55 protein-coding genes, 6 tRNA genes and 1 pseudogene (1 of these 62 running past the window's edge) are annotated in these 54,434 nt (G+C 71.7%); 33 read left to right on the top strand and 29 right to left on the bottom strand.

Features of this window, described 5'->3' with window-relative positions; translation table 11 throughout:
• The 5 genes and pseudogenes from ACFXJ5_RS34765 to ACFXJ5_RS34745 form a co-directional block, all read right to left on the bottom strand.
• Positions 1–193, bottom strand: a pseudogene (locus tag ACFXJ5_RS34765) (hypothetical protein) (its annotated part extends 50 nt beyond the left edge of the window); the annotation flags it as partial.
• 43 nt (positions 194–236) lie between these two features.
• Positions 237–1,502: an MFS transporter gene (locus ACFXJ5_RS34760; RefSeq protein WP_384640282.1), complete on the bottom strand. Its 1,266-nt coding sequence runs from the start codon at positions 1,500–1,502 to the stop codon at positions 237–239.
• A 58-nt stretch (positions 1,503–1,560) separates the two neighbouring features.
• Positions 1,561–2,193, bottom strand: a complete 633-nt coding sequence (locus ACFXJ5_RS34755) for a TetR/AcrR family transcriptional regulator (RefSeq protein ID WP_384640279.1) — start codon at positions 2,191–2,193, stop codon at positions 1,561–1,563.
• A gap of 169 nt (positions 2,194–2,362) precedes the next feature.
• Positions 2,363–3,361: a type I glyceraldehyde-3-phosphate dehydrogenase gene (gene gap / locus ACFXJ5_RS34750; RefSeq protein WP_384640275.1), complete on the bottom strand. Its 999-nt coding sequence runs from the start codon at positions 3,359–3,361 to the stop codon at positions 2,363–2,365.
• A 107-nt stretch (positions 3,362–3,468) separates the two neighbouring features.
• Entirely contained in the window at positions 3,469–4,425 is a 957-nt protein-coding gene (locus tag ACFXJ5_RS34745; protein ID WP_384640273.1) for a GlxA family transcriptional regulator, read from the bottom strand.
• 108 nt (positions 4,426–4,533) lie between these two features.
• On the opposite strand from ACFXJ5_RS34745, the gene argC reads away from it, so the two are divergent.
• The 5 genes from argC (at position 4,534) to ACFXJ5_RS34720 (ending at position 9,621) form a co-directional block, all read left to right on the top strand.
• Positions 4,534–5,562 carry an N-acetyl-gamma-glutamyl-phosphate reductase gene (argC, locus tag ACFXJ5_RS34740; protein ID WP_384640270.1) on the top strand — a complete coding sequence of 343 codons (1,029 nt, stop codon included), beginning with the start codon at positions 4,534–4,536 and terminating at the stop codon, positions 5,560–5,562.
• A gap of 232 nt (positions 5,563–5,794) precedes the next feature.
• The gene (gene argJ, locus ACFXJ5_RS34735; protein ID WP_384640268.1) at positions 5,795–6,946 is read left to right on the top strand and encodes a bifunctional glutamate N-acetyltransferase/amino-acid acetyltransferase ArgJ; all 1,152 of its coding nucleotides are present in this window, start codon (positions 5,795–5,797) and stop codon (positions 6,944–6,946) included.
• The gene (gene argB / locus ACFXJ5_RS34730) at positions 6,943–7,860 is read left to right on the top strand and encodes an acetylglutamate kinase (protein WP_384640265.1); all 918 of its coding nucleotides are present in this window, start codon (positions 6,943–6,945) and stop codon (positions 7,858–7,860) included. The genes argJ and argB overlap by 4 nt, the downstream gene beginning before the upstream one ends.
• Positions 7,857–9,077 (top strand): acetylornithine transaminase, encoded by a 1,221-nt coding sequence (locus ACFXJ5_RS34725; RefSeq protein WP_384640263.1) that lies wholly within the window; start codon positions 7,857–7,859, stop codon positions 9,075–9,077. The genes argB and ACFXJ5_RS34725 overlap by 4 nt, the downstream gene beginning before the upstream one ends.
• A gap of 7 nt (positions 9,078–9,084) precedes the next feature.
• Complete coding sequence (locus ACFXJ5_RS34720; protein WP_127358837.1) at positions 9,085–9,621, top strand: arginine repressor; 537 nt, start codon at positions 9,085–9,087, stop codon at positions 9,619–9,621.
• A 9-nt stretch (positions 9,622–9,630) separates the two neighbouring features.
• On the opposite strand, the gene ACFXJ5_RS34715 is transcribed toward ACFXJ5_RS34720, so the two are convergent.
• The 7 genes from ACFXJ5_RS34715 to ACFXJ5_RS34685 form a co-directional block, all read right to left on the bottom strand.
• Positions 9,631–10,467, bottom strand: coding sequence for an oxaloacetate decarboxylase (locus tag ACFXJ5_RS34715; RefSeq protein WP_384640260.1), 837 nt, complete (start codon positions 10,465–10,467; stop codon positions 9,631–9,633).
• 147 nt (positions 10,468–10,614) lie between these two features.
• On the bottom strand, positions 10,615–11,394 hold the full coding sequence (locus ACFXJ5_RS34710) for an SDR family oxidoreductase (protein ID WP_384640257.1): 780 nt from the start codon (positions 11,392–11,394) through the stop codon (positions 10,615–10,617).
• A 66-nt stretch (positions 11,395–11,460) separates the two neighbouring features.
• A complete protein-coding gene (locus tag ACFXJ5_RS34705) occupies positions 11,461–12,189 on the bottom strand; it encodes an FAD:protein FMN transferase (protein ID WP_384640305.1) in 729 nt (242 codons plus the stop codon).
• Between the two features lie 64 nt (positions 12,190–12,253).
• Positions 12,254–12,874 (bottom strand): FMN-binding protein, encoded by a 621-nt coding sequence (locus ACFXJ5_RS34700; RefSeq protein ID WP_384640254.1) that lies wholly within the window; start codon positions 12,872–12,874, stop codon positions 12,254–12,256.
• Positions 12,875–12,896: 22 nt separating this feature from the next.
• The gene (locus ACFXJ5_RS34695; RefSeq protein ID WP_384640251.1) at positions 12,897–14,267 is read right to left on the bottom strand and encodes a ferric reductase-like transmembrane domain-containing protein; all 1,371 of its coding nucleotides are present in this window, start codon (positions 14,265–14,267) and stop codon (positions 12,897–12,899) included.
• A gap of 78 nt (positions 14,268–14,345) precedes the next feature.
• On the bottom strand, positions 14,346–14,879 hold the full coding sequence (locus ACFXJ5_RS34690) for an FMN-binding protein (protein ID WP_384640248.1): 534 nt from the start codon (positions 14,877–14,879) through the stop codon (positions 14,346–14,348).
• Positions 14,876–16,249: a ferric reductase-like transmembrane domain-containing protein gene (locus ACFXJ5_RS34685; RefSeq protein ID WP_384640245.1), complete on the bottom strand. Its 1,374-nt coding sequence runs from the start codon at positions 16,247–16,249 to the stop codon at positions 14,876–14,878. Before ACFXJ5_RS34685 ends, ACFXJ5_RS34690 begins: the two co-directional genes overlap by 4 nt.
• Before the next feature lie 128 nt (positions 16,250–16,377).
• Here ACFXJ5_RS34685 and ACFXJ5_RS34680 point away from each other — a divergent pair, with 128 nt between their 5' ends.
• From ACFXJ5_RS34680 to argH, 4 genes are all read left to right on the top strand, one after another.
• Complete coding sequence (locus ACFXJ5_RS34680; protein ID WP_384640242.1) at positions 16,378–17,130, top strand: response regulator transcription factor; 753 nt, start codon at positions 16,378–16,380, stop codon at positions 17,128–17,130.
• The gene (locus tag ACFXJ5_RS34675) at positions 17,127–18,599 is read left to right on the top strand and encodes an ATP-binding protein (protein WP_384640239.1); all 1,473 of its coding nucleotides are present in this window, start codon (positions 17,127–17,129) and stop codon (positions 18,597–18,599) included. The genes ACFXJ5_RS34680 and ACFXJ5_RS34675 overlap by 4 nt, the downstream gene beginning before the upstream one ends.
• A 103-nt stretch (positions 18,600–18,702) precedes the next feature.
• Complete coding sequence (locus ACFXJ5_RS34670; RefSeq protein WP_384640236.1) at positions 18,703–19,899, top strand: argininosuccinate synthase; 1,197 nt, start codon at positions 18,703–18,705, stop codon at positions 19,897–19,899.
• 72 nt (positions 19,900–19,971) lie between these two features.
• Positions 19,972–21,393 (top strand): argininosuccinate lyase, encoded by a 1,422-nt coding sequence (gene argH, locus ACFXJ5_RS34665; protein ID WP_384640233.1) that lies wholly within the window; start codon positions 19,972–19,974, stop codon positions 21,391–21,393.
• Between the two features lie 13 nt (positions 21,394–21,406).
• On the opposite strand, the gene ACFXJ5_RS34660 is transcribed toward argH, so the two are convergent.
• The gene (locus ACFXJ5_RS34660) at positions 21,407–22,420 is read right to left on the bottom strand and encodes a LacI family DNA-binding transcriptional regulator (RefSeq protein WP_384640230.1); all 1,014 of its coding nucleotides are present in this window, start codon (positions 22,418–22,420) and stop codon (positions 21,407–21,409) included.
• 101 nt (positions 22,421–22,521) lie between these two features.
• Here ACFXJ5_RS34660 and ACFXJ5_RS34655 point away from each other — a divergent pair, with 101 nt between their 5' ends.
• Both ACFXJ5_RS34655 and ACFXJ5_RS34650 read left to right on the top strand, forming a co-directional pair.
• Positions 22,522–23,070, top strand: coding sequence for a TetR/AcrR family transcriptional regulator (locus ACFXJ5_RS34655; protein WP_384640227.1), 549 nt, complete (start codon positions 22,522–22,524; stop codon positions 23,068–23,070).
• The gene (locus ACFXJ5_RS34650; protein ID WP_384640224.1) at positions 23,067–24,488 is read left to right on the top strand and encodes an MFS transporter; all 1,422 of its coding nucleotides are present in this window, start codon (positions 23,067–23,069) and stop codon (positions 24,486–24,488) included. Before ACFXJ5_RS34655 ends, ACFXJ5_RS34650 begins: the two co-directional genes overlap by 4 nt.
• Before the next feature lie 30 nt (positions 24,489–24,518).
• Here ACFXJ5_RS34650 and ACFXJ5_RS34645 read toward each other — a convergent pair whose 3' ends face one another.
• Positions 24,519–25,223, bottom strand: a complete 705-nt coding sequence (locus tag ACFXJ5_RS34645) for a lysophospholipid acyltransferase family protein (protein WP_384640221.1) — start codon at positions 25,221–25,223, stop codon at positions 24,519–24,521.
• A gap of 212 nt (positions 25,224–25,435) precedes the next feature.
• Here ACFXJ5_RS34645 and ACFXJ5_RS34640 point away from each other — a divergent pair, with 212 nt between their 5' ends.
• From ACFXJ5_RS34640 to ACFXJ5_RS34630, 3 genes are all read left to right on the top strand, one after another.
• The gene (locus ACFXJ5_RS34640; RefSeq protein WP_384640218.1) at positions 25,436–26,596 is read left to right on the top strand and encodes a glycerophosphodiester phosphodiesterase; all 1,161 of its coding nucleotides are present in this window, start codon (positions 25,436–25,438) and stop codon (positions 26,594–26,596) included.
• A gap of 74 nt (positions 26,597–26,670) precedes the next feature.
• Entirely contained in the window at positions 26,671–27,180 is a 510-nt protein-coding gene (locus ACFXJ5_RS34635; RefSeq protein ID WP_384640215.1) for a sigma-70 family RNA polymerase sigma factor, read from the top strand.
• Positions 27,181–27,296: 116 nt separating this feature from the next.
• Positions 27,297–27,803: a GNAT family N-acetyltransferase gene (locus ACFXJ5_RS34630; protein ID WP_384640213.1), complete on the top strand. Its 507-nt coding sequence runs from the start codon at positions 27,297–27,299 to the stop codon at positions 27,801–27,803.
• 4 nt (positions 27,804–27,807) lie between these two features.
• Here ACFXJ5_RS34630 and ACFXJ5_RS34625 read toward each other — a convergent pair whose 3' ends face one another.
• Together ACFXJ5_RS34625 and ACFXJ5_RS34620 are read right to left on the bottom strand one after the other, a co-directional pair.
• The gene (locus tag ACFXJ5_RS34625) at positions 27,808–28,266 is read right to left on the bottom strand and encodes a hypothetical protein (RefSeq protein WP_384640210.1); all 459 of its coding nucleotides are present in this window, start codon (positions 28,264–28,266) and stop codon (positions 27,808–27,810) included.
• Complete coding sequence (locus ACFXJ5_RS34620) at positions 28,259–28,627, bottom strand: hypothetical protein (RefSeq protein ID WP_384640208.1); 369 nt, start codon at positions 28,625–28,627, stop codon at positions 28,259–28,261. Before ACFXJ5_RS34620 ends, ACFXJ5_RS34625 begins: the two co-directional genes overlap by 8 nt.
• 451 nt (positions 28,628–29,078) lie before the next feature.
• On the opposite strand from ACFXJ5_RS34620, the gene ACFXJ5_RS34615 reads away from it, so the two are divergent.
• From ACFXJ5_RS34615 to ACFXJ5_RS34605, 3 genes are read left to right on the top strand one after another with little or no spacing between them, the layout of a single operon-like run.
• Positions 29,079–30,116 carry a methionine ABC transporter ATP-binding protein gene (locus ACFXJ5_RS34615; protein WP_384640205.1) on the top strand — a complete coding sequence of 346 codons (1,038 nt, stop codon included), beginning with the start codon at positions 29,079–29,081 and terminating at the stop codon, positions 30,114–30,116.
• Positions 30,113–30,781, top strand: a complete 669-nt coding sequence (locus tag ACFXJ5_RS34610; protein WP_384640202.1) for a methionine ABC transporter permease — start codon at positions 30,113–30,115, stop codon at positions 30,779–30,781. The genes ACFXJ5_RS34615 and ACFXJ5_RS34610 overlap by 4 nt, the downstream gene beginning before the upstream one ends.
• A gap of 46 nt (positions 30,782–30,827) precedes the next feature.
• On the top strand, positions 30,828–31,658 hold the full coding sequence (locus ACFXJ5_RS34605; protein ID WP_384640199.1) for a MetQ/NlpA family ABC transporter substrate-binding protein: 831 nt from the start codon (positions 30,828–30,830) through the stop codon (positions 31,656–31,658).
• On the opposite strand, the gene ACFXJ5_RS34600 is transcribed toward ACFXJ5_RS34605, so the two are convergent.
• A complete protein-coding gene (locus ACFXJ5_RS34600; protein ID WP_384640197.1) occupies positions 31,642–32,022 on the bottom strand; it encodes an MmcQ/YjbR family DNA-binding protein in 381 nt (126 codons plus the stop codon). The genes ACFXJ5_RS34605 and ACFXJ5_RS34600 overlap by 17 nt on opposite strands.
• Before the next feature lie 27 nt (positions 32,023–32,049).
• A complete protein-coding gene (locus ACFXJ5_RS34595; RefSeq protein WP_384640194.1) occupies positions 32,050–32,817 on the bottom strand; it encodes a class I SAM-dependent methyltransferase in 768 nt (255 codons plus the stop codon).
• A gap of 211 nt (positions 32,818–33,028) precedes the next feature.
• Here ACFXJ5_RS34595 and ACFXJ5_RS34590 point away from each other — a divergent pair, with 211 nt between their 5' ends.
• From ACFXJ5_RS34590 to ACFXJ5_RS34570, 5 genes are all read left to right on the top strand, one after another.
• Entirely contained in the window at positions 33,029–33,673 is a 645-nt protein-coding gene (locus ACFXJ5_RS34590; protein WP_384640191.1) for a GNAT family N-acetyltransferase, read from the top strand.
• A gap of 107 nt (positions 33,674–33,780) precedes the next feature.
• Positions 33,781–35,001, top strand: a complete 1,221-nt coding sequence (gene cbiE, locus ACFXJ5_RS34585) for a precorrin-6y C5,15-methyltransferase (decarboxylating) subunit CbiE (protein ID WP_384640188.1) — start codon at positions 33,781–33,783, stop codon at positions 34,999–35,001.
• 391 nt (positions 35,002–35,392) lie between these two features.
• A complete protein-coding gene (cobT, locus tag ACFXJ5_RS34580; RefSeq protein WP_384640185.1) occupies positions 35,393–38,719 on the top strand; it encodes a nicotinate-nucleotide--dimethylbenzimidazole phosphoribosyltransferase in 3,327 nt (1,108 codons plus the stop codon).
• 442 nt (positions 38,720–39,161) lie between these two features.
• On the top strand, positions 39,162–40,391 hold the full coding sequence (cobA, locus tag ACFXJ5_RS34575; RefSeq protein WP_384640182.1) for a uroporphyrinogen-III C-methyltransferase: 1,230 nt from the start codon (positions 39,162–39,164) through the stop codon (positions 40,389–40,391).
• Between the two features lie 53 nt (positions 40,392–40,444).
• Positions 40,445–41,260 carry a TrmH family RNA methyltransferase gene (locus ACFXJ5_RS34570; RefSeq protein WP_384640179.1) on the top strand — a complete coding sequence of 272 codons (816 nt, stop codon included), beginning with the start codon at positions 40,445–40,447 and terminating at the stop codon, positions 41,258–41,260.
• A gap of 78 nt (positions 41,261–41,338) precedes the next feature.
• Here ACFXJ5_RS34570 and ACFXJ5_RS34565 read toward each other — a convergent pair whose 3' ends face one another.
• The 3 genes from ACFXJ5_RS34565 to ACFXJ5_RS34555 form a co-directional block, all read right to left on the bottom strand.
• Positions 41,339–42,457: an acyl-CoA dehydrogenase family protein gene (locus tag ACFXJ5_RS34565; protein ID WP_384640176.1), complete on the bottom strand. Its 1,119-nt coding sequence runs from the start codon at positions 42,455–42,457 to the stop codon at positions 41,339–41,341.
• Positions 42,454–43,635: an acyl-CoA dehydrogenase family protein gene (locus ACFXJ5_RS34560; protein WP_384640174.1), complete on the bottom strand. Its 1,182-nt coding sequence runs from the start codon at positions 43,633–43,635 to the stop codon at positions 42,454–42,456. Before ACFXJ5_RS34560 ends, ACFXJ5_RS34565 begins: the two co-directional genes overlap by 4 nt.
• Before the next feature lie 100 nt (positions 43,636–43,735).
• Entirely contained in the window at positions 43,736–44,998 is a 1,263-nt protein-coding gene (locus tag ACFXJ5_RS34555) for a serine/threonine-protein kinase (RefSeq protein ID WP_384640172.1), read from the bottom strand.
• Between the two features lie 206 nt (positions 44,999–45,204).
• Between ACFXJ5_RS34555 and ACFXJ5_RS34550 the strand changes: the two genes are divergently transcribed.
• The 4 genes from ACFXJ5_RS34550 to ACFXJ5_RS34535 all read left to right on the top strand — a co-directional run bounded on the left by ACFXJ5_RS34550 (position 45,205) and on the right by ACFXJ5_RS34535 (position 47,470).
• Positions 45,205–45,447: a hypothetical protein gene (locus ACFXJ5_RS34550; RefSeq protein ID WP_384640169.1), complete on the top strand. Its 243-nt coding sequence runs from the start codon at positions 45,205–45,207 to the stop codon at positions 45,445–45,447.
• 229 nt (positions 45,448–45,676) lie between these two features.
• Positions 45,677–45,880 (top strand): hypothetical protein, encoded by a 204-nt coding sequence (locus tag ACFXJ5_RS34545; RefSeq protein WP_384640167.1) that lies wholly within the window; start codon positions 45,677–45,679, stop codon positions 45,878–45,880.
• A 331-nt stretch (positions 45,881–46,211) separates the two neighbouring features.
• On the top strand, positions 46,212–47,099 hold the full coding sequence (locus ACFXJ5_RS34540) for a phosphotransferase (RefSeq protein ID WP_384640302.1): 888 nt from the start codon (positions 46,212–46,214) through the stop codon (positions 47,097–47,099).
• Between the two features lie 62 nt (positions 47,100–47,161).
• Positions 47,162–47,470: a zf-TFIIB domain-containing protein gene (locus ACFXJ5_RS34535; RefSeq protein ID WP_384640165.1), complete on the top strand. Its 309-nt coding sequence runs from the start codon at positions 47,162–47,164 to the stop codon at positions 47,468–47,470.
• A 53-nt stretch (positions 47,471–47,523) separates the two neighbouring features.
• Here the strand turns inward: ACFXJ5_RS34535 and ACFXJ5_RS34530 are convergent.
• The 5 genes from ACFXJ5_RS34530 to ACFXJ5_RS34510 all read right to left on the bottom strand — a co-directional run bounded on the left by ACFXJ5_RS34530 (position 47,524) and on the right by ACFXJ5_RS34510 (position 47,965).
• Positions 47,524–47,598 (bottom strand) — tRNA-Val (locus tag ACFXJ5_RS34530).
• Between the two features lie 20 nt (positions 47,599–47,618).
• Positions 47,619–47,690: transfer RNA gene (locus ACFXJ5_RS34525), tRNA-Val, on the bottom strand.
• 22 nt (positions 47,691–47,712) lie between these two features.
• Positions 47,713–47,784: transfer RNA gene (locus ACFXJ5_RS34520), tRNA-Val, on the bottom strand.
• 4 nt (positions 47,785–47,788) lie between these two features.
• Positions 47,789–47,859: transfer RNA gene (locus ACFXJ5_RS34515), tRNA-Cys, on the bottom strand.
• 33 nt (positions 47,860–47,892) lie between these two features.
• Positions 47,893–47,965, bottom strand: a tRNA-Gly gene (locus ACFXJ5_RS34510).
• A 176-nt stretch (positions 47,966–48,141) separates the two neighbouring features.
• Between ACFXJ5_RS34510 and ACFXJ5_RS34505 the strand changes: the two genes are divergently transcribed.
• Genes ACFXJ5_RS34505 through ACFXJ5_RS34495 form a run of 3 tightly spaced genes read left to right on the top strand, consistent with a single transcriptional unit; the run spans position 48,142 to position 50,845 of the window.
• Positions 48,142–49,206 (top strand): chorismate-binding protein, encoded by a 1,065-nt coding sequence (locus ACFXJ5_RS34505; RefSeq protein WP_384640162.1) that lies wholly within the window; start codon positions 48,142–48,144, stop codon positions 49,204–49,206.
• A 56-nt stretch (positions 49,207–49,262) separates the two neighbouring features.
• Complete coding sequence (locus ACFXJ5_RS34500) at positions 49,263–50,027, top strand: aminotransferase class IV (protein ID WP_384640299.1); 765 nt, start codon at positions 49,263–49,265, stop codon at positions 50,025–50,027.
• A complete protein-coding gene (locus ACFXJ5_RS34495) occupies positions 50,024–50,845 on the top strand; it encodes a GNAT family N-acetyltransferase (RefSeq protein ID WP_384640159.1) in 822 nt (273 codons plus the stop codon). Before ACFXJ5_RS34500 ends, ACFXJ5_RS34495 begins: the two co-directional genes overlap by 4 nt.
• 29 nt (positions 50,846–50,874) lie before the next feature.
• On the opposite strand, the gene ACFXJ5_RS34490 is transcribed toward ACFXJ5_RS34495, so the two are convergent.
• Positions 50,875–51,378, bottom strand: coding sequence for a DsbA family protein (locus ACFXJ5_RS34490; RefSeq protein WP_384640157.1), 504 nt, complete (start codon positions 51,376–51,378; stop codon positions 50,875–50,877).
• A 100-nt stretch (positions 51,379–51,478) separates the two neighbouring features.
• Here ACFXJ5_RS34490 and ACFXJ5_RS34485 point away from each other — a divergent pair, with 100 nt between their 5' ends.
• Both ACFXJ5_RS34485 and ACFXJ5_RS34480 read left to right on the top strand, forming a co-directional pair.
• Positions 51,479–51,898, top strand: coding sequence for a hypothetical protein (locus ACFXJ5_RS34485; protein ID WP_384640155.1), 420 nt, complete (start codon positions 51,479–51,481; stop codon positions 51,896–51,898).
• A 221-nt stretch (positions 51,899–52,119) separates the two neighbouring features.
• Complete coding sequence (locus tag ACFXJ5_RS34480) at positions 52,120–52,257, top strand: hypothetical protein (RefSeq protein WP_384640153.1); 138 nt, start codon at positions 52,120–52,122, stop codon at positions 52,255–52,257.
• A gap of 254 nt (positions 52,258–52,511) precedes the next feature.
• On the opposite strand, the gene ACFXJ5_RS34475 is transcribed toward ACFXJ5_RS34480, so the two are convergent.
• Positions 52,512–53,072, bottom strand: a complete 561-nt coding sequence (locus tag ACFXJ5_RS34475) for a CGNR zinc finger domain-containing protein (protein ID WP_384640150.1) — start codon at positions 53,070–53,072, stop codon at positions 52,512–52,514.
• 163 nt (positions 53,073–53,235) lie between these two features.
• The gene (locus ACFXJ5_RS34470; RefSeq protein WP_003959770.1) at positions 53,236–53,649 is read right to left on the bottom strand and encodes an SsgA family sporulation/cell division regulator; all 414 of its coding nucleotides are present in this window, start codon (positions 53,647–53,649) and stop codon (positions 53,236–53,238) included.
• Positions 53,650–53,839: 190 nt separating this feature from the next.
• Here ACFXJ5_RS34470 and ACFXJ5_RS34465 point away from each other — a divergent pair, with 190 nt between their 5' ends.
• Together ACFXJ5_RS34465 and ACFXJ5_RS34460 are read left to right on the top strand one after the other, a co-directional pair.
• Positions 53,840–54,271 (top strand): TIGR02611 family protein, encoded by a 432-nt coding sequence (locus ACFXJ5_RS34465; protein ID WP_384640146.1) that lies wholly within the window; start codon positions 53,840–53,842, stop codon positions 54,269–54,271.
• A 54-nt stretch (positions 54,272–54,325) separates the two neighbouring features.
• Positions 54,326–54,397 (top strand) — tRNA-Val (locus tag ACFXJ5_RS34460).
• The last annotated feature ends 37 nt before the right edge of the window (positions 54,398–54,434 follow it).

Raw genomic sequence — 54,434 nt, 5'->3', positions numbered from 1 at the left:
ACGGCTCGGCCGCCAGGAACGGTTCCAGCAGCCCGAGCAGTCTCCGAGGGCGGTGCAGCGGGACGATGTGGCCGCAGTCCGCGACGATGCGGCCGACGAGGTCGTCGGCGGGCGGCCGGCGCTGCTGTTCGAGCGCTCGGCCCACGGGGTGGGCGCCGATGGCCATGGTGGGTACGGTCAGCCGGCCCGTGGAGGTCGACCGCGCCAACACCCGCGGCCAGGATTGACCGGGTGCCTCAGTCGGCCAGCGGCTGCGCCACCGAGTCCGTCGCCCGCGCCCCTGTCATCCGCTCCGCGATCCAGATCACGAGGCCCACCGCGATGAGCGCGGCCGCCATGACGGTGACGCCGCTCCAGCCCCAGGCCGCCAGAACCGCGCCGGTGGCCGCGGAGGAGGCGGCTCCGCCGAGGAAGACGCTGGTCATGTAGAGGGAGTTGACCCGTGCGCGCGCGTCCGGGCGCAGGGCGTAAATGTCCCGCTGGCTCAGCACCTGGTGGCTTTGGACGGCGAAGTCCAGGAGTACGCCACCCAAGGCGAGCGCGAAGAGATTGGACACGCCGAGCCCGGCCACGAGCATCGACACGAGGCCCAGGACGAGGGCGCAGGCACGGACGGCCGTACCGTGTCCGGCATCGCCCAGACGTCCGGCGACCGGGGCCGACGCGGCGCCGGCCGCTCCTACGAGCGCGAAGACGGCGACGCCCGCCTGGGACAGATGGTGGCGGTCGATCAGTTCGTAGGAGACGGCCGTCCAGTACGCGGTGAAGGCCCCGAACATGCACGCCTGGGTGAGGGCCCGACGCACGAGTACCGGTTCGCTGCGGCCCAGGCGTACGACCGACGCCAGAAGCGCGCCGTAGCGTGCGGTGTGTGCGGGCTGTCGGACCGGCAGCAGCTTGGCCAGCGCGAGGGACGTGAGCAGCATCATGACCGCGGAGATGGCGTAGATGCTGCGCCAGCCCCAGGCCGCCGCGGCGAAGCTGGAGACGGAGCGGGCGAGCATGACGCCGAGGAGCAGCCCGCTGGTCACCTGTCCGACGACCTTGCCGCGGGATTCCGGGGGAGCCAGGTGTGCGGCGAGGGGTATCAGGATCTGGGCGACCACCGAGGTCACCCCGACCATGGCCGACACGGCCAGGAAGATCCAGAGGTTCGGTGCGAAGGCGGCCACCGCCAGCGCGACCGCCGTCAGCAGGAGGGTGCGGGAGGCCAGCCGCCGGTTCTCCAGCAGGTCACCCAGGGGCAAAAGGAGGGCCAGGCCCAGCGCGTACCCGACCTGAGTCACGGTGACGACGGTTGTTGCCGTGCCCTGGCCCACGTTGAAGGCGTGGCTGATGAGGCTGAGGAGGGGCTGGGCGTAGTAGAGGTTGGCCACGCTCGCCCCGCAGGCGAAGGCCAGGGTGATCGTGACCCATCGCAGCGAGCGGGGAGATCCGGCCGGTCCGCTCGTCCGCCCGGCGGCGAGAGCCGTCGAGGGGGCGGGCGTGGTGCGAGCTCTCATCGGATCACTCCGCAGCTAGTTACTGAACAGTGCGTTCAGTATAAGCGCGCTGCCGTGCTCAGGCATTCCCCGCCGTGGCGATCCCCGTCAGTACGTGGTCGATGCAGCGCTCCGCGAAGGCCTCGTCCAGTGGCTCGTGGCTGAACAGCAGTCGGTAGTAGACGGGAGCGAAGACGAGGTCCAGTACCGCAGCCATGTCCAGGTCCGCGCGGAGTTCGCCGCGCGCGATGCCCTCACGGATGACCTCGGCGGCCACCGCCCGACGTGGCCCGAGCCACTGCTCGCGCAGCGCCTGGGCGATCTCGGGGTCCGACTGCGCGTCGGCGGCCAGGGCGCGCATCAGCGGCCCTGCCGGCGAGCGGGTGAACAGGCGTACCGAGGCAACCGCGAGAATCCGCAGCGCCTCGGGCGCCGACGCGTCCTCGGGCAGGGACCAGGAGCTGGCCGCCCGGAGCATGAACCCCTCCAGGGCGACCGCCCCGCGCGAAGGCCACCACTTGTAGACCGTGGCCTTGCCCACCCCGGCGCGGGCGGCGATCGCCTCCATGGTCGCCGCCCGTAGGCCGCCCTCCATCATGAGGTCGCCGGCCGCCGCCAGGATCGCAGCCCGTCGCGCCTCACTGCGAGGGCGCCCCCTGGGTGCGAGGGCGCCGCCGGCCGCCTCTTCGCCACTGTCGTCCGCTGCCTTCACCGACACTCCCTGACCATCGTGACCCCGACCATTTACTGAACAGATCGTTCAGAGTATCGGAACACGCACCGGTGGGACCGGGCGCTCGGGTTGGCCCGGCCGGCCAACTGGAGCGCCAAGCAGGAGGTGCTGGGCAGCGTGGCCTCCGACGTAGGCCCCCGGCTTCCGGTCAGCCGGCGGCGAGGAGCTCGAGCGTGTCGATCACGCGGTTCGAGAAGCCCCACTCGTTGTCGTACCAGGCGACCACCTTGACGTGGCGGCCGTCGACGCGGGTGAGAGCCGAGTCGAAGATCGACGAGGCCGGATTCCCCGTGATGTCGGAGGACACGAGCGGGTCGTCCGAGTACTCGAGTACGCCGGCGAGCGGCCCGTCCGCCGCGGTGCGGTACGCCGCCAGCACGTCCTCGCGCGTCACGTCGCGGGCGACGGTCGTGTTGAGTTCGACGATCGATCCGACCGGAACCGGCACGCGGATCGAGTCGCCCGACAGCCTGCCGTCGAGATTCGGCAGCACAAGGCCGATCGCCTTGGCGGCGCCCGTCGTGGTCGGCACGATGTTGACAGCGGCGGCGCGGGCGCGGCGGGCGTCGCGGTGCGGACCGTCCTGCAGGTTCTGCTCCTGCGTGTAGGCGTGCACCGTCGTCATGAAGCCGTGCTCGATGCCGGCAAGATCGTCGAGCACCGCGGCCAGCGGCGCAAGCGCGTTGGTCGTGCACGAGGCGTTCGAGACAATCGTGTGCGCGGCCGGGTCGTACGCGTCGGTGTTGACCCCGAAGGCGAGCGTGACATCGGCGCCGTCCGCCGGCGCGCTGACGAGTACCCTCTTCGCGCCCGCGTCGATATGGGCGCGGGCGGCCGTGGCCGACGTGAAGCGGCCGGTCGCCTCGAGCACGATGTCGACGCCGAGCTCGGCCCATGGCAGCTGCGCGGGTTCGCGCTCGGCGAGCACGGTGATGCGACGGCCGTCGACGACGAGGGCGTCCCCGTCGACATTCACCGGGCGACCGAGCCGGCCCGCCGTCGTGTCGTAGGCGAGCAGCCGCGCGAGGGTGGCGGGCTCCGTGAGGTCGTTGACGGCGACGACCTCGAGGTCGCTGTCGCGTTCGAGCAGTGCGCGCAGCACATTGCGTCCGATGCGGCCGAAGCCGTTGATGGCGATGCGAGTCATGAGTGGTGTCCCTTCGGGTTCGCCCTCAGGTTCGCGCGCGGCATCAGCCGGAGACAGTGGCGTGATCGCCACGGTCCGAAAGGATCGCGCCACATGGTGGTGGCGGGCTACTCACCCTGGGCGAAGGTGCGCCGATACTCGCTCGGCGTGGTGTCGAGGATGCGCTGGAAGTGCTGCCGCAGATTCGCACCGGTGCCGAGACCGACGTCGGCGGCGATCTGCTCGACACTCCGCTGCGAACGCTCGAGCAGCTCGCGGGCCATGTCGATGCGGGCGCGCATGACCCACTGCATCGGCGTGTACCCCGTGTCCTCGACGAAGCGTCGCGAGAGCGTGCGCGGCGACACCGCCGCATGCCGGGCGAGCACGTCAAGGGTGAGGGGCTCACCGAGCCGGCGCAGCGCCCACTCCCGGGTGGCGGCGAACCGCTCGCCGAGCGGCTCGGGCACGCTGCGCGGCACGTACTGCGCCTGACCGCCGCTGCGGTAGGGGGCCGCCACGAGGCGCCGGGCCGCGTGGTTCGACGCGGACACCCCGAGATCGCCGCGCAGGATATGCAGGCACAGGTCGATGCCCGAGGCGGCGCCGGCCGAGGTCAGCACGCTGCCCTCGTCGACGAACAGAACGTTCTCGTCGACCTGAACGAGCGGCCACTTCGCCGCGAGTGCCCGCGTGTAGTGCCAGTGCGTCGTGGCGCGCCTGCCGTCGAGCAGGCCCGTGGCGGCGAGCGCGAAGGCGCCCGTCGAGATGGCGGCGAGCCGCGCGCCCCGATCGTGGGCGGCGATCAGCGCGTCGACGACGGCCCGCGGAGGGTCGTCGCGGTCCGGGAACCGGTAGCCGGGGACGAAGACGATGTCAGCCCACTCGAGTGCTTCGAGGCCGTGGGCGACGTCGTACGACAGGCCGTCGCCGCCGGTCACGAGACCGGGTGCCGCGCCGCACACCCGCACTTCGTACGGCATGCTCGCGCGGGTCGTGAACACCTGCGCGGGAATACCGACGTCGAGAGGCTTCGCACCCTCGAGCACGAGGACGGCGACGCGATGCGGGGATGGGGCCGGCACGGGGAAGAGGGTACGCGGGGTGCGAGGGTCGCATCGAGCTGGTTCGAACTGCTTTGCATAAAGCTTCCGTGGACCGTATAGTCATGCCATCGGGTTCTGGAGGATGAAATGGCGTTGCGTGCAGCGGTGGCGGGAGCGAGCGGTTACGCGGGCGGAGAGGTCCTGCGGCTGCTGCTGAACCACCCCGAGATCGAGATCGGCGCGGTCACCGGCAACTCCAACGCGGGGCAGCGACTCGGGGGGCTGCAGCCGCACCTGCTGCCGCTGGCCGACCGGGTGCTGGAGCCGACGACCACCGAGGTCCTGGCGGGGCATGACGTGGTGTTCCTCGCGTTGCCGCACGGGCAGTCCGCCGCCGTGGCGGAGCAGCTCGGGGAGGCCGCGCTGATCGTGGACTGCGGGGCCGACTTCCGGCTCAAGGACGCAGGCGACTGGGAGGCCTTCTACGGCTCCCCGCACGCCGGGACCTGGCCGTACGGCCTCCCGGAGCTGCCGGGTGCCCGCGCCGCGCTGGAGGGGTCCAGGCGCATCGCGGTCCCCGGTTGCTACCCGACGGCGGCGTCGCTCGCGCTGTTCCCGGCGTACGCCGCTGGGCTGGCCGAGCCGGAGGCCGTGATCGTCGCCGCGTCCGGCACCTCGGGGGCGGGGAAGGCGGCCAAGCCGCACCTGCTCGGCAGTGAGGTCATGGGCAGCATGACGCCGTACGGCGTCGGCGGCGGGCACCGGCACACACCCGAGATGATCCAGAACCTGTCGGCGGCCGCGGGGGAGCGGGTGTCGGTGTCCTTCACGCCGACGCTGGCGCCCATGTCACGCGGCATCCTCGCCACGTGCAGCGCGAAGGCCAAACCGGGCGTGACGGCGGACGGCGTACGGTCCGCGTACGAGAAGGCGCTGGCCGACGAGCCGTTCGTGCACCTGCTGCCCGAGGGCCGCTGGCCCGCCACGTCCGCCGTGTACGGCTCCAACGCCGCGCTGATCCAGGTCGCGTACGACGAGAGCGCCGGCCGGATCATCGCCATCAGCGCGATCGACAACCTCACCAAGGGCACCGCCGGCGGCGCGGTGCAGAGCATGAACATCGCCCTCGGGTTCCCCGAGGAGCTGGGACTGGGCACCACCGGGGTGGCGCCATGAGCGGGCTCCGGCTCGTGCGGTCGCCTGCGGCGGGCAGGCGGGAGTCGCATGGGGCAGTGGTCGGTGCCGGCCGGAGCGCGCGCACGCGGACAGCGGCTGTGGCTACGCGCCGGGTTTTCGCGGCCCTTTTGATGCGGATGGCGCCATGTGACGGTGCGGCTCGGCCGCGTATGACAACGATGCCCACACCCGCGCAGCGGGTGGAGGGCAAAGACAACGAGGAGGCATCAGCGTGAGCGTCACGGCAGCCAAGGGATTCACGGCGGCAGGAATCGCCGCCGGGATCAAGGAGAACGGCAACCCGGACCTGGCCCTGGTGGTCAACAACGGGCCGCGCCTCGCCGCCGCCGGTGTCTTCACCTCCAACCGCGTCAAGGCCGCGCCCGTCGTCTGGTCCGAGCAGGTGCTCAAGGGTGGCCAGGTCTCCGCCGTCGTCCTCAACTCCGGCGGCGCCAACGCCTGTACGGGTCCGCTCGGCTTCCAGGACACCCACGCCACCGCCGAGAAGGTCGCCGAGGCGACCGGCGGGAGCGCGGCGGAGATCGCCGTGGCCTCGACCGGACTGATCGGCATCCGGCTCCCGATGGACAAGCTGCTGCCGGGCATCGACAAGGCCGCCGCCGAACTCTCCCCGTACGGGGGCGAAAAGGCCGCCATCGCCATCAAGACCACCGACAGCGTCCACAAGACCGCCGTCGCCGAGGGCGAGGGCTGGGCCGTCGGCGGCATGGCCAAGGGCGCGGGCATGCTCGCCCCGGGCCTGGCCACGATGCTGGTCGTCATCACCACCGACGCCGACGTGGACCCCGCCACCCTCGACAAGGCGCTGCGCGCGGCGACCCGTACGACCTTCGACCGGGCCGACTCCGACGGCTGCATGTCCACCAACGACACCGTGCTGCTGCTCGCCTCCGGCGCCTCCGAAGTCGCCCCCGCCTACGACGACTTCGCCGCCGCCGTGGAGAAGGTGTGCGCCGACCTGGCCCGCCAGCTGATCGGCGACGCCGAGGGCGCGTCCAAGGACATCAAGGTCGAGGTCGTCGGCGCGGCCACCGAGGAGGACGCGGTCGAGGTCGGCCGCTCCATCGCCCGGAACAACCTCCTCAAGTGCGCCATCCACGGCGAGGACCCCAACTGGGGCCGCGTGCTCTCCGCGATCGGCACCACGGCCGCCGCCTTCGACCCGGACCGGCTCAACGTCGCCATCAACGGGGTGTGGGTCTGCAAGGACGGCTCGGTCGGCGAGGACCGCGACCTGGTCGACATGCGCTACCGCGAGGTGCACATCATCGCCGACCTCGCCGCGGGCGCGGAGACGGCCACCATCTGGACCAACGACCTGACCGCCGAGTACGTCCACGAGAACAGCGCGTACAGCTCATGAGTACGACGAGGAAGCACACCGCCCTCCCCAAGGCGCAGATCCTCATTGAGGCGCTGCCCTGGCTGACCCGGCACCACGGCAAGACCGTCGTCATCAAGTTCGGCGGCAACGCCATGATCGACGAGGGGCTGAAGGCCGCCTTCGCGCAGGACGTGGTCTTCCTGCGGCACGCCGGCCTCAAGCCGGTCGTCGTGCACGGCGGCGGCCCGCAGATCAGCGCCCAGCTCGACCGGCACGGCCTGGTCAGCGAGTTCAAGGCCGGGCTGCGGGTCACCACCCCCGAGGCGATGGACGTCGTACGGATGGTGCTGGCCGGACAGGTGCAGCGCGAGCTGGTCGGGTTGCTCAACCAGCACGGGCCGCTCGCCGTCGGCATGACCGGCGAGGACGCCCACACCATCACCGCCACCCAGCACTTCCCGCAGATCGACGGCGAGTCCGTGGACATCGGCCGGGTCGGCGAGATCACCGAGATCGACACCGGTGCCATCGAGGCGCTGCTGGACAACGGCCGGATCCCGGTGGTCTCCTCCATCGCCCGCAGCGCCGAGGACAACCACGTCTACAACGTCAACGCCGACACCGCCGCCGCCGCGCTCGCGGCCGCGCTGGGCGCCGAGACGCTGATGGTCCTCACCGATGTCGAGGGCCTCTACGAGGACTGGCCGAACAGCGACGAGGTGATCAGCCGCCTCACCGCGGCAGAGCTGGAGAAGCTGCTCCCGGAGTTGTCCAGCGGCATGGTCCCCAAGATGGAGGGCTGCCTCTTCGCCGTACGCAACGGCGTCAACACCGCCCGCGTCATCGACGGGCGGGTCCAGCACTCGATCCTGCTGGAGATCTTCACGGATGAGGGCATCGGCACGATGGTCGTGCCGGACGCGACAGACGACACCGAAGGGGGACGGGCATGACCAACCAGGAGTTCACCCAGCGCTGGCAGGGCAGCCTGATGAACAACTACGGGACCCCGCGCCTGCCCCTGGTCCGCGGCGAAGGCGCCAAGCTGTGGGACGCCGAGGGCAAGGAGTACCTGGACTTCCTCGGCGGCATCGCGGTCAACGCCCTCGGCACCGGCCACCCGGCGGTCGTGGAGGCGGTCTCCCGGCAGATCGCGACCCTCGGCCATGTCTCCAACTTCTTCATCGCCGAGCCCACCGTGGCGCTGGCCGAGCGGCTGATCCAGCTGTTCGGGCGCAGCGGGCGGGTGCTGTTCTGCAACTCCGGCGCCGAGGCCAACGAGGCCGCGTTCAAGATCGGCCGGCTGACCGGGCGTACGCACATGGTCGCCACCACCGGCGCCTTCCACGGCCGGACCATGGGCTCGCTCGCCCTCACCGGCCAGGCCGGCAAGCAGGACGGCTTCAAGCCGCTGCCCGGCGACGTCACCCATGTGCCCTTCGGGGACGTGGACGCGCTGCGGGCCGCCGTCACGACCGACACCGCCATGGTCATCCTGGAGCCCATCCAGGGCGAGAACGGCGTCGTCGTACCGCCCGCCGGCTATCTCGCCGCCGCCCGGGAGATCACCCGGGCGACCGGCACCCTGCTGGTGCTGGACGAGGTGCAGACCGGTATCGGCCGCACCGGCCACTGGTTCGAGCACCAGGCGCAGGGCGTCGAGCCCGATGTCGTCACGCTCGCCAAGGGCCTGGGCGGCGGTCTGCCGATCGGCGCCACCGTCGCCTTCGGTGACGCGGCGGACCTGCTGACCCCCGGCAAGCACGGCACCACGTTCGGCGGCAATCCGGTCGCGTGCGCCGCCGCGCTGGCCGTACTGGACACGATCGCGGCCGACGGGATCCTGGACAACGTCAAGCGGCAGGGCGAGAAGCTGCGGCACGGAATCGAGAGCATCGGAGGGGAGGGCGGCCATCCATTGGTCGATCATGTGCGCGGTGCGGGCCTCCTGCTGGGTATCGTGCTCACCGAGCCGCTCGCCCCGCAGATCCAGCTGGCGGCTCAGGAAGCCGGACTCCTGGTGAACGCCGCCGTGCCGAACGTGGTGCGGCTCGCGCCTCCGCTGATCCTCGGCGAGGCCGAGACGGACGCGTTCCTCCAGGTCCTCCCCGGCATCCTGGATTCTGTATATGCCGTGCACGGAACCGACGAAACGCGAGCTGGAGAATGACACGACGATGAGCGAGGCGCAGGCGCAGCAGAGTGGCGGCCAGGCCGTACCGCAGACCCGGACGGCCCGCCACCGCCGGATCGTGGACATCCTCAACCGGCAGGCGGTGCGGTCGCAGAGCCAACTCGCCAAGCTGCTCGCCGACGACGGGCTGAGCGTCACCCAGGCGACGCTCTCCCGCGACCTCGACGAACTGGGCGCGGTCAAGATCCGCACCAACAACGGCGAGCTGATCTACGCCGTGCCCAGCGAGGGCGGCTACCGCACCCCGCAGGCGCCCCTCGGCGAGTCCGTCAAGGAGGAACGCATGCGCCGCCTCGCCAACGAACTCCTCATCTCCGCCGAAGCCTCCGCCAACCTCGTCGTGGTACGCACCCCGCCCGGCGCCGCCCAGTTCTTCGCCTCGGCGATCGACCAGGCGGAGGTCTACGACATCCTCGGCACGATCGCCGGCGACGACACCGTCATGCTCATCAGCCGCGACCCGGCCGGGGGACAGGCACTCGCCGACCATCTGCTGCGCCTGGCCGCCGGGGAGCGCTGAGCGGCCCGCTCAGACCTTCAGCGGCTGGCGGCGGTCGAGCAGCGCGATGCAGGACGCCACGTCCGCCCCGCCCGGGACCGGCTCCGGCAGCCGCCCGTCGGCGGCCCGCAGGTCGCGCAGCGCGCGGTCGATGGCGTCCTGCGCCGCGAACAGGCACGGGGTGCTGTAGATCGCCACATCGACACCGAGCTCGGTGAGTTCGGTCAGTGACAGCCGCGGTGACCTGCCGCCGCCGATCTGGTTGAACAGCAGCGGCTTGTCGCCGATGACCGAGCGGATCTCGCGGATCGCATCGGTGTCGCGTACGCCGTCGACCAGGATGACGTCGGCCGCGGTGGCGGCCAGGGCCTTGGCCCGGCTCAGGATCTCCCCGTGCTCGGTGGCGTCCGTCCGTGCCACCACCAGCAGGTCGCGCCGGGTGGTGAGCACCGCGTCCAGCTTGTCCAGGTACTCCTCCAGCGGCAGCACCTTCTTGCCGTCGACATGGCCGCAGCGGCGTGGGCGGGCCTGGTCCTCCAGGATCACCCCGGAGGCGCCGGCGGCTTCCAGCTGCTCGACGACATGGCAGGCCACGTGCGTGTCGACGTAACCGTCGTCGATGTCGACCAGCAGGTGCGTACGGGGGAAGGCCACCCGCAGCCGCTGGGCGAAGGCGACCACATCCGGCCAGGCGATGTACCCGATGTCGGGCAGGCCGTAATGGGACGCCGCCAGCCCGAAACCGGACAGGAACAGGCCGTCGTAGTAGCGCACGGCGAGTGAGGCGGAGTGCATGTCGTGGACGCCGATCAAGGGGGTGGTCCCGTCCTGGCGTACCGCTTCCCTCAGCTTTGTTCCGTATTGCATGCCGAAACTCCCCTTCGTCACGGAATGGCCGATTGGCCGCACATCCAACGTAGGGCGGGCGGTCCGAGGGGAGTTGCGGCGCAACGCCGGAGGGGGTTTGCCGTTCAGGCTGCTTTCAGTTTCGGGGCGCCGCCTCGCGCCACGGGCTCAGACGACCGGGCTCATCCCGCCGTCGAAGTTGATCCCGGTGCCGGTGATGTACGCGGCCCGGGGGGAGAGCAGGAAGGCCACCAGGTCCGCGAACTCCGTGGCCTTGCCGACGCGGCCGAGGGGGATGCCGGAGCCACTGCCCAGGGTCGCGTACAGCTCGTCCACGGAACGGCCGCCGGCCTCGGCCATACGTACCCACTGGCCGCTCTCGACCAGGCCGATGAGCACGGCGTTGACGCGGATGTTGTCCGCGCCCAGTTCCTTGGACAGGGCCTTGGTGAGCGCCAGGCCGGCCGCCCGGGAGACCGAGGTCGGCGTCGAACCGGCGCCGGGGGCCTTGGCGGACACGGCGAGGGTGTTGACGACGCTGCCGCCGCCGGCCGCGCGCAGGTGGGGGAGGGCGAGGCGGGTCAGCCGTACGGAGGCGTGCAGCTTGAGCTGCAGGTCCTCGTCCCAGACCGTGTCGTCCTGCTGCTCGAAGGCGCTGGCTGCGCTGCGTCCCGCGTTGTTGACGATGGCGTCGATGCGACCCCAGCGGCCCTCGGCGGCCGACAGGAAGCGCTCCAGATCCTCCTGCCGGGTGACGTCAGCCGGTACGCCGAGCACATCGGCACCGGTCTCGCCCAGCTCCTTGACCACACGGCCGACGCGCTCCGGGTCGCGTCCGCACAGCGCCACGCGGGCGCCCTCGGCGGCCAGGCGCCGGACCAAGGCAGCGCCGAGGCCGTCCGAGCCACCCGTGACCAGCACGACCTTGTCCTTGAGTTCCAGATCCATGGCGGCATTCTCGCCGTCCGTACGGGCCGTACGTCAAGCCGGGTGGGGCTCGGTCTCACCCGAGTCCTACGTGCGAACCCCCGTCGCGTACCGGCCGAAGCCGCTGGTGTGCCAGGTACCGCCGTCGGTGGTGACCGCGAAGCCCTCGGTGTCGGGCAGCTCCTCCAGCCAGGCGCGGGCCCGGTCGCCGCCCATCGCGTACGCGGCCGTGGCCCAGGCGTCGGCGTCGGTGAGGCCCGAGCAGACCACGGTGACCGAGGCCAGATCGGTGACCGGCGGCTCGCCGGTGTGGGGGTCCAGGATGTGGCAGCCGCGCTCGGCCGGGCCCGAGGTGGCCACCGCCAGCTCGCCGTCGACCGCGACCACGGCCGCCAGCCCGCCGGGGTTGTGCGGGTCGGAGATGCCGATCCGCCAGGGGCCGCCGTGCAGTTGGATGTCGCCGCCGCCGTTGATGCAGACCGCCTCCGCACCGGCCGAGACGAGCATCCGGGCGGCCCGTTCCACGGACCAGCCCTTGACCAGTCCGGTCGGGTCGAACTCGCCGTCGTAACGTGACGAGAACCAGCCGTCGGTGCGCCGCTCGGCGTCCTCGCACAGCCGCATCACCTCCCAGACGTCCGGATCGCAGCGCGAGAGGGCGAGCTCGCCACGGGCGAGCCGGCTGATCTGGCTTTCGGGCAGATAGGTGGAGAACACCTCGTCCACCCGGTGCAGCCAGCACACGGCCGCGTCGAGCGCCGCCCGCGCCCTGGCAGCCCCGGCCCCGCGCACGTCGAAGGAGAACACCGTGCCCATGGCGTGTTCGACGTGGCGGAGCCGGGTGTCTTCGGTGGTCCCGGAACGGGGGGCATGGGGCATATCAGAGACCTGCCTTGTCGATCGCGCTCTGCAGGGACTTCTTGTAGCCCGCGCTGGTGAAGCTGGCGCCGGACACGGAGTCGATGGTCGCGCTCTGCGCGGTCACCACCTCCTTGTTCAGGGTAGGGATCGCGCTGCCGCCCGGGCCGGTGGTGGGGCCCTGCACGGCCTCGGCGGCGGTGACCTTGCCGTCCTTGACCGTGAGCTTGACCTGGACCGCGCCGTACTGCGCGTCGACCGCGTCCCCGGTGACGGTCCTGGCGGCGGACGATGCCCCGGACCCCGAGGAGCCCGACCCGGAGGACCCGGACCCGGAGGCCCCCGAGGACTTCGTCGCCGACGGCTTGGGCGCGGCTGAGGCGGTCCTCGACGCCAACGAGCCCGACGAGGGGACAGACGACCCGGCCGTCCCGGAGTCCTTCTGCGCGCCCTCGCCGCCCAGGGCGTCCTGCGCGTTCTGCGAGGGCGAGGCGGCGGCCGCGGTCCCCGAGGGGGCCGGGGCCTGCGCCGCGGCCGAGCCGGAGCCGTCAGCCGGCTGCTTGAGGGCGAGGAGCAGCACGACCCCGGAGACGGTGGCGGCGGTACCGAGCATGATCCGGCGCAACGGATGCCGCTTCTTCATCGCGTACACAGCAACTCGCCTCTCACAGTTCGAAGGACTCGTGGTGGATACGGCGCTCGGGGACCCCGGCCTCGCGGAGCGTGTGGAACCACTCCGCCGCCAGCCCGGGCGGGCCGCACAGATAGACGTCATGCCGGTCGAGGTCGGGCAGCCGCGCCTTCAGGCCGTCCGGGGTGAACTCGGGCCGTGAGCCGTCCGGGCCGTTGACGGCGTACATCAGTCGGGCCCCGCGCTCCTTGGCGATGGCCTTCAGCTCGCCCCACAGGGCCAGGTCCTCGGTGGACTTCGCCCGGTACAGCAGCGTCAGGTCGCCCGGTGCGGCCGGCAGCGTCTCGAACAGCGCCCGCATCGGTGTGATGCCCGCCCCGCCGGCCAGCAGCAGTACCTTGCCACGGCTACGCCGCGCGGCGGTCAGAGCACCGTACGGGCCCTCCGCCCACACCCGCGTGCCCGGCTTCAGCGCCCCGAGCGCCGAGCTGTGCCCGCCGACCGCCTTGACGGTGATCCGCAGCAGCCCGGGCCGGGGCGGCGCGGACAGCGAGTACGGATTGGCGCTCCACCGCAGCCCCGGGGTGAGGAAACGCCACCGGAAGAACTGCCCGGCCTCGGCGCCGAGGCGGTGCAGTTTGCGGCCGCTGATGAGGACGGAGACGATGCCGGGCGCCTCCTCGACCGTGGCCTCCACTCTCATCCGGTGCCGCAGATTGAGGCGCACCGGGGTCAGGACGCGGTACCAGACCACCAGCCCGGCGACCGTGAGGTACAGCGCGTACCAGGCGGTGCGGGCGCCGGCGCTGGCGATGAACTCGGCGCCGGTGGCCAGCTGGTGCCAGAAGGTGAGGAAGACCGCCGCGTAGGTCAGCAGATGCAGGTAGTACCAGGTCTCGTAGCGCATCCGGCGGCGCAGCGCGCCCGCCGACACGAAGCCGACGAGCAGCAGCATCAGCGTGCCCGCGAGGGCCATCAGCATGTCGGGATAGTCGGTGACCACGGTCACCGCCTCCGACACGACACCGGTCTTCGCCACCTCGGAGTAGCCCCAGATGGTCAGGACGACGTGGGCGACGACCAGGGAGATCGCGTAGCGGCCGCTCATCGCGTGCCAGCGCGCGACGCGGTCGGAGCCGACCCGGGACTCCAGGGCCGGCACCCGGGCCATCTGCGCGATGACCAGGGCGATCGTGTACGCGCCGAGCAGACCGGTGATCCGCCCGGCGGCGATGAGCTGGTTGGCGGTGCCGACGACGTTCGGGGTGTTGTTCCACCACATCCAGATGACCGCGGCCGCGCCCAGCCAGGCCAGGACGACCAGCGGCACGGCGGGGGAGCGGCGGGGACGGATCCGGCGCATGGCCAGCCGCCGGCCGGCCCGGCTGTTCTGAATCATCGTCAACGGCCTGATCCCCTTCCCGCACAGCTGCCCGGAGCACCTCTCCAGCACCAGTCCCTACGGCGGAGAAGCCCGGGCGACTCAATTCCCGGATTTGTCCAACGCGCTCTGCAGCGAACTGATATAGCCCTCGCTGGTGTAGGTGGCGCCGGAGACACTGTTGATGCTCGCGCTCTGGGCGGCCAGCGCCTCCTGGGTCAGTACGGGCACGGAGTACTGGGCGATCTGGGCGTCCCTGGGGTTGTCGTTGGGGACCTGGAGCACGTCCACGGCGGTGAGCTTGCCCGCCTTGAGGGTGATCCGGACCTGGACCGGGCCGTAGCGGGTCTGGATCGTGTCACCCGTCACCGTCTTCGTGGGCGTCGCGCTCTTCGTGCTCTTCGTGCTCTTCGTGCTCTTCGCGGAGGACGAGGCCGACGGCGAAGCGGAGGCCGGTGACGAGGCCTGCGCCGAGGGAGTGGTGGTGGGCGAGGCGGTCGCCTGCGGCAGGGCGACCGTGGTCTGGGTGTGCGGCTTCAGGGCCAGCAGCGCGGTCACGCCCGAGACGGTCGCGACCGTGCCCAGCAGGACGCGGCGCATCGGATGCGTACGGAAAGGGTTCACGGCGGGGCTCACAGCTCGAAGGACTCGTGGTGGATGTGGCGGGCCGGCACCCCGGCGGCGCGCAGCGCGTCGTAGGACGCCTCGGCCATCCCGGGCGGCCCGCACAGGTACACGTCGTGACCGGCGATGTCGGGGAGTATGTCCCGCAGTCCGGCCGCCGTGATCGGCGTGCGGCTGCCGTCCGGAGCGTTCACGGCGTAGTACAGCCGGGCCCCGCGAGCCGCCGCTATCGCCTCCAGCTCGGAGCGCAGGGCCAGGTCCTCGGCCGTACGCGCCCGGTAGAGCAGCGTCAGATGGCCGGGCGCGGCCGGCAGCGATTCGAACAGTGCCCGCAGCGGCGTGATGCCGACCCCGCCCGCCAGCAGCAGCACCTTGGCCCGCTTGCGCCGCCCGGCGGTCAGTGCCCCGTAGGGCCCCTCGGCCCAGACCCGAGTGCCGGGGCGCAGCATGCCCACGGCCGCGCTGTGGTCGCCGAGCCCCTTGACCGTGATCCGCAGGCCGTGCGCTCCGGGTGCCGCCGACAGCGAGTACGGCGACGCGGTCCACCACAGCCCCTGCGCCAGGAAGCGCCAGCGGAAGAAGTGCCCCGACTCGGCGGCGAGTTCACCCAGCCGCCTGCCCTGCACCACCACCGAGAACACCCCGGGCGCCTCCGGCACCACGGCCGCCACCCGCAGCCGGTGCCGCGCGTTGAGCCGTATCGGCGCCAGCACCCGGAACCACAGCACCAGGGCGGTGACCCCGAGATACAGCACGTACCAGGCGTTCTGGGCGGCCGTGTTCCCGACGAAGTCCGCGCCCAGCGCGAGCTGGTGGCCGAAGGCGAGGAAGAGCGCCGCATAGGTGAGCAGATGCAGGAAGTACCAGGTCTCGTACCGCACCCGCTTGCGCACCGCGCGCGCCGACACGATCCCGACGGTGAAGAGGATCACCGCGCCGGCGGTCCCCTTGAGCATCTCCGGGTAGTCCATGACGATGCTCACGGTCTCCCGCCACACCGAGGCGTGACCCTCGACCGCGTAGCCCCAGATGATCAGCACGACGTGCGCGACCAGCAGGCTGACCGTCCAGCGGCCGGCCATCGCGTGCCAGCGCGCGGCGCGGTCGCTGCCGACCCCGCGCTCCAGCGCCGGCACCCGGGCCATCAGCCCGACCAGCACCGCGCAGGTGTAGCCGCAGAGCAGCCCGGCGATCCGGCCGGCGTCGGTCAGCCAGTCGGCCTGGGTCACCACGGCGGAGGTGTCCTGCCACCACAGCGCGAGCACCGCCGCCGCCCCGGCCCACAGCAGCCCCAGAATCACGGCGGCCGGCGAGCGCCGGACTCCCCGCTTGGGCGGTGCGGCACGGTGCCGGGTCGGCGGATGGTCGTACGCGGTGGCCAAGATGCGCCCCTTTCGGTGTTTCGGTACTGCCACTGTGGCCACGTAACCTCTGAGAAAGCTCTCAGTGCGAGATCACATCGGCGGTCTCAGAGAAAACTCAGAGCGATCTGATAGATGCTGTATCGACCATGGAAATACGACGAGCGGCATCCGCCCGCAACCTCCCCGCTCTGACCCGGCCGGACGGCACCCCGGTGCGGGTCCTCGTCGTGGACGACGAACCCGACCTCACCGAGGTGCTGTGCGGCACCCTGCGCTACGAGGGATGGCTGGTCTGCGGTGCCACCGACGGCGCGTCCGCCGTCGCGGCCGCCCGTGATTTCGAGCCCGACGCGGTGATCCTGGACATCATGCTCCCCGACTTCGACGGGCTGACCGTGCTGCGCAAACTGCGCGCCGAGCGGCCGCACGTCTGCGTGCTCTTTCTCACAGCGCGCGACTCCGTCGAGGACCGCATCGCCGGGATAACGGCCGGCGGCGACGACTACGTCACCAAGCCGTTCAGTCTGGAGGAGGTCCTGGCCCGGCTGCGCGGGCTGCTGCGCCGGTCCGGCATGAGCCGCGAGATCTCCGAGGAGTCGCTGCTCACCGTGGGCGACCTCGCCATGGACGAGGAGGCCCGCGAGGTCACCCGCAGCGGCGAGGTCATCGACCTGTCGCCGACCGAGTTCGAGCTGCTGCGCTTCCTCATGCGCAATCCGCGCCGGGTGCTCAGCAAGGCGCAGATCCTCGACCGTGTCTGGTCGTACGACTTCGGCGGCCAGGCCCATGTCGTCGAGCTCTACATCAGCTACCTCCGCAAGAAGATCGACGCCGGGCGGACCCCGATGATCCACACCGTGCGCGGCGCCGGCTACATCCTCAAACCGGCCGCCGCGTGATCCGCCGCGCCGTCGCCCGGCTGCGTCCGCGCACCCTTCGCTCGCGACTCACCGTCGGGCTCGTGGTGCTGCTCGCCGTCAGTTGCGCGGCGGTCGGCGTGGCGGCGGTGCTGGCGCTGCGCGGTTTCCTCACCGAGCAGATCGACCAGCAGCTCACGACCGCCGGCAACTACTTCCCGGCCAGCCTGGAGCACCCCTCGGGGCGGCTGATCAAGCCCTCCGACCACGACGGCGACGAGCAGCAGCGCGGCGACACCCGCCATCAGACCCCCGGCACCCTCGGTGTCCGGCTGGTGAACGGCAAGATCCTCGAACGGGCGGTGGTGCGTGCGGGGGCCGACATGTCCGCGGACCTCAGCCGCGCCGACAAGGCGGCCCTGGCGGCCGTCCCGGTGGACAACAAACCGCACACCGTCGAGCTGTCGTCGCTGGGCGGCTACCGGGTGGCGGCCTGCCAGGGGAAGGACCACGACGTCCTGATCACCGGCCTGCCACTGCACCCCGTCGAGGAGACCGTGGGGCGCCTCGAACTCGTGGAGGGGGTCGTCTTCGGCTGCGCCCTCGTGGTGGTGGGCGTGGCCGGGGCGCTGGGGGTGCGCTGGTCGCTGCGGCCGCTGCGCCAGGTGGCCGCAACCGCCGTGGCCGTCACCCGGCTGCCGCTCGCCAGCGGAGAGGTGGCTCTGCCACCCCGCGCCCCCGACTCCGATCCGCGCAGCGAGGTCGGCCAGGTCGGCACCGCCCTCAACCTCATGCTCGGCCATGTCGAGGACGCGCTGTCCAAGCGCCACCGCAGCGAGGAGCGGCTGCGCAGCTTCGCCGCCGACGCCAGCCACGAACTGCGTACGCCCGTGGCCTCGATCCGGGGCCACGCCGAGCTGGCGCTCAGGCACCCGGGGCCCGTCCCGCCCGAGGTCACCCGCGCCCTGGACCGCGTCGCCGCCGAGTCCGGCCGCATGGGTGAGATGGTCGACGACCTGCTGCTGCTCGCCCGGCTCGACGCGGGCCGTCCGCTGGAGCGCGAGCCCGTCGACCTCACCCGGCTGGTCCTGGACGGTGTCGACGACGCCCGCGCGGCCGGCCCCGACCACCGCTGGACCCTCGACCTGCCCGAGGAGCCGGTCACTGTGCCCGGCGACGCCCACCGTCTGCAGCAGGTCGTCGCCAACCTGCTCGCGAACGCCCGCGTCCACACCCCCGCCGGCACCAAGGTCTCGGTACGCCTCGACGACCAGGCGGACGCCGGCTCGGTGGCCCTGCGGGTCTCCGACGACGGCCCCGGCGTCCCGGACGAGGTCCGGTCCACCGTCTTCGAGCGCTTCACCCACGCCGACCGCCGCCGCCCCCGCGCCGGCAGCGGAGCCGGTCTGGGGCTGGCCATCGTGGCCGCCGTCATCGACGCGCACGGCGGCAGGATGCAGCTGGAAAGCCGCCCCGGCGCGACCGAATTCACCGCGTTCCTGCCTCGCTGAACCCCTGCCGACCTGCGTAAACGCATCGGATTGACGAACCATACGGAGGAGTGCATACTTATACCCAACAGCGTATGCGTTTCCGCAGCAAAGGGAGAGATCCGTGACCGAGCGCGTCGTACTCGCCTACTCAGGCGGCCTTGACACCTCCGTCGCCATCGGCTGGATCGCCGAGGAAACCGGCGCCGAGGTCATCGCGGTAGCGGTGGATGTCGGCCAGGGTGGCGAGGACCTCGACGTCATCCGCAAGCGCGCGCTCGCCTGCGGCGCGGTCGAGGCCGAGGTCGCGGACGCGAGCGACGAGTTCGCGAACGAGTACTGCCTCCCGGCGATCAAGGCCAACGCCCTCTACATGGACCGCTACCCGCTGGTCTCCGCCCTCTCCCGGCCGACCATCGTCAAGCACCTCGTCGCCGCCGCCAAGAAGCACGGCGCGTCCACGGTCGCCCACGGCTGCACCGGCAAGGGCAACGACCAGGTCCGCTTCGAGGCCGGTATCTCCTCCCTCGCCCCCGGCCTCCGGTGCATCGCACCGGTCCGGGACTACGCGATGACCCGCGACAAGGCGATCGCCTTCTGCGAGGAGAAGAACCTCCCGATCGCGACCACCAAGAAGTCCCCGTACTCCATCGACCAGAACGTCTTCGGCCGCGCCGTCGAGACCGGCTTCCTCGAGGACATCTGGAACGCCCCGATCGAGGACCTCTACGAGTACACCCAGAACCCGGCGACCCCGCGCGAGGCCGACGAGCTCATCATCACCTTCGAGCAGGGTGTTCCCGTCGCCATCGACGGCAGGGCCGTCACCGTCCTCCAGGCCATCCAGGAGCTCAACGCCCGGGCCGGTGCCCAGGGTGTCGGCCGGCTCGACATGGTCGAGGACCGCCTCGTCGGCATCAAGTCCCGCGAGATCTACGAGGCCCCCGGTGCGATCGCCCTGATCACCGCCCACCAGGAGCTCGAGAACGTCACCGTCGAGCGCGAACTCGCCCGCTACAAGCGGCAGGTCGAGCAGCGCTGGTCCGAGCTCGTCTACGACGGCCTCTGGTTCTCCCCCCTCAAGCGCGCCCTCGACGGCTTCATCAACGAGGCCAACCAGCACGTCTCCGGCGACATCCGTATGGTTCTCCACGGCGGCCGCGCCGTCGTCAACGGCCGGCGGTCGGACGAGTCCCTCTACGACTTCAACCTCGCCACGTACGACACCGGTGACACCTTCGACCAGTCCCTGTCCAAGGGCTTCATCGAGATCTTCGGCATGTCCAGCAAGATCGCCGCGAAGCGCGACCTCCAGGGCTGACCTGAACCCGGCAACCGGCCCGTCCGACCCGCACCGATACACGTACAGGAAACCTCCGGAGGAGAACGCCCCGTGACCAGCAACGACGTACGCCTGTGGGGCGGCCGCTTCGCCGACGGGCCCTCGGAGGCCCTGGCGAAGCTCAGCGCATCGGTGCACTTCGACTGGCGCCTCGCGCCGTACGACATCGCCGGATCCCGGGCCCACGCCCGGGTCCTGCACGGCGCCGGCCTGCTGACGGCCGACGAGCTGGAGCGGATGCTCGCGGGCCTTGACCGGCTCGAAGCAGACGTGACGGCCGGGACGTTCGTGGGCACCATCGCCGACGAGGACGTCCACAGCGCCCTGGAGCGGGGGCTCATCGAGCGTATCGGCCCCGACCTCGGCGGCAAGCTCCGCGCCGGCCGGTCCCGCAACGACCAGGTCGCCACGCTCTTCCGGATGTACCTGCGCGACCACGCCCGCATCATCGGCGGCCTCATCGCCGAGCTGCAGCAGGCCCTCGTCGGCCTCGCCGAGGCGCACCCGGACGTCGCCATGCCCGGCCGTACGCACCTCCAGCACGCCCAGCCGGTGCTCTTCGCGCACCACGTCCTCGCCCACGTACAGGCGCTGTCCCGCGACGCGGAGCGCCTGCGGCAGTGGGACACCCGCACCGCCGTCTCGCCCTACGGCTCCGGCGCCCTGGCCGGGTCCTCCCTCGGCCTCGACCCGGAGGCGGTCGCCAAGGAACTCGGCTTCGAGCACGGCTCGGTCGCCAACTCCATCGACGGCACGGCCTCCCGGGACTTCGTCGCGGAGTTCGCCTTCATCACGGCGATGATCGGCATCGACCTCTCGAGGATCGCCGAGGAGATCATCATCTGGAACACGAAGGAGTTCTCCTTCGTGACCCTCCACGACGCCTTCTCCACCGGCTCGTCGATCATGCCGCAGAAGAAGAACCCCGACATCGCCGAGCTCGCGCGCGGCAAGTCCGGCCGCCTCATCGGCAACCTCACCGGGCTCCTCGCCACGCTCAAGGCCCTCCCCCTCGCGTACAACCGCGACCTTCAGGAGGACAAGGAGCCCGTCTTCGACTCCTGCGACACCCTCGAAGTCCTGCTCCCCGCCTTCACCGGCATGATGGCCACCCTCACCGTCAACCGGAGCCGGATGGAGGAGCTGGCCCCGGCCGGTTTCTCGCTCGCCACCGACATCGCCGAGTGGCTCGTCAAGCAGGGCGTCCCCTTCCGCGTGGCGCACGAGGTGGCGGGGGAGTGCGTCAAGGTCTGCGAGGCCGAGGGCATCGAGCTCGACCAGCTCACCGACGACCAGTTCGGCAAGATCTCCGCCCACCTCACCCCCGAGGTCCGTACGGTCCTCAACGTGCGGGGCGCCCTCGCCTCCCGCGACGGGCGCGGCGGCACCGCCCCTTCGGCGGTCGCCGTGCAGCTCGCCGAGATCAAGGACGACCTGGCCGTCCAGCTCGCCTGGGCCACGGAAAAGGCCTAGCGCCCGTCCGGCCCTAGCGCGGCGGGCCGCTGCTGGCCCGCGGTACGAGACGCGGCGGGACCAGCGAGGCCGTACCGGCGACGCTCCGTCCCGTTGCGATCTGCTGGAGCAGCAGCGCCACGCACTGCCGCCCGACCTCCTCGAAGTCCTGGTGGACCGTGGTCAGCGGGGGCAGGAAGTACGCGGACTCCGCGACGTCGTCGAAGCCGACGACGCCGACCTCGGCCGGGACCGGGCGGCCCGCCTCGTGCAGGGCGCGCAGGATTCCGAGGGCCATGTGGTCGTTGGCGGCGAAGACGGCGGTGACCTCGGGCCGCGCGGCCAGGGCCCGGCCCGCCTCGTAGCCGGAGGCGGCGGTCCAGTCGCCGAACAGCAGGGGCGGAACCGGGGCGCCCGCCTCCTCCAGCGTGGAGCGCCACGCGGAGGCGCGGCGGCGGGCGGAGTACGAGTCCTGCGGTCCGGCGACGTGCCAGACCGTACGGTGGCCGAGCGCGAGCAGATGGGTGGTGGCGGCGCGGGCGCCGGCCGCCTGGTTGATGTCCACCGAGGCGAACCGCTGTTCCGGGTCGCCGTCGGCGATGACGACGGGGACGCCCGGCGGCAGTTGGAGCCCCGGCCGGTCGAGGATCTGCGCCTCGACGATCACGATGCCGTCCACCGCCTGCCCGCTCAGCCGTGTGAAGGCCTGCTGGACGGCGCCCTCGGTCGGCTCCTCGGCGCCCGCGACGGTCACCGAGTAACCGGCGGCCTGCGCGGCCCGGGACACCGCCTCGACGGTCCGCGCGTTGCCGTGGGCGGCCAGGTCGAAGGTGATGACGCCGAGCATGTGGAACCGGCCGGTGGCCAGCGCCCGCGCGGCACTGTTGCGCTGGTAACCGAGCACCCGCATGGCGGACAGGACCCGCTCCCGGGTCTCCCCGTCCACATTCGTACTCTCGTTGGCGACCCGGGACACGGTCTGGGTGGACACACCCGCGAGGGCCGCCACATCCGCCTGTGACGGCGGCCGGGTCCGGGCGTCGGTCATGCGGCTGGGCCCCCTCGCTCGTGTTGGCGCCAACACTCTATCGGGGCATCCCTGGGTCCAGAAATGAGACATTGGTGTCTCATTTGAGTTAGAGTTGCCTCATGAGCTTCGATCGTGAGCAGGTGCTCCGGGACGCGGCGGCACTCCTCTCCCGGCGGGCCACCGCCTCCATGGACGAGATCGCCAGGGCGGCCGGCATCAGCCGCGCCACCCTCCACCGGCACTTCCCCGGCCGCGACTCCCTCGTCCGCGCCCTCGGCGCCCTGGGTATCCAGCAGGTCGAGGAGCGCCTCGACGCCGCCCGCATCGAGGACGGCGACCCCGTCGACGCCGTACGCCGGCTCATCGCCGAGGCGATCCCCGTCTCCGGCTTCCTCGGCTTCCTCTACGGCGAGAACCAGCTCTACGACCTCCCCGAGACCGAAGCCGGCTGGGCCCGCATCGACGCACGCGTCAGCGCACTCTTCCGACGCGGCCAGGAACAGGGCCTCTTCCGCTACGACCTCACCCCCGCCTGGCTCGGCGAGGCCCTCTACGCCCTCATCGCCGCGTCCGGCTGGTCCGTCCAGGAAGGGCGCCTCGCCCCCCGCGACTCCGAGCACATGGTCGCCGAGCTGCTGCTGGGCGGAATGCTGCGGAGGACGTCATGACGACGACCAGTCCTGCCCGCACCGCGCCGCCCGAGCAGGGCCACCTCGCCCGGTGGCTCGCGCTCGGCGTGCTCACGCTCGCGCTGCTGGTCGTCACCGTGGACGCCACCGTGCTCGGCCTGGCCATCCCCTTCCTCACGGCCGACCTGCACCCGTCCTCGACGCAGCTGCTGTGGATCGGCGATGCCTACTCCTTCGTCATCGCCGGCCTGCTCGTCTCCATGGGCGGCCTCGGCGACCGCATAGGCCGCAAGCGGCTGCTCCTCACCGGTGCCGCCGCCTTCGGCGCGCTCTCGCTGCTCGCCGCGTACGCCACGACCCCCGGGCTGCTCATCGCCGCCCGCGCACTGATGGGCGTCGCCGGGGCGACCCTCATGCCGTCCACCCTTGCCCTGATCCGCAACCTCTTCACCGACCCGCGCGAGCGCAGCTTCGCCATCGGCGTCTGGGGCGCGGTCTCCACGGCGGGCGCCGCCCTCGGTCCGGTCGTCGGCGGCATCCTGCTGGAGCACTTCTGGTGGGGCTCGGTCTTCCTGATCAACCTGCCGGTGATGGCCGTGCTGCTGGTGGTCGGCGTCAAGCTGCTGCCCGAGTCCCGCGACCCCGCGCCCGGACCCTGGGACCCGGTCAGCGTCCTGCTGTCCCTGGCCGGGATGGGCGGTGTCGTCTACGCCGTCAAGGACCTCGCCGCGTACGGTCCCTCGCCGGTGCCGCTGGCCGCCGGGGCGGCCGGGCTGGCGTGCCTGGCCGGCTTCGTACGCCGTCAACTGGTGCTGCCCGCGCCGCTGCTGGACATGCGGCTCTTTCGTAACCGGGGCTTCTCGGCCTCCGTACTGGCCGATCTGATGACCGTCTTCGGGCTCGCCGGGATGATCTTCTTCCTGTCCCAGTTCCTGCAGCTCGTCCAGGGCCGCTCACCCCTTCAGGCCGCCCTCGCCGAACTCCCCGCCACGCTCGGTGCCGTCGGCACCGGCCTCGTCGCCGGCGCCGCAGCCCGCCGCTTCTCCGTCCGCACCGTCGTCTCCGGCGGCCTCGCCGCCGTCGGCCTCGCCCTCGCCGCCCTGGCCACCCTCCGCCCCGACTCCGGCTACCTCCTGCTGGGCGTCGCCCTCCTCGCCATCGGCGCCGGCGCGGGCTTCTCCTTCACCGTCACCGCCGACGTCATCCTCTCCAGCGTCCCGCCACGCCAGGCCGGCGCGGCCTCGGCGGTCTCCGAAACCGCCTACGAGCTCGGCGCGGCACTGGGTATCGCCCTGCTGGGGTCCATCGTCACCGGCGCATCCGGCGACTTCACGGCCGGCCTGCGGGCCGCTTCCGCGGTGGGCGCGGCAGTGCTGCTGTGCGGTGCGGTGATGGCCTGGCGTTCGCTGCGGGGGCAGCGCCTGGCCGGAGGCGGATTCGGCCCGTCCGGCGTGTGAGGATCTGCGGGCGGAGGCGAACCCCGGCCGCTATGCGGCCTTCGCGTGGTCGGCGGCGGCAGCCGCCCGCTTGGCTTTGGCCTTGGTGGCGTAGATGTCGACGTACTCCTGGCCGGAGAGCCGCATGACGTCGCTCATGATCTCGTCGGTCACCGCGCGCAGCACGTACCGGTCGCGGTCCATGCCCTCGTAACGGGAGAACTCCAGCGGCTCGCCGAACCGCACGGTGAAGCGGTGCACGCGGGGCAGACCGGCACCGCCGGGCTGGATCTTGTCGGTGCCGACCATGGCGAAGGGCACGACGGGCGCGCCGGTCATGAGGGCGAGACGGGAGACGCCGGTGCGGCCGCGGTAGAGGCGGCCGTCGGGGGAGCGGGTGCCCTCGGGGTAGATGCCGAAGACCTTGCCCTCCTCGAGGAGGCGACGGCCGGTCATGAGGGCGGCGACGCCACCGTGGCCGCCGTCGCGGTCGACGGGGATCATGCCCATGGCGGTGAACCACGTCGCCATGAGGCGGCCCTTGAGGCCCGGTGTGGTGACGTACTCGTCCTTGCCGATGAAGAAGACCTGCCGTTTGACGACCAGCCCCAGGAACATCGAGTCGATGAAGGTGACGTGGTTACCGGCGAGGATGACCGGACCGTCGCCGGGGATGTGCTCCGCTCCCTCGACCTTGGGGCGGAACAGGACGCGCATCACGAGTCCGAGGAGCGCCTTGAGGATGATGCGGGACACGGGAGGCCCTCCGGTCGTGATCGGCGGAAATTCAGATATCGGCGGTACTTCTATGGACGATACTTCCGCCGACCCGTCGAACGCACGCCGGGTTCACACGACCGGTACGCATTGTTGACGTGCGTTTCCGCCTTGTTCCGACCGATGCCGCCTGTACGAAAGCAGTACGCGCCTACGATGCGCCCGTCGTTGCAAGTCAAGAGGGAGTGCTCATGACGCAGGATCAGCAGGGACGCCGGCAGGGACCCGGCCGCAGGACCCTCCTCGCGGGGACCGCCCTCGGGGCCGGCGCCACCGTGCTCGGCCTGCCGGGCGTGTCGAACGCCTCCGAAAGCGGCGCGGCGCCGGTACGCAAGCTTCCGGTACCCGCCGTGATAGGCCACCGGGGTGCGAGCGGCTACCGCCCGGAGCACACCTTCGGCTCGTACCAGCTCGCCCTGGACCTCGGCGCGGACGTCATCGAGCAGGACCTCGTCCCGACGAAGGACGGCCATCTGGTCTGCCGTCACGAGCCGGAGATCGGCGGCACCACGAACGTCGCCGACCACCCCGAGTTCGCCGGCCGCAAGACCACCAAGACCATCGACGGCATCGCCACCACCGGCTGGTTCACCCAGGACTTCACCCTCGCCGAACTCAAGACGCTGCGCGCGGTGGAGCGCCTGCCCTCCGTCCGCCAGCGCAACACCATCTACAACGGCCGCTGGGAGATCCCCACCTTCGAAGAGGTCCTGAAGTGGGCCGACGAGCAGGGCCGCAAGCGCGGTAAGGCCGTCTGGCTGCACAGCGAGACCAAGCACCCGACCTACTTCCGCTCCCTCGGCCTCGGCCTGGAGGAGCCGCTGGCCAAGCTGCTGCGCACGTACGGCCGCCACACGAAGGGCGCCCCGCAGTTCCTGGAGTCCTTCGAGTCCAGCAGCCTGCAGCGGCTCGGCCGGCTCGGCGTCGCCGCCCCCAAGATCTTCCTGCTGGACGTGGCGACCTCGCGCCCCTACGACTTCGTGGCGGCCGGCGACCCCCGCACCGTCGCCGACCTCGTCACCCCGGCGGGCCTGAAGTGGATCGCGAGCTTCGCCCAGGGGATCGGCCCGACGCTGCTGCTGATCATCCCGCGCGACGCCGACGGCAAGCTCACCACGCCCACCACCCTGGTCCCCGACGCCCACTCCGCCGGGCTGGTCCTGCACCCGTACACCATGCGCAACGAGAACCAGTTCCTGCCCACCGAGTACGTCACCGGCACCGACCCCAACGCCTACGGCGACCCCTTCGGCGCCTTCAAGGTCTATTTCGGGACGGGCATCGACGGCATCTTCTCCGACAACGCCGACACCGCCCTCCTCGCCCGCCAGGACTTCGTCAACGGCGCGTGACCCGATCAGCCGCGCACGGGTGGTTTCCCCGCCGCGGGGCAACCACCCGGCGCGGCCGCCGTGTCCCGTACGGCATGACGACGCGCGTACGAGACGACGAACTGACCCGGTTGCGCCCGCTGCTGGCCGCCGAGGCCGCGGCCGAGGCCGTCCCCGGCGGCATCGAGGCCGCCGACCTCGAACAGGCGGTGTGGGTGCGGCTCCTGGAGCTGTCCGAGCCCCCGGCCGACCCGGCGGTCTGGCTGCGCGCCGCCGTACGGGCCGAGGTGCGGCGGGCGGGTCGCCGGCTGCGCCGCGAGAGGCGCCTGGAGCCCGCGCACGCCGGGCCGACCGTCGAGCAGCAGGCGCTCGACGCGGAGCAGCGCCGTGCTCTGCGTGCCGCCGTCGCCCGGCTCCCCGGCCGCTGCCCGGAGCTGATGGCCGCTCTCATCTCCGGTGCCGATCCCACCTATCCGGAGATCGCCCGGGAGTTGGGTATCTCACAGGGCAGCCTCGGCCCGCTCCGTTCCCGGTGCATCGGTTGTCTGCGTACGATCCTCAACACCCGGGTTCGAACCGCTGTAGGCCCGGGTAAGGCACCGTAAACAGTCGGTGCCAACCGGAGGCGGCGCGCACCGGCGCCGGCTTCATCAGGGCAACGTACCGGGCGCAACCCTCACCCTCTCGCGTCCGGGCGGACTCGAAGGGGAGGCCTGCGCACATGGGCATGAGCGTGACCATCTCTACGGCGGCCGAAAGCGACGCCGAGAACATCCTCAAACTCCAGTACCTCGCCTATCAGAGCGAGGCCGCGCTGTACGGCGACTACAGCATCGAACCGCTCACCCAGACCCTCGACGCGCTGCGTGCGGAGCTCGCCGAGGGCACGGTCCTGGTGGCACGGCTGGGTGAGGAGGTCGTCGGCTCGGTACGCGGCGTCGTCGACCCCGACGGCACCGCGCGGATCGCCAAGCTGATCGTCCACCCCCGCATGCAGCGCCACGGCCTGGGCGGACGGCTGCTGCGGGCGATCGAACAGCGGCTGGCGGACGGCACCGAGGCCAAGCGCTATCGGCTCTTCACCGGCCACCGCAGCGAGATCAACCTGCGGCTCTACCGCAAGCTCGGCTACCAGCAGGTCGGCGCGGCCGAGGAGGTCACCCGCCGGCTGAGCCTGGTGTACATGGAGAAGTCGGCGAGCGCGGCGACCTACGCGGCCAGCGCGTAACGCCTCACGCGTCCTGCTGTGGCTGCGGTCCCGACCGGCGCAGCCACAGCAGACCGCTGACGGGGACGATCACCGGCAGGAAGAGATAGCCGATCCCGTAGTCCGACCACACCGTCTGGTCGGGGAAGGCCGATGAGTCGACCACCGTCATCGTGCCGACGACCAGGACGCCGATCAGCTCCACGGTGCAGCTCACCAGCGCCACCCGGCGGGCCGCCTCCCCGCCCCGCCACAGGGCGACGGTGATCACCGCGTAGATGATCCCGGCGACCAGCGACAGCGTGTACGCCAGCGGCGCCTCGTCGAACTGCATGCTGATCTGCACGATGGCACGCGACAGCGCGGCCACGGTGAACACCCCGTACAGGGACAGCAGCAGCCGGCCCGGACCCTGGCCGATCCCGGGTGCCTCCGGTGACTTCGACGTTTCCGGTGTTTCCGGTACCGCGTCGGCCTCAGGCACTGATGCCTCCCCAGATGTCGTACAGCCGCACTTCCAGTACGGCCAGGATGATCCCGCCCGCGGCCACGATGGCCGAGCCCCAGCGGGTGCGCTCGGTCAGCGACATGAATCCGGCGGCCGGGATCGTGCAGACGGCCCCGAGCAGATACGCGACGAAGATCACAGTCCCGTCGTGCGGCTTCTCACCGCGCGAGAGCTTGACCACACCGACCACGAGCTGGACCAGGACGAGCAGTGACACGATCGCCATGCCGATGAAGTGCCAGTCCTTCGTGGACTGGTCCCGGAAGGCGGCGAAACCGCACCAGGCGGCCAGCAGCAGTGCCGTGGCCGAGACGGCGATGGTGAGCGCGTCGAGCATGCGGCGACTCTAATACGGGCAGCAGGAGCGCCCGGAACGCGCGGGCAGTCGCGTCCGGAATGCGGACGGCGGGACCGGATATTGGGACGCTGGACGGATGTCTGCTTTACTGGTCCGCATGACCACGACGAACCGCTGCTGCCGCGCGACCGAGGCGATGACGCCCGGTGTTCGTCGTATGTCTCGAATGTGTGCACGCTGAGGGCCCACGCCTGAGCCTCGCGCCCCGAAGCGAGACCCAACCGCTCCTCCTTGCCACGGATCGCATCCCCATGAAAACGCAGCAGACCATTCGCCGCTGTCGGCTTGCGCACGACCCCCAGCCGCCCGGCAACACGCACTGCTGACCCGCTCATCGCGCCCCACCCGGGGCGGAGCCATGCCGTGATGCCCCCAGACCCCGTGTGCGGCCGAAGTCCGCCGCGCACTCGACAGTGACGGAATTTTCCCAGTGATCACCACAACGGGCCTGACCAAGGTCTACCGTTCGCGCGGCCGTGAAACAGCCGCCCTCGACGGCGTCGATCTGCACGTCCGCGAGGGTGAGGTGTACGGCGTCGTCGGACGCAGCGGCGCCGGCAAGAGCACGCTCATCCGCTGCGTCAACCTGCTGGAACGCCCCACCTCGGGCACGGTCCAGGTCGCCGGTGAGGACCTCACCAGCCTCCCGGGCTCGGCGCTGCGGGCGGCCCGCAGCCGCATCGGCATGGTCTTCCAGCACTTCAACCTGCTGTCCTCACGCACCGTGCAGGACAACGTCGAGCTGCCGCTCGAGATCCTCGGCGTCTCCGGCAAGGAGCGCTCCCGCAAGGCCCTGGAGCTGCTCGACCTCGTCGGCCTGAGCGACAAGGGCAAGGCCTACCCGGCGCAGCTGTCCGGCGGCCAGAAGCAGCGCGTCGGCATCGCCCGCGCCCTGGCCGGCGACCCCAAGGTGCTGCTGTCCGACGAGGCCACCTCCGCGCTCGACCCGGAGACCACCCGCTCGATCCTGCAGCTGTTGCGCGACCTCAACGAGCAGCTCGGCCTCACCGTTCTGCTCATCACCCACGAGATGGACGTGGTCAAGGCGATCTGCGACTCGGCCGCGCTGATGAAGGACGGCCGCATCGTGGAATCCGGCAAGGTCACCGACCTCCTCGCCACTCCCGGCTCCGAGCTGGCCCACGAGCTGTTCCCGGTCGGCGGGCAGCCCTCGGGCGAGGACAGCACCGTGGTCGACCTCACCTTCCACGGCGAGGCCGCCACCGAGCCGGTCATCTCCCAGCTGGCGCGTACGTACAACATCGACATCTCGGTGCTGGGTGCCGCGCTGGAGACCATCGCCGGCCGCCAGGTCGGCCGGATGCGCATCCAGCTGCCCGGCCGCTTCGAGGACAACGTGGTGCCCATCGGCTTCCTGCGCGAGAAGGGCCTGCAGGTCGACGTGGCACCGGTGGGCAAGCCGGCGGAGAACACCGACGACAGCCAGGTCAAGGAGGCCGTGAAGTGACCTGGTCCGAGATGCAGCCGCTGCTGAGCCAGGCGTGTTGGGACACCCTGACGATGGTCGGCTGGGCCGCGCTCATAGCCGTGATCGGCGGGCTGCCGCTGGGCGTGCTGCTGGTCCTCACCGACCGGGGCGGGCTGCTGCGGAACGCCGCCGCGAACAAGGCCGTCGGCGCGATCGTGAACGTCGGCCGCTCGCTGCCGTTCCTCATCCTCCTGATCGCCCTGCTGCCCTTCACCCGCTGGGTCATCGGCACCACCATCGGCGCCCAGGCGATGATCGTCCCGCTCGCGATCGGGGCCATCCCGTTCTACGCCCGGCTGGTGGAGACCTCGGTCCGCGAGGTCGACGGCGGCCTCGTCGAGGCCATCCAGGCCATGGGCGGCAGCACCTGGACCGTCGTACGCAAAGCCCTGCTGCCGGAGTCGCTGCCCTCGCTGATCTCCGGGCTGACCACGACCGTGATCGCGCTCATCGGCTACTCCGCGATGGCCGGAACGATCGGCGGCGGCGGCCTGGGTGACGTGGCCATCCGCTACGGCTACCAGCGCTTCGAGACCAACCTGATGCTCATCACCATCGCGGTGCTGGTCGCCCTGGTCACCATCGTCCAGCTCATCGGCGACCTGGCCGCCCGCGGCCTGTCGCACCGTGCCCGCACCGCGTAATCCGCGTAACCCGCACCCGTAACACCCATGAAGAAAGGCACTTTTCGTGCGTAACACCGTCAAGATCACGACTGCTGTCCTCGCCGCCGCCGGGCTCACCTTCGGCCTGGCCGCCTGCGGCTCGGACTCGGGCTCGGGCTCGGGCTCCAAGGCGAGCGCGAGCGATCCTCTCGTCGTCGCGGCCAGCCCCACCCCGCACGCCGAGATCCTGAACTTCGTCAAGAAGAACCTGGCGAAGAAGGCCGGCCTCAACCTCGAGGTCAAGGAGTTCAGCGACTACGTCACGCCGAACACCGCCACCGAGGACGGCTCCGTCGACGCCAACTACTTCCAGAACCAGCCCTACCTCGACGACTTCAACAGCAAGAAGGGCACCCACATCGTGCCCGTCGTCACCGTGCACCTGGAGCCGCTGGGCCTCTACTCCAGCAAGCTCAAGTCGACCGACGCCATCAAGAGCGGCGCCACCATCGCCATCGCCAACGACGCCGTCAACGAGGCCCGCGGCCTCAAGCTGCTCGCGGCCAACGGACTGATCACCCTCAAGTCCGGCGTCGGCAACGAGGCCACCCCCGCCGACATCACCAAGAACCCCAAGAACCTCACGTTCAAGGAACTGGAGGCGGCCCAGCTGCCGCGCTCCCTCGCCGACGTCGACGCCGCCGTGATCAACGGCAACTACGCCATCTCCGCCGGCCTCAAGCCCGCCCTGGTCCTGGAGTCCGCCAAGAACAACCCCTACGGCAACTTCCTCGCCGTGAAGAAGGGCAACGAGAAGGACCCCCGGGTGCTGAAGCTCAAGAAGCTGCTCACCTCGGCCGCGGTGAAGAAGTTCATCGAGGACAAGTACGACGGGTCGGTCATTCCGTCGTTCTGACGGCGACGCCCGGCCAGTCCAGCACCAGCTGCTGCGCACGCGGCAGTCGCGAGACGATCAGGTCGTACGAGTCCTCGACCATCTCGCGGACCAGGCGGTCGGGCAGCGAACCGTCAAGGGTGACGGTGTTCCAGTGCCGCTTGTTGAGGTGGTATCCCGGCACGATCGCGGGATGCTCCGCCCGCAGCCGCACCGCGAGGTCCGGGTCGCACTTGAGGCTGACCTTCAGCGGGAGGTCGTCCAGGGCGCTGATCGCGAAGATCTTGCCGCCGACCTTGAAGACGGACAGCCCGGGGCTGAAGGGGAACTCCTCCACAGCGCCGTTGAGGCCCAGACAGGCGGCCTTGAGTTCATTCGGGTCCACCCGGCCCATTGAACCCGAGAACGCCGGTCAGCCGAAGCGCACCCAGTACACGTCGGTCGTGTAGGGCAGGTCGATCCGGCCCTCACGCCGCGTCGCGTCGTGCGAGCCGAGGACCGAGAGGACCTCGGCTCGCACGCCTTCCTGCTCCGTCTGGCTCATCACGGCGACATGGCTGGACGACATCATCCGCTCCACCACGTCGGTGACCGTCGTGGGGTGCGGGTTCGGCCAGTGCCGCTCGCTTATCGAGCCCCAGCCGTCCCGCCCCGCGAAGGCCTTCCGCCAGCCGCCGTCCAGCGGGCTCGGCAGATCGCGGGGCGCGAGCCGGAAAATGATGTCCTGGAAGTCGCGGACCCAGGGCACAGAGGTGTCGTAGGTGTTCCACACCAGCGCCAGCGCGCCGCCGGGACGCAGCAGCCGCTCCACCTCGGCCAGCGCGCCCGCCTCCTGGAACCAGTGCCAGGACTGAGCGGCGACCACCGCGTCCGCCGAAGCGTCCGGCAGACCGGTGGCCTCGGCCGTGCCCGCGGTGGCATTGACGCCCGGCAGCAGCTCGGCGAGCCGCTCCCGCATCTCCGCCACCGGCTCGACCGCGACGACCTCGGCGCCGGTCAGCGCGAGCAGCCGGGTGAACTTACCCGTGCCCGCCCCGAGGTCGACCACCGTGCGCCCGGCCTCCAGGGGCAGGGCGTCAGCCAGCTCGGCGAGCGCCGCCATGGGGTACGAGGGGCGGGACCGCTCGTACACACCCGCGGCCCGCTGATATCCGACTCCTGCTGCGTGGTGCACCGTCACGCGCCCAGACGCTAGCAGGACCGTATGACAGGCGTGGTACCGGACCTGCGGAAAGAGCTGTGGAACAGCACGCCAACTGCGCGCGGCGAAGGAACGGTTGGCCGTACTCTTGAACGACGGCCACGGCGAGCCCTACGACCCTGCCCTGCATATGACCCGGCCGATGCTGCATGCTGTGCTCTTCACACCTGCCCTGGCTACGGAGCGGCGAATGACCACCTTTCCGGACATCTCCATCAGTACGGACCGGCTGGTGCTGCGTTCGTTCGAGGAGGCGGACATCCCCGCGCTCGCCGAGATGATGAACGACGAGCTCGTCACCGCCTGGACCTCCGTGCCGGAGCCCTACACCGAGGCCGTCGCCCGCGACTGGGCCACGGTGAGCTCGCACGCGGTGCGCACCGAGGGGCGCGGCATCGTCTTCGCCGTCACCGAGTTCCTGACCCAGCGGCTGGTCGGCATCTGCCACCTGGACAACACCGACTGGCGCATCCGCAGCAGCGAGGTCGGTTACATGATCGCCCCCTGGGCGCGGGGCGAGGGCTACGCCGCCGAAGCCGTGCTCGGCGCGGCCCAGTGGCTCTTCGACGACCAGAAGTTCGAGCGCCTCGAGCTGCGCACAGCCGCCGACAACACCGCCTCGCAGCAGGTCGCGCAGAAGATCGGCTGCATCAGCGAGGGCGTCCTGCGCAACGCCGGCATCGTCCGCAGCCGGCCCGAGGACGACCCCCACGGGCGGTGGGCGGAGATCCGCACCGACCTCATCGTATGGAGCCTGCTGCCCGAGGATCTGGACGGCCCCGACGACCGCTCCGAGGACGGCTCGGACTACCGGGCGTTCGCCGACTGGCACTGAACTCCTGGTGAACGCCCCGGGCCGGCACCCGCGGCGGTCCGGCCCCCGATACCGCCGGGGTAGTGTGCGGTGACAAACGCTTGCGACTCGCCCAGGAGGCAGACCAGATGGCCGACCGGGTCACGGTGATCGGGTGGGACGGTTCGCCGCCGACCGAGGCCGCACGCTCCGCCCTGGGCGCCGCCACCCTGGTGGCCGGGACCCGCCACCACCTCGCCCTGCCGTTCGTCCCGCCGGACGCCGAGCGGATCGTGCTCGGCAGAATCGACCTCGCCGCGGCCCGCATCGCCGGGCACCGGGGCACGGCGGTGGTCCTCGCCGACGGCGACCCGGGCTTCTTCGGCGTCGTACGGGCCCTGCGGGCACCGGAACACGGCCTGGAGGTCGAGGTCGTACCCGGCGTGTCCTCCGTCGCGCAGGCCTTCGCCCGGGCCGGAATGCCCTGGGACGACGCCCGCGTCGTGGTCGCCCAGGAACGCACCCTGCGCCGGGCCGTCAACGTCTGCCGTGCCTACCCCAAGGTCGCCGTCCTCACCGCGCCCGGCGCCGGCCCCGCCGAACTCGCCCTGCTGCTCGGGGGAGTGCACCGAACCTTCGTCATCTGCGAGGCCCTGGGCACCGAGCACGAGCAGGTCACCGTCCTCACCTCCGACAAGGTCGCCGACCACACCTGGCGCGACCCCAACGTGGTGCTCGTCGTGGGCGGCATCACCTCGGCCGCCCCCGCCGTCGCCGGACGCGGCGGCTGGATAGCGGGCCGCGACCCGGGCTTTCCGGGCCCGGTGCGGGGCTGGGCACTGGCCGCCGAGGAGTACGAGCCGGGGTTCCCGGCCGGTGGTGACCCGACGGCGCTGCGTGCCCTCCAGCTCGCCCACCTCGGCCCGCGCACCGGCGACCTGGTCTGGGACATCGGCGCCGGCAACGGCGCGGCCGCCGTGGAGGCCGCGCGCTTCGGAGCCGCGGTCATCGCGGTGGACCGGGAAGCGGACGCCTGCGCCGGGATCGAGGCCGCCGCAAGGAAGTTCGGCGTGCAGGTGCACGTCGTGCACGGCACCGCCCCCGAGGCGCTGGAGGACCTTCCGGAACCGGACGTCGTTCGGCTCGGCGCCGGCTGCGGGGCCGATGTGGTCGCCGCGTGCGTGGCCCGCCGCCCCGAGCGGATCGCGGCCAGCGCCATCAACCGCGACGCCGCCGAGGCCGTCAGCCAGGCCCTGGAGGACGGCGGTTACGCGGTCGAACGGGCACTGCTGCAGGCTGTCGAACTCGATTCCCGATGGGGTGAAACAGAGCGCGCCGTCGCCTTCGCGCTGTGCGGGCACCGACGGTGAAGGCCATGTCAACGGCCGCGTGAACAGCCGCGTGAACGACCGCGTGAAGCGCCGTGCGGGGCGGTGCGTTGCGTCCGCATTTCGGTACTGCCTTCTTCCGGGAAGTGACTCCCCTGTCACCGTAAAAGTCCAGGCCATTGCCCTGATCGACGCGATATTGCGAGGAGCGTCTCACTGAAGCCCCTCGGGCGTACCGGCGCGTGTGCGCACGGTAGGCTGGCGGATCGTTGTGCCGTCGTCGTGCGTTGACGGGGTGTCCGGGCAGCTGTCAGAGGGGGCAGCGCTTGTCACCCTTCGCCGATGGTGCCGCCGACAGCGCGCGCTCGTTGTAGCTGTGGGTGGGATGTGCGGTGCGGCGTTGGAAGGAGTAACCGATGGGCGAGGGGCACGCATGACTGACACCGGCCAGTTCCCGGGCGAGGGACTGCCGGGGAACGCAGGCGAAGAAGCGGTTCTGCACCCGCAGCACGCCGACCTCCCCGGTAACTCCGGTACTGCCGCGCAGCAGCCGATGGGCGTCCCGTCGTGGGACACCGATCCGCTGACCGCGCCGGTGCCGCCCGAATATGCCTATGTCGACCAGCCGACCGTCCCGATGGGCGCCGACGAGGACGACGATCTGCTGCTGATGCCCGGCCCGCAGGCCTCCTGGGGCGACCCGGTGCCGGTCCCGCCGCAGCCGTTGCTCACCCAGCAGGTGCCTTCCATGACGCCGGTGCCGATGGACGGATCCCTGCCGGGTGTCGGATCCCTGCCCGGCGTCGGGTCCGTGCCGGTCGAACTGCCCGTCGAGCCGGTGCCGCTGCAGGCGACGGTGCCCGCGGAGGCGTTCGCGGTCGAGCCGTTGGTGGTGGAGGCGGACGCGGCGGAGCCCCGTCCCTTCGAGCCGGTCGCCGTCGAGCCCGTTCCTGCCGGGCCGGCTTCTTTTCCCGCTCCTGGTCGGCCTGTTGAGCCCGTGTCGATAACGGCCCAGGCCCAGGCGCCGGCCGTGGCCCCCGCGCCGGAGGCCCACGAGGCGGACGGCCGTGACTCCGGGTCCCTCGACCACGGGGCCGTACGGGGACCGGAGCCGGTTCAGCCGACCCCGCCGCCGCTCCAGGCCCCAGCCCCGGCGCCGGCCACGACGTCCACCCCGACTCCCGCGCGGCGGCCGCTGCACATGGGCCCGCCGCTGCCCGACCCCGCCACGGGCGGTGTCGTACGTTCGCTGGCGGACCGCGGCCCCGCGTCGCAGACCCAGGTCCAGGCCGCTGTCCAGACCCCGACCCCGGCTCAGGCGCCGACCCCGGCTCAGGCGCCGGCTCCGGCTCCGGTGCCGACTCCCGTACGGCAGCCCGGGCCGCCCACCACGGGTCCCGAATACCTCGATGTGCCGCGTGACGACACCACGGCCATCTCCACCCAGGCGCTGGCCTCGACCCCGGTCCCGACCCCGGCGCCGGTCCAGGACTCCGTTCAGTCGGTCACGCCGGCCGCCGGTGTCGCGTGGCCCGCCCCGGCGCAGGATCCGGTCGTCCCGGCGCCGGTCTCTGTTCCTGTTCCGGTTGCTGTTCCCGTTCCCGTTCCCGTTCCCGTTCCGGACGAGGCTCCTTCCGTCGAGACGTCCACTCCGGACATCTCCATCCCGGCGCAGACGGCCCCGGAGCCCGAGCCGGAGCCCGTCGTCGACGACACCACACCGCTGCCCTTCGGGCTCGAACCGGCCGTCGAGGAGCAGGCGTTCACCCCCGAGCCCCAGCCGCTCGCCGAAGCGCCGGTGGCCGAGCCGCAGCCCGAGCCCGAGCCGCAGCCCGTTGTTCCGGACGAGCCGGTCGCCGTGACCGGGGCCGCTGACGCGCCCGTGGAGCCGGACCCCGAGCCCGAGTTCGCGCCTGAGCCCGCGCCTGAGCCCGAGGCCGCCGCTGAAGCGGTCGTTGAGCCCGCGGCGGACGCCCCGGAAGAGCTCGACGCGCCGGAGGAGGAAGCCGTCGCCGTCGTCGCCGGCCCCGCCGCCGAGGGCTACGACGTCGCCGTACGCGACGCCGTCCACCGCGTCATCCGCGAACGCCGCGACATCCGCAACGGCTTCCGCAACGACCCGATCCCGCACGAAGTGCTCATCCGGGTCCTGGAGGCGGCGCACACCGCGCCCAGCGTCGGCCACTCCCAGCCCTGGGACTTCGTGGTCATCCGCTCGGCCAAGACCCGCGAGCGCATGCACGAACTGGCCATGCACCAGCGGGAGGCGTACGCGAAGTCGCTCCCCAAGGGCCGCGCCAAGCAGTTCCGTGAACTGAAGATCGAGGCCATCCTCGACACCCCCGTCAACATCGTGGTCACCGCAGACCCCACCCGGGGCGGCCGCCACACCCTCGGCCGGTACACCCAGCCGCAGATGGCGCCCTATTCGTCGGCGCTGGCCGTGGAGAACCTGTGGCTGGCGGCGCGTGCCGAAGGCCTGGGCGTCGGCTGGGTGAGCTTCTTCGACGAGCGCGAGATGGTGCGCGAGCTGGGGCTGCCCGAGCACCTCGAGGTCGTCGCGTACCTGTGTGTCGGTTACGTCGACGAGTTTCCCGAGGACCCCGAGCTGGTGCAGGCCGGCTGGTCCAAGCGCCGGCCGCTGGCCTGGGTCGTCCACGAGGAGGAGTACGGCAACCGCGCCCTGCCCGGCGAGGCCCCGCACGACCTCCTTGAGGAGACCCTGCGCGGCATCCGGCCCCTGGACGCCAAGGCGCTCGGCGAGGCCTGGGAGCGGCAGAAGCGGATGACCAAGCCGGCCGGCGCGCTCGGCATGCTGGAGATCATCTCCGCGCAGCTCAGCGGCCTGTCCCGGCAGTGCCCGCCGCCGATCCCCGAGCCCGCGGCCGTCGCGATCTTCGCCGGCGACCACGGAGTGCACGCCCAGGGCGTCACCGCCTGGCCGCAGGAGGTCACCGCCCAGATGGTGGCCAACTTCCTCGGCGGCGGGGCGGTCTGCAACGCCTTCGCCAACCAGGTCGGCGCCGAGGTCTGCGTCATCGACGTCGGCGTCGCCTCCGAACTCCCCAGCACCCCCGGCCTCCTGCCGCGCAAGGTCCGGTACGGCACCGCCGACTTCACCCTCGGGCCCGCCATGTCCCGCGAGGAAGTGCTGCGCGCGATCGAGGTCGGCATCGAGACGGCCAGGGACCTCGTCGCCGCGGGCAACCGCGCCCTGCTCACCGGTGAGATGGGCGTCGCCAACACGACCGCCTCCGCGGCCCTGATCTCCGTCTACACCGGCGTCGACCCCGCCGAGGTCACCGGGCGCGGCACCGGCATCAACGACGAGATGCACGCCCGCAAGGTCGACGTCGTCCGCCGCGCCCTCGAGCTCCACCGGCCCGACCCCGCCGACCCGATCGAGGTCCTCGCCGCAATCGGCGGCCTGGAGCACGCCGCCATGGTCGGCCTCCTGCTGGGCGCCGCCTCGCTCCGTACGCCGGTGATCCTCGACGGCGTCAGCGCCGGCGCCGCCGCCCTGGTCGCCCGCGCCATCGCCCCCGAAGTCCTCGCCGCCTGCATCGCCGGCCACCGCAGCGCCGAGCCCGGCCACCGCGCCGCCCTCACCAAGCTCGGCCTCCGCCCCCTCGTCGACCTCGACCTGCGCCTCGGCGAGGGCACCGGCGCGCTCCTCGCACTGCCGCTCGTACAGAGCGCTGCGCGTGCCATGCACGAGGTCGCCACGTTCGACTCCGCCGGAGTCACGGAGAAGGCCTGACCCAACCTCCCGGGTTGGGGGTAGGCCGTCCTCCCCCAGCTAGACGCTGGGAGGTGCCCCCAAGGCGAGCGAAGCGAGGTGGGGGTCCCCCCGGCCGAAGGCTGGGGGAGGGCTGGCCCAACCCGGCCGCACCCGGCGACGGGCGCGCACCACGACGGTGGGTGTCCGGGGGTGCGTCGGCGGCCGACGGTCCGTGGCCGGGTTGTGCCAGCCCGTTCCTCCCCCAGACTTCGTCCGGGGGGACCCCCAGCGGAACGTTCTCCCACAACCCGGGGTCCGGGGTGGGGGCACCTCCCAGCCGCCAGGCTGGGGGAGAGCCCCGGTTTCGGGAAGGGGCGGGGTGGGGGATTCAACCCCCGGGCCACGATCCGCAGCCGCTCACGGCGCCTCAAGCACCCCATATCGTTGCTGTTAACCGCAAGACCCAAGGAGCCGCACCGCCATGACCCGTAACGACGACGCTCCCGCGTACCCCGTCGGACTGCGGCTGTCCGGGCGGCGCGTCGTCGTCCTGGGCGGCGGCCAGGTCGCCCAGCGCCGGCTGCCGCCCCTGGTCGCGGCCGGCGCCGACATCGTGCTGGTCTCCCCGTCCGCGACGCCCTCCGTGGAGGCGATGGCGGACGCCGGCGAGCTGCGCTGGGAACGCCGTGCGTACCGCGCGGGCGACCTCGCGGAGACCTGGTACGCACTGATCGCGACGGACGACCCGACCGCCAACGCGGAAGCCTCCGCCGAGGCCGAGGCCCACCGGGTGTGGTGCGTGCGCAGCGACGACGCCGAGGCGGCGACGGCCTGGACGCCGGCCACCGGGCGCAGCGAGGGCGTGACCGTCGCCGTGCTGACCGGACGCGACCCCCGCCGTTCCGCCGCCGTGCGGGACGCCGTGGTGGAGGGCCTGCGCGACGGCACCCTCGCGGCACCCCACCACCGCACCCGCACCGCCGGCGTGGCGCTGGTCGGGGGCGGCCCGGGCGACCCGGACCTGATCACGGTGCGCGGCCGCCGCCTTCTCGCCGAGGCCGACGTGGTGATCGCGGACCGCCTCGGCCCGCGCGACCTGCTGGACGAGCTGCCTCCGCATGTGCAGGTCATCGACGCCGCCAAGATCCCGTACGGCCGGGCGATGGCCCAGGAGGCGATCAACCAGGCGCTGATCGACCACGCCAAGGCCGGCAAGGCCGTCGTACGGCTCAAGGGCGGCGACCCGTTCGTCTTCGGCCGTGGCATGGAAGAGGCCGAGGCGCTCGCGGAAGCCGGGATTCCGTGCACCGTGGTGCCGGGCATCTCCAGCGCGATCAGCGTGCCGGGGGCGGCAGGCATCCCGGTGACCCATCGCGGGGTGGCACACGAGTTCACCGTCGTCAGCGGTCACGTGGCCCCGGACGACCCGCGTTCGCTGGTGGACTGGACGGCCCTGGCGAAGCTGCGCGGCACGCTGGTTTTGCTGATGGCCGTGGAGCGGATCGGCGCGATCGCCGCCACGCTGGTGGAGCACGGGCGGGCGGCGGACACGCCGGTCGCGGTCGTCCAGGAGGGCACGACGGCCGCCCAGCGCCGGGTGGACGGCACGCTGGGCACGGTGGCCCAGGTGGTGCGGGACGAGGGGATCCGGCCGCCCGCGGTGATCGTCATCGGTGAGGTCGTGTCGGTCGGCGCGAGTAACCGCCGGTAACTTCTCGCGTCCCCAGCGTTGGCACCGTACTTCGGACAAGGCAGTATCACCCTGTGGCTGAGCTCATCACGATCGACGACCCCGACGACCCGCGTCTGCACGACTACGTCTCGCTGACCGACGTGGAGCTGCGCCGACGGCGCGAGCCCGCCGAAGGCCTCTTCATCGCGGAGGGCGAGAAGGTGATCCGGCGCGCCCGGCACGCCGGGTACCGGATGCGCTCGATGCTGCTGTCGGCCAAGTGGGTCGACGTCATGCGCGACGTCATCGACGAGGTGCCCGCACCGGTCTACGCGGTCAGCCCGGAGCTGGCGGAGCGGGTCACCGGCTACCACGTGCACCGGGGCGCGCTGGCGTCGATGCAGCGGCGGCCGCTGCCGACGGCCGACGAACTGCTGGCCGGAACGCGGCGCGTGGTGATCATGGAAGCGGTCAACGACCACACCAACATCGGCGCCATCTTCCGCAGTGCCGCCGCCCTCGGCATGGACGCCGTCCTGCTCTCCCCGGACTGCGCCGACCCGCTCTACCGCCGCTCGGTGAAGGTGTCCATGGGTGCGGTCTTCTCCGTCCCCTACGCCCGGCTGGACACCTGGCCGCGCGGGCTGGAAGCCGTACGCGAAGCGGGATTCAAGCTGCTGGCCCTCACCCCGGACGACAAGGCCGCCGACATCGACGAGGCAGCCCCCCACCGCCTGGAACGGGTCGCCCTGATGCTCGGCGCGGAGGGCGACGGCCTCTCCACGCAGGCCCTGGTCGCCGCCGACGAATGGGTCCGCATCCCCATGGCGCACGGCGTGGACTCGCTCAACGTCGGTGCGGCCGCCGCCGTGGCCTTCTACGCGGTGGCGACGGGACGAGCCCGATGAGCTCGCGCTGCCGCCGGCACATCGCGGTTCAGGCCCGGAGCGCGACCTCACCCCGGACCTGAACCGCGCAGCGGCTCCTCAGGCCCCGGCCGGAAGCCCCACCAGCCCGGCGAGTGCCGCGCGATGACGGCCCGGCGTGCCCAGCGCGATCTCGTCGGCCTTGGCGCGCTTCAGGTACAGGTGGGCCGGGTGCTCCCACGTCATCCCGATGCCGCCGTGCAGCTGGATCGCCTCCTCCGCCGCGCGCACCGCGACCGGCGCGCAGTACGCCTGGGCCACGGCCACCGCGATCCCCGCGTCCTCGGCGTCCGTCGCGAGCGCGTCGGCGGCGTTACGGGCGGCGGCCCGCGCCGCGACGACCTCCAGCCACAGATCGGCCAGCCGGTGCTTCAGGGCCTGGAAGGAGCCGACCACGCGCCCGAACTGGTGCCGCTCGCCCAGATAGCGGACCGTCTCGTCCAGGCACCACTGGGCCATGCCCAGCTGCTCGGACGCCAGCAGCCCCGCGCCGGTGAGCAGCGCCCGGTCCAGGGCGGCCGCTGCCGTCCCCGGGCCGGCCAGCAGCCGTGCGGCGACCCCGTCGAGGTCGAGGTCGGCGATCGGCCGCGTCAGGTCCAGGGACACCGGCACGGCGATCCGTACGCCTGCTGCGTCGGCCGCGACCTCGTACAGCCCAGGACCCTGCGGCCCGACGGCCGGCACCACCAGCACGTCGGCGGCCGACGCGTCCGCCACGCTGGTCACCCGCCCGGTGAGCGTGCCGTTCCCGTCCGCTCGTACGCCCTCCGGGAAGGCCGCTCCGGGCGCCGTCGGCAGCGGCACGGCCAGCGCCCCGACGGCCTCGCCGGCCGCCAGCCTGCCCACGACCTCCTCGGCGGCATCCGTCCCCGCCCCGAGCAGCGCGGTCGTCGCCAGTACGGCGCTGCCGAGGAACGGTACGGGCGCCACCGCCGCGCCCAGCTCCTCCAGCACCACGGCGGCCTCCCGGGCCGACCCGCCCTGGCCGCCCGACTTCTCCGGCACCAGCAGCCCGGCGAGCCCCAGCTCCTGTGCCAGCGTCCGCCAGAGACCCAGGTCGTACGGCGTGTCGCTCTCGATGCGGGCCAGCACGGCGGACGGCGGGCAGCGGTCGGCCAACAGCCCCCGCACGGCGGCCCGCAGGTCGTCCTCGACCTCGCTGTACAGCAGATCACTCATCGGGGCAGGTCCTTCCAGGCGGCGTCCTTGTCCGTACGGGGCTCCGAGGGCAGGCCGAGCACCCGTTCGGCGATGATGTTGCGCAGGATCTCGGACGTACCGCCCTCGATCGAGTTGCCCTTGGCCCGCAGATAGCGGTAGCCGGCGTCCCGCCCGTAGAAGTCCACGATCTCCGGCCGGGTCATCGTCCAGTCCCCGTACCGCAGCCCCTCCTCGCCCAGCAGCTCCACTTCAAGCCCACTGACCTGCTGGTTCAGCCGCGCGAACGCAAGCTTGATCCCGGCCCCCTCCGGGCCGGGCGCACCGAGCGCGAGTTGCTGCCGCAGCCGCTCGCCGGTCAGCCGGGTCACCTCGGAGTCCACCCACAGCCGCAGCAGCCGGTCGTGGAGGTCCGGCGTCCGCAGCTCCGGCCGCTCACGCCAGGTCCTGGCCACAGTGCCGATCATCCCGCCCTCGCGGGGAAGCGCCGCGCCGCCGATCGCGACCCGCTCGTTGTTGAGCGTGGTCTGGGCGACCCGCCAGCCGTCCCCGATCTCGCCCAGGCGGAGCGAGTCGGGAATGCGCACGTCGGTGAGGAAGACCTCGTTGAACTCCGCCTCGCCGGTGATCTGCCGCAGAGGCCGGACTTCGACGCCCGGATCGTGCATGTCGCAGACAAAATAGGTGATGCCCCGGTGCTTCGGGACATCCGGATCCGTGCGCGCGATCAGAATCGCCCACCGCGCGTTGTGTGCGTTGGACGTCCAGACCTTCTGGCCCGTGACGACCCAGTCGTCACCGTCCCGTACGGCCCTCGTACGCAGCCCCGCCAGGTCCGAACCGGCCCCGGGCTCGCTGAACAGCTGGCACCACACCTCGTCGCCGGTCCACAACGGCCGCAGCAACCGCGCCTTCTGCTCCTCGGTCCCGAACCGCAGAATCGTCGGCGCCGCCATGCCCAGCCCGATCCCGATCCTCCGCGGCTCGTTGTCCGGCGCGCCGACCGCTGCGAGCTCGGCCTCCACGACCTCCTGCAAGGCCCTCGGCGCCCCGAGGCCGCCCAGCCCCTCCGGGTAGTGCACCCAGGCCAGCCCCGCGTCGAACCTGGCCCGCAGGAAGTCGCCCCTGTCGGTACTCCCCGGGTCGTACGTCGCGACCAGCGCCGCCACCCGCTCCCGCAGCCCTTCCGCCGTCACCATCCGCCGCACCCTCCTCGTTCCTAAGCAAGCGCTTAGTAACGTACCCGGCGAAAGGGCAGTACGCCACCCCGGGAAGTGGACGTCTGTACGCCGATGGCCGTTAGAGCGCCGGGCAGTCAGGAGCCTGCGGGGCCTGCCCCGCGCAGACCCGCGCGCCGCCGCCGGTCACCCCGAGGCCGCGCGTCGGGCCCTGGCAGCCCTGGGCGGCAGCGATGCCGAGGGCGACCAGCAGGGTGACGGTCACGAAGACGATGAGCCGCTGCCGCAGCAGCCGGCGGTCGGGCCCGGGACCGGCCGGCCGGGGCGTGCGCGCCGGAGTGCGCGGCACGGGCCTCGGCACCGGCCTGGGCGTGGGGCGAGGGGTCGGGCGGGGCGTGGGCCGCGCCGACGCAGGCGTACCGCCGGTTCCGCTCGTGCCGCCGGTGGCGCCCGTACTGCCGGTGCTGCCTGCCGAGCGCCGCTCCGTACGCTGCTCCACATACGCCTGCGCCCGCGCCCCGGTCGGCCGCTCGGGCCCCCGGGGAGCGCCTGTGCTCAGCCCCCGGGCCTCCCGCGCCGCGATCTCCGCCAGCCGCTCCGAGAGTTGGACCGTGCTGGGCCGGTCCCCGGGGTCCTTCCCGAGGCAGGCGTGGACGAGCGGCGCCAGCGAGTCCGGCACCCCGCCCAGATCCGGCTCCTCGTGCACGACCCGGTAGAGCATCACCTCGGAACTGCCCTGCCCGAAGGGCGAGTCCGCCGTCGCCGCGTACGCCAGCGTCGCGCCGAAGGCGAACACATCCGTCGCCGGGGTGACCGCCGCGCCCCGCACCTGCTCGGGCGCCAGAAAGCCCGGGGAACCGACCGCGGTCCCGACATGCGTCAGCGTGCTCGCGCCCGTCGACCAGGCGATGCCGAAGTCGATGATCCGGGGCCCCTTCGGGGACAGCAGGATGTTCGACGGCTTCAGATCCCGGTGTACGACGCCCGCCTCATGGACCGCCACCAGACCCTCCGCCAGCGCGGCGCCGATCGAGGCGACTTCGGCCGCGCTCAGGATCCCCTCCTGCGCGACCTTGTCGTGCAGCGAGGGCCCCGGGACGTACTGCGTCGCGAACCACGGCCGGTCCGCGTCCAGATCGGCCGCCACCAGCCGCGCCGTGCAGCCGCCGCGGATCCGCCGTGCCGCCGACACCTCACGGGCGAAGCGCGAGCGGAACTCCTGATCCTCCGCCAGCTCCGGCCGGATCACCTTCAGAGCCACCCGCTGGCCGCGCTTGTCCGCGCCGAGGTAGACCACGCCCATGCCGCCGGCGCCCAGCCGCCTGTGCAGCCGGAAGGAGCCGACGACACGCGGATCCTCGCGCCGGAGCCGCATCATCGTCATGTCCATCCCCGCTGCCTGCCTGGCCAGTTCTGACGCCCACAGCTTACGGACTGACCGCCCGGTGTGCTGATAGGCCGCGCATGCGCCGGACGGGGGATTGTCAGTGCCGGGTGAGATCCTGGAGATACGGGAAACGGTCCGCCGGACGCGACCCAGCGTCCCTCATCCCGCCATCAACGGTCCGTCGTACAAGGGGGATTGACGCCGTGAAAGGTGATCGTGTGGAGATAGTGGTGGACGCCGGGGACACCACCCGGACCTATGAGGTGATCGCCACCCGAGCCGGTCGCCGGGTCGAGACGGCGGTCCGGCGCGGGGTGGTGGAAGTGAGCGAGGTCACGCGCAGCGGCTCCGTCGTGCGCACCGCCCGCTTCATGGCCACCCGGGTGCTGGCCCTGGTCGAGCAGCCGGTGCCGAGGGACCAGGCCGATGAGAAAGGCGCGGCATGATCAGGGTCCACCCCTGACCCTCCCTGGGGGTCGGCGCCCGCCGTCTCCACCCAGGGGAGTATTCGGAACCTCCCGGAGTCATCCTCCGGGAGGCCAGTGAATCGATACGAGGGCATGACGACCGGCGTCGCCCGCGTCCCTAATGTTGAGGTCAAGCGGCGGGCGGAGCACTCGTCCCCCGAGGCCTAACGCCCGCCGCCCCACCACAGACCAACCCCAGGAGAGGGCCATGGCGAACTCGGTGAGCCATACGGTACGGCCGACTCGCGGCAGCAGGATCGCCGCCTTCGGCATTCGCCCGTCCGGCACCCGGCATCCGCTGGTGGCGGTGGCGATGGTGCTTCCGCTCGCCGTGCTCCTCGCCGTGGCCTTCGGGGGCTGGCAGGCAGTGGTCACTCAAGCGTCGTCCGTGGCCGGTCTTATGGGGCGCTGACAGATCGCCCCTTGCCCGGAAGAGCGGTCCGGGTGGGGACACCGGTGTCGAAACCCCGTGGGGACGGGGGTCCGGCGGACGGCTTGGTGCCCGGGCATCAGCGATGGTGCCCGGGCACCTCTTTTTTTGAGGCGAGTTCGCCTCCGCTGCGCTGAGCCGCTGTCGACAGTCGATCGTGCTCGGTCGCTCGTTCCTCGCGAACTGCGCGCGTTCTCCTTTTCGACAGCGACCGCTCCGCTTCGGCTCACTCGCCGACCCGGAACCGCAGATCCCTGGCCGAGCGTCGATCGTAGGGTGGGGGAGGAAATGGGGGAGGGGCGTGGCCGGAGCGCTGACATTGACTGACGCCTTGCGGGCTCGGGCGGTAGCTGCCACCGCGGGTGCGCAACGGGATACTGCGGTGCTCGCCGAGCGCAGCGACGGCACCGTTGTCCGCAGTGGGGGAGTCGTGCTCAAGGCGCATGCCGCTGACTCCGACCGTGAAGCGCTCGCGCGGCGGGTGGGGGTGGCGGCTCATCCGTCCCTGGCCGGGGTCCTGCTGCCGCCGTTGCCGTACGGCTCGGTGCTGCACGGCCGGGCCGTGACGGCGTGGCCGTACGGCGAGCCTGTGCGGCGGGACACCGATCCCGAGGCCGCGCCGTGGGAGGAGGCAGCCGTGCTGCTGGCCACGTTGCACTCGACGGCGCTCCCGCATCCCGTGCCGCCGATGCGCGGTCCGGCGAAGGCGGCGAGGGCCGTGGCGAGGATGCGGGCGGTGAAGCACGACGCGGTGGTGCTGGAGGCCTGGGCGGGGTTGCCGGAGTGGGCTCGCGACGAGGCCCCGCAGCCGTCGCACCGTCGGGCGTTGTGCCACGGGGACCTTCACTTGGGCCAACTCGTACGGCACCCGGCGCCCGACGGGGACTGGCGGCTGATCGATGTGGACGACCTCGGGGTGGGCGATCCCGCCTGGGACCTGGCCAGGCCGGCGATGTGGTTCGCGGCCGGTGTGCTGGCTCCGGGGGTCTGGGATCGGTTTCTGGGCGCGTACCGGGCCGCCGGGGGCCCGGCCGTGCCGGGGGAGGGCGACCCGTGGCCGTATCTCGACGTGCCGGCCCGGGCGTTGGCCGTGCAGACGGCGGCCCTGGCCGTCGCGAAGTCCGTGGCGGAGGGCCGCGTACTCGACGAAACGGAACAAGCCGTGCACGATGCCTGCCGTCGGATGGCGCGGATATCGTGAACCAAGCCCCGCCGGACGGACGTTCCGGCGGTGACCAGCAAGCGCGAGGAGTTGAGCCGACGATGCTCTGTCCCAAGTGTCATGGCCCGATGCAGACGTACAACCGCAACGGTGTCCAGATCGAGCAGTGCGGCAACTGCCGGGGAATCTTCCTGGACTACGGCGAGCTCGAGGCACTGACCCGTGTCGAGGCGCAGTACTCCGCCCCGCCGCAGGGCTATCCGGCGCAGGGCTACCCGGCGCCGGCCCCGCAGCCGTATCCCCAGCAGCACGCGCCCTCCTGGGGCGCCCCGCAGCACGGCGGCCACGGCGGCGGTCACTACGGCCACCACAAGCACCGCGGCCTGGGCCACATGCTCTTCTCGTCCTGACGTCGTCCTGAACGACGAATCCCCGGGTCAGCCAGAGCTGACCCGGGGATCGGTGGTGGACGATACTGGGATTGAACCAGTGACCTCTTCCGTGTCAGGGAAGCGCTCTCCCGCTGAGCTAATCGTCCTGGTGCTGCGGGGTGCCGCGTGCGCGATACTGGGATTGAACCAGTGACCTCTTCCGTGTCAGGGAAGCGCTCTCCCGCTGAGCTAATCGCGCGAGAGGACCCGCGAGGGTCCAGTGGACGATACTGGGATTGAACCAGTGACCTCTTCCGTGTCAGGGAAGCGCTCTCCCGCTGAGCTAATCGTCCGTAGAGGTGGAGACGGGATTTGAACCCGTGTAGACGGCTTTGCAGGCCGTTGCCTCGCCTCTCGGCCACTCCACCAACGCGGGGGCTCGGGAAGAATCCCCCACTCCGAGCGGACGACCAGGTTCGAACTGGCGACCTCAACCTTGGCAAGGTTGCGCTCTACCAACTGAGCTACGTCCGCAGGTGCCGGTGCTCCGGGGCGCTTCCGCGTCCCGGCGACGTGTTGAACTCTAGCGGATTCCCCCGCCGCCTCCAAAACGCGTTTCCGCAGCGTGCCGGGCAGGTGACCAGGCCATCTCCTCCACCGCCCCGGTTCTAGACTCGCAGAGGACCCTCCCGACCGACCCAGGAACCCCCGTGCCCGAGCTCGCCCCCATGGCCAGGTTCGGCGGCCTTGTCGCCTCCGACCTGCGCGATGTCACCACCGACCCCACCGCCCTCGACTCCTCGGGCTTCTGGGCGGTGGCCGCTGATTTCGAGGGGCAGATGGTCTGCGCGCGCTTCCGGGACGTACGTCCCGACCCGGCGCTCCCCGCCGGGAAGGGGAAGTGGCAGGGCCCCGCCCCCACCGACTGGGTCTCCTCGCTCGACCGGGACGCCTACACCGCCGGCGTACGCCGCATCCGCGAGTACATAGCGGCCGGTGAGGTCTACCAGGCCAACCTCTGCCGCGTGCTGTCGGCGCCCGTCGCACCCGACGCCGACGTGGACGCGCTGACCGCGCTGCTGGCGCGCGGCAACCCGGCCCCGTACGCAGGAACGATCCGGCTGCCCGCGTACGGCGTCGAGATAGCCACCGCCTCGCCCGAACTCTTCCTGCGCCGCCGGGACTCCACCGTCGAGTCGGGCCCGATCAAGGGCACCGGCCGCACCGAGGCGGATCTGCTGCCCAAGGACCACGCCGAGAACGTGATGATCGTCGACCTGGTCCGCAACGACCTCGGCCGGGTCTGCGCCACCGGCACCGTCACGGTCCCCGAGCTGTGCGTGGTCGAGAAGCACCCCGGCCTGGTGCACCTCGTCTCCACTGTGCGCGGCGAACTGCGCGACGGAGCAGGCTGGGCCGAGCTCTTCGCCGCGACCTTCCCGCCCGGCTCGGTCACCGGCGCCCCCAAGTCCAGCGCCCTGCGCATCATCGAAGAGCTCGAGACCGCCCCGCGCGGCCCCTACTGCGGCGGCATCGGCTGGGTCGACGCCGACCGCGGCACCGGCGAGCTGGCGGTCGGCATCCGTACGTTCTGGATCGACCGTACGGAATCCGCCGTCAGCGAGGGAGGCCCCCTGCTGCGCTTCGGCACCGGCGCCGGGATCACCTGGGGTTCGGACCCCGGGCGGGAGTGGGAAGAGACCGAGCTGAAGGCGTCCCGGCTGCTGGCGGTAGCGTCGGGGGAGTACGACACGACGAACGAGGAGACGCTGTGAGCAGCATCTGGGTCGACGGCGGCCTGCGGGACGAGGACGCGGCGACCGTGTCCGTCATGGACCACGGGCTGACCGTGGGCGACGGCGTCTTCGAGACGCTGAAGGCGGTCGACGGGGCGGCCTTCGCCATGGACCGGCACCTGCGCCGGCTGGCCCGCTCCGCGCGGGGCCTCGGCCTGCCAGAACCCGACCTCGACCAGGTCCGCCGGGCCTGCGAGGCGGTCCTCGCCGCCAACCCCATGCCGTACGGCCGGCTCCGCGTCACCTACACCGGCGGCACCTCCCCGCTGGGCTCCGAGCGTGGCGACACCGGCCCGACGCTGGTCGTGGCGCTCGGCACCGCCTCCGTACGGCCCGACACCACCGCCGTCGTCACCGTGCCCTGGACCCGTAACGAGAAGGGCGCCCTGGCCGGGCTCAAGACCACCTCGTACGGCGAGAACGTCGTCGCCCTGGCCCAGGCCCACCGCAACGGCGCCTCCGAGGCGCTCTTCGCCAACACCCAGGGCCGGCTCTGCGAGGGCACCGGATCCAACATCTTCGTCGTCATAGGCGGCAAGCTGCTCACCCCGCCGCTCGCCTCCGGCTGCCTGGCCGGCATCACCCGCGAGCTCGTCGCCGAGTGGAGCGGCGCCGAGGAGGCCGATCTTCCGTTCGACGCCCTCGACGAGGCGGACGAGCTGTTCCTGACCTCCACCCTGCGCGACGTGCAGGGCATCCACGCCATCGACGGCCGTCCGGTGCCCGGCGCCCCGGGCCCGGTCACCGCCAAGGCGATGCGGACCTTCGCCGAGCGCGCCGCCGCCCACCCGAACCCGTGACCACGACCCTGCGCCCCGCCGAGCCCGAGCAACGCTGGCGCGGCGGGGTCCGTGCCCGCCGCTACACGGTGTGCGTCAACAGCCGCCCGGTCGGCGAGATCACCGTCAGTACGGACTCCCGCTTCGGCGCCGACGTCGGCCGGATCGTCGCCCTCCGCATCGACCCCGCCGACCAGCGGCGCGGCCGCGGCACGGTCGCCGCCCTCGCCGCCGAGGAAGTCCTGCGCGGCTGGGGCTGCCGCCGCGCCGAGGTCAGCGTCCCCGCCGACGCGCCCGTCGCCCTCCGCCTCGCCACGACGCTCGGCTACACCGAGCGGAACCGCGGCATGGCCAAGACGCTGCCCCCGCTGCCGCCGGAGCTGCCTGAGGGCAGCTCCGTACGACCCATGAACGACGCGGATTACGCGGCCTGGCACGAGCGCGAGCGCGCCGAGTACATCCAGAGCTGGGTCGACCGGGGCATGGCCCCCGACCGCGCCGTCGCCGTGGCCGAGGCCGACTACCTCGCCACCCTCCCCGACGGCCCGGCCACCCCCCAGACCGCCCTCCGCGTCCTCTCCGACCACGGCACCGACGTCGGCCACCTCTGGCTCCGCCTCCGCGAACCCGCCTGGGTCTTCCTCGTCACCGTCGACCCCGCCCACCGCCGCCACGGCCACGGCCGCACCCTCATGCTCGCCGCCGAACGCGAATGCGTGGCCTCCGGCGTCCCCCACCTCGGCCTCAACGTCTTCACCGCCAACACCCCCGCCCTGCGGCTCTACGAATCCCTGGGCTACCGCTCGACGGATCACCACTTCTTCAAGCCGCTGCTCTGACGTTCGGGTTGGGGGGAGCAGGCCCGTGGTCAGCCTGCCAGCAGCCGGTCGGCGACGGCCTCGACGCGCTGCCGGAGGCCCTCCTGGCTCTTGCCGCCGTCGAGCCGCTCACCGTCGATGACGTACGTGGGGGTCCCGGTGACACCGATCGCGCGGCCCTCGGCCTGGTCGGCGTCGACGACGAGCAGATGCCGGCCGTCGACGAGCGCGGTGTCGACTTCCTCCGCGTCGAGCCCGACCTCCGCCGCGATCTCGACGAGCAGCTTCTCGCCGCGCGCGGCGAGCTCGCCGACCCGGGCGAGCACGGCTTCCGTGTACTCCCAGCCGCGCCCCTGCTCGAAGGCCTCCTCGGCGGCCTGAGCGGCAGCGTAGGCGTGCTTGTGCTTGTCCAGGGGGAAGTGGCGGAGCTGGATCACCAGCGCGTCACCGTACTTGGCCCGGAGGGCACGCAGATCGTCCAGGGCGGCGGCGCAGTCGGGGCACTGCAGCTCGCACCAGTACTCCAGGACGGCCGGGGAGGAAGCATTGCTCATGACGGACAGTCTCCCACTCGGGGAGGAGCCGCCCCCGAGATCACCCTGATCCCGGCGCCGGGGCGTGGTCGGCACGGGGCGCCGGGTGCACGATGGAGGCATGCTTACTTCGACCGTGTGCGTCGCGCTCTCGGCGGCAGGCCTGGCCATAGCCCTGCTCACCGCGTATCGCCGACGTTATCTGGCGGCGGTACGCACCGCCGCGCTGGCGCTGCTGCCGGTCGGGCTCTACATGACCGGTCTGGTCACCCTGGGCAGCAAGGTCGGGAGGGCCGTCGGCACCTGGGCGGCCGATCTGGTGTTCAAGCCCAGCGTGTGGGCGGGCTTCGGCGTGCTGGCGGTGTCGGCGGTGCTCTACGTGGGCGGACGGTTCGCCTCCGGCCGCCGCAGGGGCAAGGAAAAGGCCACACCGGCCGTGGAGGGCAAGGCGTCGGCCCCGGCGCTGCCCGCCAAGGGGAAGGAACCGTCGCTGTCGGACTTCAGCGAGGTCGAGGAGATCCTGAAGCGTCGCGGCATCTGAGTCCCGAGTGCGCATCCGCGTCCACATTCTGAGATTTTCCCGGGCTGAGTTTGAGATCACTCCTCAGTACGCGTGTGTTGGTCACGCCACCGCCCCGCCCTGCGACATCATCGCCCTGGCGACCTCAACTGCCATCCCCTGAGCGGTACTTGGCATGCTCAGGAGCGTACGGTTGTGCGAGTTCGTTCACCCCGTCGAGCGACCCACGACCTTTTAGGGCCATGGAAGCAGAAGCAGAAAACACTGAGCCGCGCGGCTGCCTGTTCGCCCTCTCCCAGCCGCCGCTGATGCTGTTCCTGACCGTGATCGGCGGACTGCTCGGCGCAGGGGCGCTGTACGACCTTCGGCCGTTCTTCTGAGGCTGAGGCTGAGGGCCGGAGCTGGTGCCGTGACCGGCGATGTTTGCCCGTCAAGGAGCGTCGTCCGGTGCGTGCGATCGCAAGGCGGCCGGATGTCCTTGATGGGGGTGCCCCCTGCTCGAGCGAAGCCGAGAGCTTGGGGGTGGGGGTACCTCCCGGCCGAAGGCTGGGGGGAGAGCTACCAGGGCTTTTGGCCAACGCCGCGAGCGTGCGTGCTGGGCGGTGCGACAGGGCAAAGCTTGCCGGGAGGGGCACTAGAGCGCCTCGGCCTCGCGGCGCCGCGCCCGGTACGCCGCGACATGCAGCCGGTTACCGCAGGTGCGGCTGTCGCAGTAGCGGCGGGAGCGGTTGCGGGACAGGTCGACGAAGGCACGCCGGCAGTCCGGCGCGTCGCAGCGGCGCAGCCGCTCGTGCTCCCCGGCGACGACCAGGAAGCCCAGGGCCATGCCGCAGTCGGCGGCGAGGTGGTCGGCGAGCGAGGCGCCGGGGGCGAAGTAGTGGACGTGCCAGTCGTAGCCGTCGTGGTCGGTGAGCCGGGGGGTGGTGCCGGCCTCGGCGACGAGTGAGTTGATCAGTGCGGCGGCTTCGGAGGTGCTGGCGGCGGCGAAGACCCGGGCGAACCGGTCCCGTACCTCGCGTACCGCTTTGAGGTCCGGCTCGTCGAGCGGTCCGACCTCGCTGACGTCGTTCCGCTCGACGTAGCTTCGCAGGGCGGCGACATCCGCCAGCCCTTCGCGGCCGTCGTACTCCGGTCCTGTGTTGATCAGATCCACGACGGAGTCGAGGGCGAACTTGGTGTCATGGTTGATGAGCACGGAATCGCTCCCTGGCCGGGTCAGGCGTTGCGTTCCGGCGACTCTAGCGCGAGAGCCGCTGCCCCGGAGCTGTGCTCCGGAACAGCGGCTCTCGCGGTTCCGCTCGGATCGTGTCCGCGCCGTACCCCCGAGAATCAGTACGGCCGCGGACGGCGTGGGGGCGTCAGCTCTCCGCGAGGATGTGGGAGAGCTCCGTGTCCAGGTCGAAGTGACGGTGCTCGGTGCCCGGTGGCACGGCGGCGTCGGTCCGCTTCAGGAACGACTCCAGGGCCCGCGCCGGGGCCTCCAGCAGGGCCTCCCCCTCCGGGGAGCTGAGGGCGATGCACACGACGCCCTGGCCGTGGCTGCGGGACGGCCAGACTCGGACGTCTCCGGTGCCGGTGGGCCGGTGCAGCCCTTCGGCGAGGAGGTCGCGGGCGAAAACCCATTCGACCGTTTCCTCGGCACCGGTGTGGAAGGTGGCGTGCACGGCATACGGATCGGCCGTGTCGTACCGCAGGCCCGCCGGGACGGGCAGTGACGATTCGCTCGACACAACGAGGCGCAGGTGCAGCTCGCAGCTGACCGTGGTGTTCATAAGCGCCAGGGCCTTTCGCTCAGTGTGCGCTCGGGGATTCGCACGTCGGCGAAATCGACATGCCACCAGCGGGGACGTTGTAAACCCCTCTGACTGGTTTGTGAGGCTTCTGGTACCTCGTCCGGCCGAGTTCCTTTATCGCCCAGAAGGCCATTCCGGTGATCGCGATCAGTCGGGTAAGTTGGGCGATATGACTGCGGAGGGTGACGAGGACGGGACGGCCGTCGACGAGGCCGCCGACGCCGACGCCACCCGGGGCCTGGGTTCGCGGGCGCCCCGCTTCATCAAGAGCTCCCGGGTGCTGCACCTGAGCTGGCAGGTGGCCGTCTTCCTGGTCGGCCTGGCCGTGGTGGCCGGCGGCGTGATCCTGCTTCCGCTGCCGGGTCCGGGCTGGGTGGTGATCTTCGGCGGGATGGCGATCTGGGCGACCGAGTTCGTCTGGGCCCAGCTCGTTCTGCGCTGGACCAAACGCAAGGTCACCGAGGCGGCCCACCGGGCGCTCGACCCGCGGGTGCGGCGCCGGAACATCATCCTGACGACGGTCGGCCTGGTGATCATCGGGGTGCTGGTGGGGATCTATCTGGCACGCTACGGATTCGTCATGCCGTGGCATGTGCACTGAGCCCGTGCGTGGTCCGGCCACCGGCTGAGGTGCGGTAAGGTTGTTCCCGCGCCGGGGCGATTAGCTCAGCGGGAGAGCACTTCGTTCACACCGAAGGGGTCACTGGTTCGATCCCAGTATCGCCCACCCCGGTCCGAGGGCCCGGAAGCCGAGAGGCTTCCGG

The organism is Streptomyces sp. NPDC059373 (assembly GCF_042751495.1).
In the GTDB taxonomy this organism is placed as follows: domain Bacteria; phylum Actinomycetota; class Actinomycetes; order Streptomycetales; family Streptomycetaceae; genus Actinacidiphila.
The sequence above is the reverse complement of the archived record's forward strand: the minus strand, read 5'-3'. Positions and strand labels throughout refer to the sequence as shown.

What these genes read in the sequence shown, in the direction of transcription:
- ACFXJ5_RS34760 (WP_384640282.1), bottom strand. Translation starts at nt 1,502, where the DNA reads ATGAGAGCTCGCACCACGCCCGCCCCCTCGACGGCTCTCGCCGCCGGG.
- gap (WP_384640275.1), bottom strand. Translation starts at nt 3,361, where the DNA reads ATGACTCGCATCGCCATCAACGGCTTCGGCCGCATCGGACGCAATGTG.
- argC (WP_384640270.1), top strand. Translation starts at nt 4,534, where the DNA reads ATGGCGTTGCGTGCAGCGGTGGCGGGAGCGAGCGGTTACGCGGGCGGA.
- argB (WP_384640265.1), top strand. Translation starts at nt 6,943, where the DNA reads ATGAGTACGACGAGGAAGCACACCGCCCTCCCCAAGGCGCAGATCCTC.
- ACFXJ5_RS34725 (WP_384640263.1), top strand. Translation starts at nt 7,857, where the DNA reads ATGACCAACCAGGAGTTCACCCAGCGCTGGCAGGGCAGCCTGATGAAC.
- ACFXJ5_RS34720 (WP_127358837.1), top strand. Translation starts at nt 9,085, where the DNA reads ATGAGCGAGGCGCAGGCGCAGCAGAGTGGCGGCCAGGCCGTACCGCAG.
- ACFXJ5_RS34715 (WP_384640260.1), bottom strand. Translation starts at nt 10,467, where the DNA reads ATGCAATACGGAACAAAGCTGAGGGAAGCGGTACGCCAGGACGGGACC.
- ACFXJ5_RS34710 (WP_384640257.1), bottom strand. Translation starts at nt 11,394, where the DNA reads ATGGATCTGGAACTCAAGGACAAGGTCGTGCTGGTCACGGGTGGCTCG.
- ACFXJ5_RS34705 (WP_384640305.1), bottom strand. Translation starts at nt 12,189, where the DNA reads ATGGGCACGGTGTTCTCCTTCGACGTGCGCGGGGCCGGGGCTGCCAGG.
- ACFXJ5_RS34700 (WP_384640254.1), bottom strand. Translation starts at nt 12,874, where the DNA reads ATGAAGAAGCGGCATCCGTTGCGCCGGATCATGCTCGGTACCGCCGCC.
- ACFXJ5_RS34680 (WP_384640242.1), top strand. Translation starts at nt 16,378, where the DNA reads ATGGAAATACGACGAGCGGCATCCGCCCGCAACCTCCCCGCTCTGACC.
- ACFXJ5_RS34660 (WP_384640230.1), bottom strand. Translation starts at nt 22,420, where the DNA reads ATGACCGACGCCCGGACCCGGCCGCCGTCACAGGCGGATGTGGCGGCC.
- ACFXJ5_RS34655 (WP_384640227.1), top strand. Translation starts at nt 22,522, where the DNA reads ATGAGCTTCGATCGTGAGCAGGTGCTCCGGGACGCGGCGGCACTCCTC.
- ACFXJ5_RS34650 (WP_384640224.1), top strand. Translation starts at nt 23,067, where the DNA reads ATGACGACGACCAGTCCTGCCCGCACCGCGCCGCCCGAGCAGGGCCAC.
- ACFXJ5_RS34640 (WP_384640218.1), top strand. Translation starts at nt 25,436, where the DNA reads ATGACGCAGGATCAGCAGGGACGCCGGCAGGGACCCGGCCGCAGGACC.
- ACFXJ5_RS34635 (WP_384640215.1), top strand. Translation starts at nt 26,671, where the DNA reads ATGACGACGCGCGTACGAGACGACGAACTGACCCGGTTGCGCCCGCTG.
- ACFXJ5_RS34630 (WP_384640213.1), top strand. Translation starts at nt 27,297, where the DNA reads ATGGGCATGAGCGTGACCATCTCTACGGCGGCCGAAAGCGACGCCGAG.
- ACFXJ5_RS34620 (WP_384640208.1), bottom strand. Translation starts at nt 28,627, where the DNA reads ATGCTCGACGCGCTCACCATCGCCGTCTCGGCCACGGCACTGCTGCTG.
- ACFXJ5_RS34590 (WP_384640191.1), top strand. Translation starts at nt 33,029, where the DNA reads ATGACCACCTTTCCGGACATCTCCATCAGTACGGACCGGCTGGTGCTG.
- cbiE (WP_384640188.1), top strand. Translation starts at nt 33,781, where the DNA reads ATGGCCGACCGGGTCACGGTGATCGGGTGGGACGGTTCGCCGCCGACC.
- cobT (WP_384640185.1), top strand. Translation starts at nt 35,393, where the DNA reads ATGACTGACACCGGCCAGTTCCCGGGCGAGGGACTGCCGGGGAACGCA.
- cobA (WP_384640182.1), top strand. Translation starts at nt 39,162, where the DNA reads ATGACCCGTAACGACGACGCTCCCGCGTACCCCGTCGGACTGCGGCTG.
- ACFXJ5_RS34565 (WP_384640176.1), bottom strand. Translation starts at nt 42,457, where the DNA reads ATGAGTGATCTGCTGTACAGCGAGGTCGAGGACGACCTGCGGGCCGCC.
- ACFXJ5_RS34560 (WP_384640174.1), bottom strand. Translation starts at nt 43,635, where the DNA reads ATGGTGACGGCGGAAGGGCTGCGGGAGCGGGTGGCGGCGCTGGTCGCG.
- ACFXJ5_RS34555 (WP_384640172.1), bottom strand. Translation starts at nt 44,998, where the DNA reads ATGACGATGATGCGGCTCCGGCGCGAGGATCCGCGTGTCGTCGGCTCC.
- ACFXJ5_RS34545 (WP_384640167.1), top strand. Translation starts at nt 45,677, where the DNA reads ATGGCGAACTCGGTGAGCCATACGGTACGGCCGACTCGCGGCAGCAGG.
- ACFXJ5_RS34535 (WP_384640165.1), top strand. Translation starts at nt 47,162, where the DNA reads ATGCTCTGTCCCAAGTGTCATGGCCCGATGCAGACGTACAACCGCAAC.
- ACFXJ5_RS34500 (WP_384640299.1), top strand. Translation starts at nt 49,263, where the DNA reads ATGGACCACGGGCTGACCGTGGGCGACGGCGTCTTCGAGACGCTGAAG.
- ACFXJ5_RS34490 (WP_384640157.1), bottom strand. Translation starts at nt 51,378, where the DNA reads ATGAGCAATGCTTCCTCCCCGGCCGTCCTGGAGTACTGGTGCGAGCTG.
- ACFXJ5_RS34485 (WP_384640155.1), top strand. Translation starts at nt 51,479, where the DNA reads ATGCTTACTTCGACCGTGTGCGTCGCGCTCTCGGCGGCAGGCCTGGCC.
- ACFXJ5_RS34480 (WP_384640153.1), top strand. Translation starts at nt 52,120, where the DNA reads ATGGAAGCAGAAGCAGAAAACACTGAGCCGCGCGGCTGCCTGTTCGCC.
- ACFXJ5_RS34470 (WP_003959770.1), bottom strand. Translation starts at nt 53,649, where the DNA reads ATGAACACCACGGTCAGCTGCGAGCTGCACCTGCGCCTCGTTGTGTCG.
- ACFXJ5_RS34465 (WP_384640146.1), top strand. Translation starts at nt 53,840, where the DNA reads ATGACTGCGGAGGGTGACGAGGACGGGACGGCCGTCGACGAGGCCGCC.